Source organism: Bradyrhizobium cedriense, from assembly GCF_054602315.1.
Map to the genome: position 1 here is coordinate 1,183,555 of NZ_JBTSWB010000001.1, position 55,202 is coordinate 1,238,756.

55 protein-coding genes, 1 pseudogene and 1 riboswitch (1 of these 57 running past the window's edge) are annotated in these 55,202 nt (G+C 64.8%); of the genes and pseudogenes, 25 read left to right on the forward strand and 31 right to left on the reverse strand.

The features are described 5' to 3' along the window. Positions 1-363: the 5' portion of a glycine cleavage system protein GcvH gene (gcvH, locus tag ACYCVF_RS05560; protein WP_459597690.1), read on the reverse strand. The gene continues 6 nt to the left of window position 1, outside the view; only the first 363 of its 369 coding nucleotides appear in the window; the start codon lies at positions 361-363; the stop codon falls past the left edge of the window. 10 nt (positions 364-373) lie between these two features. Continuing rightward, positions 374-1,522, reverse strand: coding sequence for a glycine cleavage system aminomethyltransferase GcvT (gene gcvT / locus ACYCVF_RS05565; protein WP_459597692.1), 1,149 nt, complete (start codon positions 1,520-1,522; stop codon positions 374-376). Between the two features lie 146 nt (positions 1,523-1,668). Next, positions 1,669-1,758: riboswitch (glycine riboswitch) on the reverse strand. Between the two features lie 221 nt (positions 1,759-1,979). On the opposite strand from gcvT, the gene alaS reads away from it, so the two are divergent. Together alaS and ACYCVF_RS05575 are read left to right on the forward strand one after the other, a co-directional pair. After that, a complete protein-coding gene (gene alaS / locus ACYCVF_RS05570) occupies positions 1,980-4,661 on the forward strand; it encodes an alanine--tRNA ligase (RefSeq protein WP_459597694.1) in 2,682 nt (893 codons plus the stop codon). Between the two features lie 6 nt (positions 4,662-4,667). Next, on the forward strand, positions 4,668-5,900 hold the full coding sequence (locus ACYCVF_RS05575) for a cyclic nucleotide-gated ion channel (RefSeq protein WP_459597696.1): 1,233 nt from the start codon (positions 4,668-4,670) through the stop codon (positions 5,898-5,900). 17 nt (positions 5,901-5,917) lie between these two features. Here the strand turns inward: ACYCVF_RS05575 and ACYCVF_RS05580 are convergent, their stop codons facing one another. Together ACYCVF_RS05580 and ACYCVF_RS05585 are read right to left on the reverse strand one after the other, a co-directional pair. Beyond that, positions 5,918-6,421 (reverse strand): DUF3455 domain-containing protein, encoded by a 504-nt coding sequence (locus ACYCVF_RS05580; RefSeq protein WP_459597698.1) that lies wholly within the window; start codon positions 6,419-6,421, stop codon positions 5,918-5,920. A 101-nt stretch (positions 6,422-6,522) separates the two neighbouring features. Then, complete coding sequence (locus ACYCVF_RS05585) at positions 6,523-7,737, reverse strand: NADP-dependent isocitrate dehydrogenase (protein WP_459597700.1); 1,215 nt, start codon at positions 7,735-7,737, stop codon at positions 6,523-6,525. 335 nt (positions 7,738-8,072) lie between these two features. On the opposite strand from ACYCVF_RS05585, the gene ACYCVF_RS05590 reads away from it, so the two are divergent. After that, a complete protein-coding gene (locus ACYCVF_RS05590) occupies positions 8,073-9,281 on the forward strand; it encodes a TrmJ/YjtD family RNA methyltransferase (protein WP_459597702.1) in 1,209 nt (402 codons plus the stop codon). Between the two features lie 72 nt (positions 9,282-9,353). Here the strand turns inward: ACYCVF_RS05590 and ACYCVF_RS05595 are convergent, their stop codons facing one another. Next, complete coding sequence (locus ACYCVF_RS05595; protein WP_459606467.1) at positions 9,354-10,574, reverse strand: diguanylate cyclase domain-containing protein; 1,221 nt, start codon at positions 10,572-10,574, stop codon at positions 9,354-9,356. A gap of 414 nt (positions 10,575-10,988) precedes the next feature. Beyond that, positions 10,989-11,639 carry a TetR/AcrR family transcriptional regulator gene (locus ACYCVF_RS05600; RefSeq protein WP_459597704.1) on the reverse strand — a complete coding sequence of 217 codons (651 nt, stop codon included), beginning with the start codon at positions 11,637-11,639 and terminating at the stop codon, positions 10,989-10,991. Between the two features lie 246 nt (positions 11,640-11,885). On the opposite strand from ACYCVF_RS05600, the gene ACYCVF_RS05605 reads away from it, so the two are divergent. The 3 genes from ACYCVF_RS05605 to ACYCVF_RS05615 are packed head-to-tail and all read left to right on the forward strand — an operon-like array spanning position 11,886 to position 14,528. After that, on the forward strand, positions 11,886-12,428 hold the full coding sequence (locus tag ACYCVF_RS05605; RefSeq protein WP_459597706.1) for an OsmC family protein: 543 nt from the start codon (positions 11,886-11,888) through the stop codon (positions 12,426-12,428). A 35-nt stretch (positions 12,429-12,463) separates the two neighbouring features. Further along, complete coding sequence (locus ACYCVF_RS05610; RefSeq protein WP_459606466.1) at positions 12,464-13,597, forward strand: acyl-CoA dehydrogenase family protein; 1,134 nt, start codon at positions 12,464-12,466, stop codon at positions 13,595-13,597. A gap of 52 nt (positions 13,598-13,649) precedes the next feature. Beyond that, positions 13,650-14,528, forward strand: a complete 879-nt coding sequence (locus ACYCVF_RS05615; protein ID WP_459597710.1) for a sulfurtransferase — start codon at positions 13,650-13,652, stop codon at positions 14,526-14,528. A gap of 92 nt (positions 14,529-14,620) precedes the next feature. Here the strand turns inward: ACYCVF_RS05615 and ACYCVF_RS05620 are convergent, their stop codons facing one another. Next, on the reverse strand, positions 14,621-16,555 hold the full coding sequence (locus ACYCVF_RS05620; RefSeq protein ID WP_459597712.1) for a sigma-54 interaction domain-containing protein: 1,935 nt from the start codon (positions 16,553-16,555) through the stop codon (positions 14,621-14,623). 160 nt (positions 16,556-16,715) lie between these two features. Between ACYCVF_RS05620 and ACYCVF_RS05625 the strand changes: the two genes are divergently transcribed. From ACYCVF_RS05625 to cynS, 4 genes are all read left to right on the forward strand, one after another. Beyond that, complete coding sequence (locus tag ACYCVF_RS05625; protein ID WP_459597714.1) at positions 16,716-18,098, forward strand: CmpA/NrtA family ABC transporter substrate-binding protein; 1,383 nt, start codon at positions 16,716-16,718, stop codon at positions 18,096-18,098. 166 nt (positions 18,099-18,264) lie between these two features. Next, on the forward strand, positions 18,265-19,104 hold the full coding sequence (ntrB, locus tag ACYCVF_RS05630) for a nitrate ABC transporter permease (protein WP_459597716.1): 840 nt from the start codon (positions 18,265-18,267) through the stop codon (positions 19,102-19,104). Between the two features lie 5 nt (positions 19,105-19,109). Next, entirely contained in the window at positions 19,110-20,033 is a 924-nt protein-coding gene (locus ACYCVF_RS05635; RefSeq protein WP_459597718.1) for an ABC transporter ATP-binding protein, read from the forward strand. A gap of 17 nt (positions 20,034-20,050) precedes the next feature. Continuing rightward, positions 20,051-20,539: a cyanase gene (cynS, locus tag ACYCVF_RS05640; RefSeq protein WP_459597720.1), complete on the forward strand. Its 489-nt coding sequence runs from the start codon at positions 20,051-20,053 to the stop codon at positions 20,537-20,539. Between the two features lie 98 nt (positions 20,540-20,637). Here cynS and ACYCVF_RS05645 read toward each other — a convergent pair whose 3' ends face one another. Further along, entirely contained in the window at positions 20,638-20,961 is a 324-nt protein-coding gene (locus tag ACYCVF_RS05645) for a DUF1476 domain-containing protein (protein WP_459597722.1), read from the reverse strand. Positions 20,962-21,282: 321 nt separating this feature from the next. Here ACYCVF_RS05645 and purC point away from each other — a divergent pair, with 321 nt between their 5' ends. Beyond that, positions 21,283-22,050 carry a phosphoribosylaminoimidazolesuccinocarboxamide synthase gene (gene purC, locus ACYCVF_RS05650; protein WP_173015815.1) on the forward strand — a complete coding sequence of 256 codons (768 nt, stop codon included), beginning with the start codon at positions 21,283-21,285 and terminating at the stop codon, positions 22,048-22,050. A 13-nt stretch (positions 22,051-22,063) separates the two neighbouring features. Next, entirely contained in the window at positions 22,064-22,306 is a 243-nt protein-coding gene (gene purS, locus ACYCVF_RS05655) for a phosphoribosylformylglycinamidine synthase subunit PurS (RefSeq protein WP_008135030.1), read from the forward strand. 10 nt (positions 22,307-22,316) lie between these two features. On the opposite strand, the gene ACYCVF_RS05660 is transcribed toward purS, so the two are convergent. Continuing rightward, positions 22,317-23,333 carry a magnesium and cobalt transport protein CorA gene (locus ACYCVF_RS05660; RefSeq protein ID WP_459597725.1) on the reverse strand — a complete coding sequence of 339 codons (1,017 nt, stop codon included), beginning with the start codon at positions 23,331-23,333 and terminating at the stop codon, positions 22,317-22,319. 174 nt (positions 23,334-23,507) lie between these two features. Here ACYCVF_RS05660 and purQ point away from each other — a divergent pair, with 174 nt between their 5' ends. Together purQ and ACYCVF_RS05670 are read left to right on the forward strand one after the other, a co-directional pair. Continuing rightward, complete coding sequence (purQ, locus tag ACYCVF_RS05665) at positions 23,508-24,209, forward strand: phosphoribosylformylglycinamidine synthase subunit PurQ (RefSeq protein ID WP_459597727.1); 702 nt, start codon at positions 23,508-23,510, stop codon at positions 24,207-24,209. Next, positions 24,206-24,319 (forward strand): annotated as a pseudogene (locus tag ACYCVF_RS05670) (tripartite tricarboxylate transporter substrate binding protein BugD); the annotation flags it as partial. The gene purQ and the pseudogene ACYCVF_RS05670, both read left to right, overlap by 4 nt. 38 nt (positions 24,320-24,357) lie before the next feature. Here the strand turns inward: ACYCVF_RS05670 and ACYCVF_RS05675 are convergent. Together ACYCVF_RS05675 and ACYCVF_RS05680 are read right to left on the reverse strand one after the other, a co-directional pair. Then, complete coding sequence (locus ACYCVF_RS05675; protein WP_459597729.1) at positions 24,358-25,323, reverse strand: DMT family transporter; 966 nt, start codon at positions 25,321-25,323, stop codon at positions 24,358-24,360. A gap of 74 nt (positions 25,324-25,397) precedes the next feature. Further along, the gene (locus tag ACYCVF_RS05680; RefSeq protein WP_459597731.1) at positions 25,398-25,877 is read right to left on the reverse strand and encodes a PaaI family thioesterase; all 480 of its coding nucleotides are present in this window, start codon (positions 25,875-25,877) and stop codon (positions 25,398-25,400) included. A gap of 184 nt (positions 25,878-26,061) precedes the next feature. On the opposite strand from ACYCVF_RS05680, the gene purL reads away from it, so the two are divergent. Continuing rightward, entirely contained in the window at positions 26,062-28,272 is a 2,211-nt protein-coding gene (gene purL / locus ACYCVF_RS05685; protein WP_459606465.1) for a phosphoribosylformylglycinamidine synthase subunit PurL, read from the forward strand. A gap of 96 nt (positions 28,273-28,368) precedes the next feature. Here the strand turns inward: purL and ACYCVF_RS05690 are convergent, their stop codons facing one another. After that, positions 28,369-29,556 (reverse strand): acyltransferase family protein, encoded by a 1,188-nt coding sequence (locus ACYCVF_RS05690; RefSeq protein WP_459597735.1) that lies wholly within the window; start codon positions 29,554-29,556, stop codon positions 28,369-28,371. 182 nt (positions 29,557-29,738) lie between these two features. Between ACYCVF_RS05690 and ACYCVF_RS05695 the strand changes: the two genes are divergently transcribed. After that, positions 29,739-29,912, forward strand: coding sequence for a DUF1328 domain-containing protein (locus ACYCVF_RS05695; protein ID WP_172782960.1), 174 nt, complete (start codon positions 29,739-29,741; stop codon positions 29,910-29,912). A 130-nt stretch (positions 29,913-30,042) separates the two neighbouring features. On the opposite strand, the gene ACYCVF_RS05700 is transcribed toward ACYCVF_RS05695, so the two are convergent. Continuing rightward, positions 30,043-30,402, reverse strand: a complete 360-nt coding sequence (locus tag ACYCVF_RS05700; protein ID WP_459597738.1) for a DUF427 domain-containing protein — start codon at positions 30,400-30,402, stop codon at positions 30,043-30,045. A 180-nt stretch (positions 30,403-30,582) separates the two neighbouring features. On the opposite strand from ACYCVF_RS05700, the gene ACYCVF_RS05705 reads away from it, so the two are divergent. Further along, a complete protein-coding gene (locus ACYCVF_RS05705; RefSeq protein ID WP_011088461.1) occupies positions 30,583-30,819 on the forward strand; it encodes a BolA family protein in 237 nt (78 codons plus the stop codon). Between the two features lie 22 nt (positions 30,820-30,841). Then, complete coding sequence (locus ACYCVF_RS05710; protein ID WP_459597740.1) at positions 30,842-32,035, forward strand: low temperature requirement protein A; 1,194 nt, start codon at positions 30,842-30,844, stop codon at positions 32,033-32,035. A 9-nt stretch (positions 32,036-32,044) separates the two neighbouring features. On the opposite strand, the gene egtD is transcribed toward ACYCVF_RS05710, so the two are convergent. Both egtD and egtB read right to left on the reverse strand, forming a co-directional pair. Further along, positions 32,045-33,016, reverse strand: coding sequence for an L-histidine N(alpha)-methyltransferase (gene egtD, locus ACYCVF_RS05715; protein WP_459597742.1), 972 nt, complete (start codon positions 33,014-33,016; stop codon positions 32,045-32,047). 49 nt (positions 33,017-33,065) lie between these two features. After that, positions 33,066-34,364, reverse strand: a complete 1,299-nt coding sequence (gene egtB, locus ACYCVF_RS05720; RefSeq protein ID WP_459597744.1) for an ergothioneine biosynthesis protein EgtB — start codon at positions 34,362-34,364, stop codon at positions 33,066-33,068. Positions 34,365-34,601: 237 nt separating this feature from the next. On the opposite strand from egtB, the gene grxD reads away from it, so the two are divergent. From grxD to ACYCVF_RS05740, 4 genes are read left to right on the forward strand one after another with little or no spacing between them, the layout of a single operon-like run. Continuing rightward, positions 34,602-34,928 carry a Grx4 family monothiol glutaredoxin gene (gene grxD, locus ACYCVF_RS05725; RefSeq protein ID WP_014494143.1) on the forward strand — a complete coding sequence of 109 codons (327 nt, stop codon included), beginning with the start codon at positions 34,602-34,604 and terminating at the stop codon, positions 34,926-34,928. A 3-nt stretch (positions 34,929-34,931) separates the two neighbouring features. Beyond that, positions 34,932-35,483 (forward strand): O-acetyl-ADP-ribose deacetylase, encoded by a 552-nt coding sequence (locus tag ACYCVF_RS05730; RefSeq protein WP_459597747.1) that lies wholly within the window; start codon positions 34,932-34,934, stop codon positions 35,481-35,483. 46 nt (positions 35,484-35,529) lie between these two features. Next, complete coding sequence (locus ACYCVF_RS05735) at positions 35,530-36,816, forward strand: serine hydrolase domain-containing protein (RefSeq protein WP_459597749.1); 1,287 nt, start codon at positions 35,530-35,532, stop codon at positions 36,814-36,816. Beyond that, positions 36,797-38,074: a serine hydrolase domain-containing protein gene (locus ACYCVF_RS05740; protein WP_459597751.1), complete on the forward strand. Its 1,278-nt coding sequence runs from the start codon at positions 36,797-36,799 to the stop codon at positions 38,072-38,074. Before ACYCVF_RS05735 ends, ACYCVF_RS05740 begins: the two co-directional genes overlap by 20 nt. 102 nt (positions 38,075-38,176) lie before the next feature. On the opposite strand, the gene ACYCVF_RS05745 is transcribed toward ACYCVF_RS05740, so the two are convergent. The 8 genes from ACYCVF_RS05745 to murI form a co-directional block, all read right to left on the reverse strand. Further along, positions 38,177-39,244 (reverse strand): threonine aldolase family protein, encoded by a 1,068-nt coding sequence (locus ACYCVF_RS05745; protein WP_459597753.1) that lies wholly within the window; start codon positions 39,242-39,244, stop codon positions 38,177-38,179. Between the two features lie 12 nt (positions 39,245-39,256). Further along, complete coding sequence (locus ACYCVF_RS05750) at positions 39,257-39,568, reverse strand: type II toxin-antitoxin system RelE/ParE family toxin (RefSeq protein WP_459612926.1); 312 nt, start codon at positions 39,566-39,568, stop codon at positions 39,257-39,259. After that, entirely contained in the window at positions 39,546-39,761 is a 216-nt protein-coding gene (locus ACYCVF_RS05755; protein WP_459606464.1) for a hypothetical protein, read from the reverse strand. Before ACYCVF_RS05755 ends, ACYCVF_RS05750 begins: the two co-directional genes overlap by 23 nt. 68 nt (positions 39,762-39,829) lie before the next feature. Beyond that, positions 39,830-40,447 (reverse strand): 30S ribosomal protein S4, encoded by a 618-nt coding sequence (rpsD, locus tag ACYCVF_RS05760; RefSeq protein WP_061022973.1) that lies wholly within the window; start codon positions 40,445-40,447, stop codon positions 39,830-39,832. 284 nt (positions 40,448-40,731) lie between these two features. Beyond that, positions 40,732-41,499, reverse strand: coding sequence for an acyltransferase (locus ACYCVF_RS05765; RefSeq protein ID WP_459597757.1), 768 nt, complete (start codon positions 41,497-41,499; stop codon positions 40,732-40,734). A gap of 108 nt (positions 41,500-41,607) precedes the next feature. Beyond that, positions 41,608-41,823, reverse strand: coding sequence for a hypothetical protein (locus tag ACYCVF_RS05770; RefSeq protein ID WP_459597759.1), 216 nt, complete (start codon positions 41,821-41,823; stop codon positions 41,608-41,610). A gap of 75 nt (positions 41,824-41,898) precedes the next feature. Next, positions 41,899-42,672, reverse strand: coding sequence for an HpcH/HpaI aldolase family protein (locus ACYCVF_RS05775; protein ID WP_459597761.1), 774 nt, complete (start codon positions 42,670-42,672; stop codon positions 41,899-41,901). A 63-nt stretch (positions 42,673-42,735) separates the two neighbouring features. Continuing rightward, entirely contained in the window at positions 42,736-43,533 is a 798-nt protein-coding gene (gene murI, locus ACYCVF_RS05780; protein WP_459597763.1) for a glutamate racemase, read from the reverse strand. A gap of 201 nt (positions 43,534-43,734) precedes the next feature. Here murI and ACYCVF_RS05785 point away from each other — a divergent pair, with 201 nt between their 5' ends. Next, complete coding sequence (locus ACYCVF_RS05785; protein ID WP_459597765.1) at positions 43,735-44,376, forward strand: glutathione S-transferase family protein; 642 nt, start codon at positions 43,735-43,737, stop codon at positions 44,374-44,376. 14 nt (positions 44,377-44,390) lie between these two features. On the opposite strand, the gene ACYCVF_RS05790 is transcribed toward ACYCVF_RS05785, so the two are convergent. From ACYCVF_RS05790 to ACYCVF_RS05825, 8 genes are all read right to left on the reverse strand, one after another. Further along, positions 44,391-45,197 carry a Crp/Fnr family transcriptional regulator gene (locus tag ACYCVF_RS05790; RefSeq protein ID WP_459597767.1) on the reverse strand — a complete coding sequence of 269 codons (807 nt, stop codon included), beginning with the start codon at positions 45,195-45,197 and terminating at the stop codon, positions 44,391-44,393. Positions 45,198-45,456: 259 nt separating this feature from the next. Next, complete coding sequence (locus ACYCVF_RS05795) at positions 45,457-46,554, reverse strand: SecDF P1 head subdomain-containing protein (RefSeq protein ID WP_459597769.1); 1,098 nt, start codon at positions 46,552-46,554, stop codon at positions 45,457-45,459. Positions 46,555-46,679: 125 nt separating this feature from the next. Then, on the reverse strand, positions 46,680-47,435 hold the full coding sequence (gene cnbZ / locus ACYCVF_RS05800) for a 2-amino-5-chloromuconate deaminase CnbZ (RefSeq protein ID WP_459597771.1): 756 nt from the start codon (positions 47,433-47,435) through the stop codon (positions 46,680-46,682). A gap of 55 nt (positions 47,436-47,490) precedes the next feature. After that, on the reverse strand, positions 47,491-48,222 hold the full coding sequence (locus tag ACYCVF_RS05805; protein ID WP_459597773.1) for an ABC transporter ATP-binding protein: 732 nt from the start codon (positions 48,220-48,222) through the stop codon (positions 47,491-47,493). Further along, positions 48,215-48,964, reverse strand: a complete 750-nt coding sequence (locus ACYCVF_RS05810; RefSeq protein WP_459597775.1) for an ABC transporter ATP-binding protein — start codon at positions 48,962-48,964, stop codon at positions 48,215-48,217. The genes ACYCVF_RS05805 and ACYCVF_RS05810 overlap by 8 nt, the downstream gene beginning before the upstream one ends. Continuing rightward, positions 48,957-49,892 (reverse strand): branched-chain amino acid ABC transporter permease, encoded by a 936-nt coding sequence (locus tag ACYCVF_RS05815; protein ID WP_459597777.1) that lies wholly within the window; start codon positions 49,890-49,892, stop codon positions 48,957-48,959. Before ACYCVF_RS05815 ends, ACYCVF_RS05810 begins: the two co-directional genes overlap by 8 nt. After that, positions 49,889-50,755: a branched-chain amino acid ABC transporter permease gene (locus ACYCVF_RS05820; protein WP_459597779.1), complete on the reverse strand. Its 867-nt coding sequence runs from the start codon at positions 50,753-50,755 to the stop codon at positions 49,889-49,891. Before ACYCVF_RS05820 ends, ACYCVF_RS05815 begins: the two co-directional genes overlap by 4 nt. A gap of 14 nt (positions 50,756-50,769) precedes the next feature. Then, on the reverse strand, positions 50,770-51,990 hold the full coding sequence (locus ACYCVF_RS05825; RefSeq protein WP_459597781.1) for an amino acid ABC transporter substrate-binding protein: 1,221 nt from the start codon (positions 51,988-51,990) through the stop codon (positions 50,770-50,772). Between the two features lie 162 nt (positions 51,991-52,152). Between ACYCVF_RS05825 and ACYCVF_RS05830 the strand changes: the two genes are divergently transcribed. Beyond that, positions 52,153-53,055 (forward strand): LysR family transcriptional regulator, encoded by a 903-nt coding sequence (locus ACYCVF_RS05830; protein WP_061023001.1) that lies wholly within the window; start codon positions 52,153-52,155, stop codon positions 53,053-53,055. Between the two features lie 167 nt (positions 53,056-53,222). Next, positions 53,223-55,130 (forward strand): acyl-CoA synthetase, encoded by a 1,908-nt coding sequence (locus tag ACYCVF_RS05835; protein WP_459597784.1) that lies wholly within the window; start codon positions 53,223-53,225, stop codon positions 55,128-55,130. The last annotated feature ends 72 nt before the right edge of the window (positions 55,131-55,202 follow it).

The window sequence follows — 55,202 nt, forward strand, 5'->3', positions numbered from 1 at the left end:
CGTATGCGCTTTGTAGGCGGCTTCATCCATGAGGCCGCCGAGTTCGCTCTTGTCGGCAATCTTGATCTTGAAGAACCACGCCGCACCCTGCGCATCCGAATTGACCCGCGCCGGCTCGGCGGCGAGCGCCTCGTTGGCCTCCAGTACCTCACCTGTGACTGGCGCGTAGACGTCGGAGGCGGCCTTCACGGATTCGACGACGGCGGCGGCTTCCGACTTCTTCAGCGAACGGCCGACCTTGGGCAATTCGACGAACACGACGTCGCCGAGCTGCTGCTGGGCGTAATCGGTGATGCCGACGGTGGCGACGTCGCCGTCGATCGCGAGCCATTCATGGTCGGAGGTGTACAGCGTCGTGGTCATTGTCTTGTCCTCAGCGTTTGTAGGTGTTTTTCACGAAGGGCATGGCGGCGACTGCGAGCGGCAGTCGCTGGCCGCGCACCTCGGCGAAGAGCTTCGTGCCGAGCGCGCTCAGGTTCGTGGGCACGTAGCCCATCGCGACCGGCGCGTTCAGGCTCGGGCCGAAACCGCCCGAGGTGACCTTTCCGATCGGCTCGCCGGCGGATGCGTCCGCAAACAGCGGCGCGCCCTCGCGCACCGGCGCGCGGCCTTCGGCACGCAGGCCGACGCGGCGGCGGGACGCGCCGTTATCGAAATGCGCGAGGATCTTCTCGGCGCCGGGAAAACCGCCGGCCCGCATCCCGCCGCTGCGGCGGCTCTTCTGCACCGACCATTCCAGCGCGGCCTCGACCGGCGTGGTCGCGGTGTCGATGTCGTGGCCGTAGAGGCAAAGCCCGGCTTCCAGCCGCAGGCTGTCGCGGGCGCCCAGGCCGATCGGCAGCACGTCCGGGTTTTCGAGCAGCGTCCTGGTGAGCCGCTCGACGTCCGCAGCGGGAACGGAGATCTCGAACCCGTCCTCGCCGGTATAGCCGGAGCGCGAGACGAAGCATTTGATGCCGGCCACCTCATGCGGACCGGCATCCATGAACTTCATCGATGGCGCCTCTGCACACAATTTCGCCAGCGCCGCTTCCGCCTTCGGGCCCTGCAGCGCGATCAGCGCGCGGTCGGCAAGGGAATCGATGACGCAGTCGACCGCGAGGTGCGCGCGCAGATGCGCCTCGTCCGCGTCCTTGCAGGCGGCGTTGACGACCAGGAAAAGGTGATCGCCGAAATTGGCGACCATGAGATCGTCGAGAATCCCGCCATCCGCATTGGTGAACTGGGCGTAGCGCTGCCGGTGAGGTGCGATCGCCACGATGTCCTGCGGGACCAGCCGTTCCAGCGCGCGGGCGGCGTCCTCGACCTTGCCCGACTTCGGCCGCAGCGCGAGTTGGCCCATATGGGAGACGTCGAACAGGCCGGCCGCGGCTCGCGTATGGAGGTGCTCCTTCAGCACGCCCGCGGGGTACTGCACGGGCATGTCATAGCCCGCGAACGGCACCATCTTGCCGCCAAGGGACACATGCAGGGCGTGGAGCGGGGTACGTCGGAGAGATTTTTGGTCGTCGGGTACTGACATGACAGGGGCCCTCGGCGGTTCCCCGGGGACGATTCCCCGAGCCAACCAGTCGAAGCCCCATCTGTCGCTGTGCCTGAGAGTATTATCCCGTCGGCGGGTGCCATCCGGGTTCTTAGGCCCGTCGGCGCCTCTTTCCAGATGCTGTCAAAGCCACGCGGTCCTTTTGCCTGAGAGTTTCCGGGGCGGTTGCTCCTTCGGCGCCGGCTAGCAAAGCCGGTCTCTCCCGACGTGGCCGTACGATACAGATGGGTACAGACCACAGGCCAGCCAAGCCTGTCAACGCGTCCGCTCGTCCTATCAACGGGATTGCGCCGATATGGCAACCCTCTGATCTCTCTGCACAGTTTCTGGACAGCGAAGCTGGCCTTGTCTAAAAGCGCTTTGGCCCGCAGATATCAGCCTTAACGTCCGGTTTGGACGGCGAGAAGCGGGCCCAAGCACACCCGATTGGATGAACATGAGCGGCGTCAACGAGATCAGGTCGACCTTTCTGAACTTCTTTGCCGAGAACGGCCACGAGATCGTGCCGTCCTCGCCATTGGTGCCGCGCAACGACCCCACCTTGATGTTCACCAATGCCGGCATGGTGCAGTTTAAGAACGTCTTCACCGGCGTGGAGAAGCGGCCGTATCAGCGCGCCACCACCTCGCAGAAATGCGTGCGCGCCGGCGGCAAGCACAACGACCTCGACAATGTCGGCTACACCGCGCGCCATCTCACCTTCTTCGAGATGCTCGGCAATTTCTCGTTCGGCGATTATTTCAAGGAGCGCGCGATCGAGCTCGCCTGGAAGCTGATCACGAGCGAGTTCGGGCTGAAGAAGGACAAGCTGCTCGTCACGGTCTACCACACCGACGACGAGGCGGCGGGCCTGTGGAAGAAGATCGCCGGCTTCTCCGAAGACCGCATCATCCGCATCCCGACCTCGGACAATTTCTGGGCGATGGGCGACACCGGCCCGTGCGGCCCGTGCTCGGAGATCTTCATCGACCGCGGCGAGCACATCTGGGGCGGGCCTCCGGGCTCGCCGGAGGAGGACGGCGACCGCTTCCTCGAGTTCTGGAATCTGGTGTTCATGCAGTTCGAGCAGGTGACGAAGGAGGAGCGCCAGCCGTTGCCGCGCCCCTCGATCGACACCGGCATGGGCCTGGAGCGCATGGCCTGCATCCTCCAGGGCGTCGAGAGCGTGTTCGAGACCGACCTGTTCAAGAACCTGATCGACGCGACCGCGTCCGCGCTCGGCACCGGGCCGAACGAGCAGACCGTGGCCTCGTTCCGCGTCATCGCCGACCATCTGCGCTCCTCGGCCTTCCTCGTCTCCGACGGCGTGCTGCCCTCGAACGAGGGCCGCGGCTACGTGCTGCGCCGGATCATGCGCCGCGCCATGCGTCATGCGCAGTTGCTGGGTGCGAAAGAGCCGCTGATGCATCGGCTGGTCTGGGCGCTGGTGCGCGAGATGGGCCAAGCCTATCCCGACCTGATGCGCGCAGAGAACCTGATCGAGGAAACGCTGCGGCTGGAAGAGACGCGCTTCCGCAAGACGCTGTCGCGCGGCCTCGCGATCCTCGACGAGAAGAGCGCGGGCTTGAAGAAGGGCGACATGTTCGACGGCGACGTTGCCTTCACGCTCTACGACACCTACGGCTTCCCGCTGGACCTGACGCAGGACGCGCTGAAGTCGCGCGGCATCGGCGTCGACCAGGCGGCGTTCACGGATGCGATGGAGCGCCAAAAAGTGAAGGCGCGCGAGTCCTGGAAGGGTTCTGGCGAAGCGGCTTCCGAGGCGATCTGGTTCCCCCTGCGCGAGAAGCTGGGTGCGACCGAATTCCTCGGCTACGAGACCGAGAGCGCCGAAGGCGTGGTGTCCGCGCTGGTGAAGGACGGCCACGACGTTGCCAGCCTCAAGTCCGGCGAGACGGGCGCGATCGTGCTCAACCAGACGCCGTTCTATGCGGAGTCCGGCGGCCAGGTCGGCGACACCGGCGTGCTGACGGGTGAGGGCGGCATCAAGTTCCGCGTCACCGATACGCAGAAGAAGCTCGGCGATCTCTTCGTCCATGTCGGCACCGTGGAGAGCGGCGAAATCAAGCTCGGCACCGCGCTGCAGCTCGAGGTGGATCATTCGCGGCGCTCCTCGATCCGCGCCCATCACTCGGCGACCCACCTGATCCACGAGGCGCTGCGGCAGGTGCTCGGCGACCATATCGCCCAGCGCGGCTCCATGGTCGCGCCCGACCGTCTGCGCTTCGACTTCGTGCATCCGAAGCCGATCACGGCGGAGGAGCTGGCCCGCGTCGAGGACATCGCCAACGACGTGGTGCTGGAGAACGACGAGGTCACCACCCGCGTCATGGGCGTCGACGAGGCCCGCGAGGCGGGGGCGCGGGCGCTGTTCGGCGAGAAATACGGCGACGAGGTCCGCGTCGTCTCGATGGGCAGGACCGCGCGCGAGCGCGGCGCCAACGCGCTCGGCTGGTCGGTCGAGCTCTGCGGCGGCACCCATGTGAAACGTACCGGCGACATCGGCCTGATCACGCTGACGAGCGAGAGCGCGGTCGCCTCGGGCGTGCGCCGCATCGAGGCGCTGACCGGCAATTATGCGCGCAAGCACGCCAACGACACCATGGCGCTGGCGAAGACCGCGGCGAACGAGCTGCGCACGTCGCTCGACGACGTGCCGGCGCGGATCACCGCGCTGATGGAAGAGCGCAAGAAGCTCGAGCGCGAACTCTCCGACGCCCGCAAGAAGCTGGCGATGGGCGGCGGCGCATCCGCCGGCAGCAATGGCGCAGCTGCGGGCGTGCGCGAGGTCGGCGACGTCAAGCTGATGGCGCGCGCGGTCGAGGGTATCGAGATGAAGGATCTCAAGAGCCTTGCCGACGACGGCAAGAAGCAGATCGGCTCGGGTGTCGTGGCCATCGTCGGCGTCACCGAGGACGGCAAGGCCGGTGTGGTGGTCGGCGTGACGCAGGACCTCACCGCGCGCTTCAACGCGGTGAACCTCGTCCGCATCGCCTCCGAAACGCTCGGGGGCAAGGGCGGCGGCGGCCGACCCGACATGGCGCAGGCCGGCGGCCCCGACGGCGCCAAGGCGTCCGAGGCGCTGGCGGCGATCGAAAAAGCGATGGCAGGCGCTTAAGACCCGATGGCCCCCGTTCCGCGCGGACGTGGGCTTCGCGATCCCGACCTTCGGGATCGCCTCTACGATTTGCTCGAGCACGATCCGCTGGCCTATTCGATCGGGTCGCGCTTCATCCAGATCATCATCGGCGTCATCGTGCTCAACGTCGCCGCGATGATCCTCGCCTCGCTGCCCGAGCTCGATGCCCAGTTCGGCACGCTGTTCGCAGGCATCACCATCCTGTCCGTGATCGTGTTCGCGCTGGAATATGCGGCGCGGCTGTGGACTGTGGCGGGGCACACCCAGCGCAAGGGCTCCGCGCTGGCCGACCGGCTCGGCTACGCCTTCTCGGCGCTCGGCATCATCGATCTCATGGCGTTCCTGCCTGCGGCAATCGTGCTCGCTACCGGCGGGCATGCGACGCTGGCCGCGCTCGGCGTGCTGCCGTTCTTCAAGCTGATCCGCTATTCGCCGGCGATGCGCTCACTGCTCGCCGCCGTCCATGCCGAGCGGCGGGCGCTGATCGGCTGCATCGTCATCCTGATCGGCGCGGTGCTGACCTTCGCCTCGCTGCTCTACGCCATCGAGCGCGATGTGCAGCCTGACAAGCTCGGCACCATCCCGCAGGCGATGTGGTGGGCGATCGTCACGCTCGGCACCGTCGGCTATGGCGACGTCGTGCCGATGACGCCGCTCGGCAAGTTCGTCTCGACATTCGCCATCATCGCCGGCTTTGCCATGATCGCGCTGCCGGTCGCGATCATCTCCACCGCATTCGCGGAAGAGGTGAAGCGGCGCGATTTCGTCGTCACCTGGGGCATGCTGGCGCGGGTGCCGCTGTTCTCGCATCTGTCCGCCGCGGAGATCGCCGACATCATGCGGCTGCTCAGGGCCCGCACCATCGAGCAGGGCGAGGTTTTGGTGCGGCGGGGCGACGTGGCGTCGTCGATGTACTTCATCACCGCCGGCGAGGTCGAGATCGCGCTGCCGAACCAGCATGTGCGGCTCGCCGACGGCACCTTCTTCGGCGAGATCGCGCTGCTGCACAAGACCAAGCGCAGCGGCACGGTGACGGCGACGCGCAAGACGCGGCTGCTGGTGCTCGACGCCCAGGATTTTCACGCGCTGATCGAGCGCATGCCGACGCTCGCCGACCACGTCCATACCACCGCCAAGGCCAGGCTCGCCGACACCGGCGACCTCGCGCTGGCGGAATTGGCGCAGGCGGAGGAGGAGCGCGGGGGCGAGGCGAGCTGATCAGGCGTGCTTCGGCCTCAGCCCTTCTTCAGGAAGACGTAATCGGCCGCGTAGGGCGCACTCTTGAATTCGCCTGCCTTCTCGCAAGCGCCGTCGAGCTTGCCGCCATGGGTGTTGATGCGCTGGACGGTCGTGACCGGCGCGAGAATGCCGCTGCCGCGGCGCGAGGCGACCTCCAGCTTCAGCCAGGGGATATCGGCAGCCGTCGCGCCCGGCGCATTGCCAATGGCCTTGCCGGTCACGGCGCCGCCGTCGGCGAGCTCCCAGGTCGGGCCGGCAAAATGCCGGCCGACCGTCTTGCCTTCGGCGAGCAGCGTCGCGATCGGCTCGCGGAAGGCCCAGGCGAGCTTGCCGTCGGGGCCGGCCTTGCACTCATAGACCTGCGCGCCCTCGGCGTGGACGCTGAGCACGGTGGTCTCGCCGGGCGCTGCGATGGCGTTTGGGAATGGATCTGCGGCGACGGCTTTGCCGGTCATCGAAGCGAGCAACAGCAGGAAGGGGACGGCAGGCTTGATCGACATGGTCGCATCTCCGCGCGAGGGGGCCCAAAAAAGAAACGGGCCGCGCTTTAAGGCGCGGCCCGTGATGATGTCTGGCCCAGTCGGGCGAAATTGCGGACGGCTCAGGCCGCCAGCGCCTTCCCGAGGTTCTCGGCGACCTTGTCGAGGAAGCCAGTGGTGGAGAGCCAGCGCTGGTCGGCACCGACCAGGAGCGCGAGATCCTTGGTCATGTAGCCTTCCTCGACGGTGTCGACGCAGACCTTCTCCAGCGTGTTGGCGAACTTGGCGAGCTCGGCATTGTTGTCGAGCTTGGCGCGGTGGGCGAGGCCACGGGTCCAGGCGAAGATCGAGGCGATGGAGTTGGTCGAGGTCTCCTTGCCCTTCTGGTGCTCGCGGTAGTGGCGGGTCACGGTGCCGTGGGCGGCTTCGGCCTCGACGGTCTTGCCGTCGGGGGTGAGCAGCACCGAGGTCATCAGGCCGAGCGAGCCGTAGCCCTGCGCGACAGTGTCGGACTGCACGTCGCCGTCGTAGTTCTTGCAGGCCCAGACGTAGCCGCCGGACCATTTCAGCGCCGAGGCCACCATGTCGTCGATCAGGCGGTGCTCGTAGGTCAGGCCCTTGGCCTCGAATTCCTTCTTGAACTCGCGGTCGAAGATGTCCTGGAAGATGTCCTTGAAGCGGCCGTCATAGACCTTGAGAATCGTGTTCTTGGTCGAGAGATAGACCGGGTAGTTGCGCAGCAGACCGTAGTTCAGCGACGCGCGGGCGAAGTCGATGATGGAGTCGTCGAGATTGTACATCTCCATGGCGACGCCGGCGCCGGGCGCCTTGAACACTTCCTTCTCGATCACGGTGCCGTCCTCGCCGACGAACTTCATCGACAGGGTGCCCTTGCCCGGGAACTTGATGTCGGTGGCGCGGTACTGGTCGCCATAGGCGTGACGTCCGATGATGATCGGCTTGGTCCAGCCAGGAACCAGGCGCGGCACGTTCTTGCAGATGATCGGCTCGCGGAAGATCACGCCGCCGAGGATGTTGCGGATGGTGCCGTTCGGCGACTTCCACATCTGCTTGAGGTTGAACTCCTTCACCCGGGCCTCGTCCGGGGTGATGGTGGCGCACTTGACGCCGACGCCGACCTTCTTGATCGCCTCGGCGGCGTCGATGGTGACCTGATCGTTGGTGTGGTCGCGGTATTCCATGCCCAGGTCGAAATAGAGCAACTCGACATCCAGGAACGGGTTGATCAGCTTGTCCTTGATGTACTGCCAGATGATCCGGGTCATCTCGTCGCCATCGAGTTCGACGACGGGATTGGATACCTTGATTTTTGCCATGATCGGGGAAGCCTCTTGGGAACGGCGCTTTTGGCGCGCCACGGGAATATCCGCCGCCTCTTAGCATCGCCGCGCGGCGGGCGAAAGCCAAGGGATTATGCACTTTTAGCTCATCCAGCTTCCGCATATGGGGAGCGGCCAGCCGGGCCTCAGCCGCGCCGGGGCTCGCGTTCCCGGCGAGATTCAAAAATCGAATCCAACCCGTTATTTCCCTTGAGAATTTCGTCAGGACAGGCAAACGACAGGCGGGCGGGGCCGGCCGGAGGGCGCGGCTTGAATCAATTCCTGAAAGCGCCTGGCCAAGGCCTTGAGCGACAGTGTGAAAGCGAAGCGAGATGTCGGGGACTGACAAGAGCAAGGCGGGGCTTTCCCTCGACGGTCCCATCGTCATCCTGGTCGAGCCGCAACTCGGCGAGAACATCGGCATGGCCGCGCGCGCCATGGGCAATTTTGCCCTCAGCCGCCTGCGCATCGTCAATCCCAGGGACGGCTGGCCCAACATCGCCGCCCAGCGCGCCGCGGCCGGCGCCGACCACATTCTGGAAAAGGTCGAACTGTTCGATACGGTTGAGCAGGCGGTCGCCGACCTCGACCTGTTGTTTGCCACCACGGCGCGCCCCCACGACCAGGCCAAGCCCGTGGTCGGGCCCGAAGCCGCAGCCAGCGAGATCGCCGGGCACCTCACGACCGGCGGCAAGGCCGGCATCCTGTTCGGCCGCGAGCGCTGGGGCCTGACCAACGAGGAGGTCGGGCTCTCCAACCGCATCATCACCTTCCCGGTCAATCCCGGCTTTGCCTCGCTCAACCTCGCCCAGGCCGTGCTGCTGGTCGGCTATGAATTGTTCAAGCTGATGACGTCGGGCGAGCTGCCGCACGCCATGCCGGAGCGCTCCGAGCGCGCCTCGCAGCACCAGATGCAGGCCTTCTTCGACAATCTCGTGCGCGAGCTCGACAAGGTCGAATTCCTGCGCCCGGCCGAGAAGCGCGACACCATGCTGGTGAACCTGCGCAACATCTTCACCCGGATGGAGCCGACCAAGCAGGACATGCACACCCTGCACGGGGTGGTGATGGCGATCGCGGAGGGACGCAAGGGCCCGGCCAAAGGCGGCGTGCTCGACGGCGAGCAGGCCACGCGCCTGCGCGCGCTGCTCGCCGAGCACGGGCAGGGCGGCGGCGTCCCCGACAGCGGCTCGACCGTGCGCGGCCTCGCCCGTCTGCTCCGCCGCAACCCGACCGACGCCGAGCGCCTGCTCTGGCAGGCGCTCACGCGTGATCGCCGCTTCGCAGGAGGGTTCAAGCGCCAGACCCCGGTCGGGCGGCACATCCCCGATTTCGTCTCGTTCCCGCACCGGATCGCGATCGAGCTGGTGAACCCGGGCGAGGTCGAGGCCATCGCCGCAGATCGTGCGTCGCGGCGGAGCTGGCTCGAGGCGCGGGATTATCGGGTGCTGGAGATCAGGGCGGCCGATGTGGAACGCGATCTGGAGGCGGAGCTGGTGCGGCTGCAGGGGATGATCGCGGAGGGCTCAGATACTCCGTAGGGTAGATTGAGGTACGGAGAACCTTTTGAGGTGAGCGATGGGCAGGCTTGGTTCAACCAAAAACGCTCGCGCTCAGGCGGCGGCGCTGGTCCTATTCGTGGTCCGCTCGTTGCTATGCTGAAGCCGGCGCAACGCAGTCAGGCCCACATTGATCGCAGCCAGGCAGCAACGTGACTTGCCGCTGGATTTCGCCTCGTAGAGGGCCGCATCTGCGACTACAAGCAAATCGTCCACCTGGGAGCCATGATCCGGTGACAGCGCAATTCCCACGCTCGCGCCGACGCTGACGCGGGTCTCGTCATCGACCTGGTAGGGCGCCGCAATCTCGCCGACGATGCGCTGTCCCATCGCCAGCGCCTGCTCGGCCGTGACGCCATCAACCAGCGCGACGAATTCGTCACCGCCCATTCGCGCGATTGCCGCGCCTTCAGGCACCGCCTTGCGCAGTCGCTCGGCGACGCCCTTGAGCACCCGATCGCCGGCTGCATGCCCGAGCGTGTCGTTGATCGGCTTGAACTCGTCGAGATCGGAGAAGAACAGCGCAAGCGGGCGGCCGTCACGGCGGGATTGCTCGATCTTCGCCTCCAGCGCATCGACCAATCCGGCGCGGTTCAGCAACCCCGTGAGTGCGTCATGGTGCGCGCGATGGCTGTGCTCGCGCTCGGCCCGCATGGTCGTGATCAACATCCTGTTCAGCCGGAAGGCCGCGCCAGCCATTGCCGCGAGATACATCGGGATCTGATAGATCATGATGTAGAGCATCGGCTCGCCAAGAAAGGCGATGTACAGGACGACGGGGCCGAGGCCGATCAGGATCATGATTCCGGCAAATCGCGGCGCGCCGAAATTGCGAAAGCAGATGCCGCCGACCATCGCTGCCGTGGACATTGAAGCAAGCATCGCGACGAGCCAGTCGCCGCTCCTGATGCTCGCGACCGTGCCCAATCCGAGGCTCAGGCTCCAGGCCATCGAGAGCAGGAGATGAAGATCGGTCGGGGTGGGCCGGTGCAGCCGGGTCGCGCGATGCGCCGCGACCAGAATCGCGAGGCGAGCAAGGCAGATCATGAGTTCGAGCACGAACCAGGCGACAAGCAGCCCTGTCTGCAGACGATAGGCGATGATGGCCGCGATCGCGACGGAATTGATGGCGCCGCCCGCAAAGATCGGGACCGCACCAAAGAGTTGGGCGATGAGGGCTGCACGAATGTCGACCGGCACGTCGGGGCCGACGTCGGTCAACCAACGCATCACGCGCCAGCGCGGCAAGCTGTATCGTGCGCCTTCGGACTGCATCCGAGAGCATCCCCTTCTCTTGGGTGGGATCAATGACGAAGGGGTCCTAAAGCCCTCTTTACAGACCTCGTGCGATCGCAGGCCGTGCTTGACGGAAGGTAAACTGATGAGGACCGCTGGCGACCTCGCTGCCGGACGGAATGCTCGGCCATGCCCAGATCGCCGCCAGCTCCCCGGCCGCGTTGGCTTTGCGGCTTCACCGCCCTTGTCATGCCGATCGGGGAAGCTGCGACACGCGCCGCCGTATCCTCCCCGGGAGTCGCGCGCCACCATCACCCCCACGATCGCTACGCCTGCGAAACCCTCGACGAAGCTCCGGGCTGGACCTCGAGTCGTCGCCCGGATGAGCGAAGCGATATCCGGGACGGTGTTCCCGCACGTCGCTGCGCTCATGCGGGCTACGGATGAGGCCGATCAGACCGTCTCGAGCTGCTCCGCCGCGCGCTTCTTCTTCGCCTTGGATTGGCCGAGCAGGGGGCCTGCCGTGAGTGCCGCCGTATCGGCCACGCCCGGGTCGCGCGAGATCATCGCCGCGACGATGGCGCCGTCGATGAGGAGGCCGAGCTGGTGGGCCAGCACCGCAGGCTCGGTGGAGCCGAGCTCGCCGGCGAGCTTCTCGATATGGCCGAGCACGATCTTCTTGTGCTTGAGCGCGATGTTGCGGAACTGCTTGGCGTCCTTGTCGTGCTCGCCGACCGCGTTGATGAAGGGACAGCCGTAGAAGCGCTCTTCCGCGAACCAGGTCTTCAGCGCGGGAAAGATGCGGGTGAGCTTCGCCTGTGCATCGCCGCCGCCTTGCTCCATGGCGCCGATGAACCATTCGCGCCACTGCTTGCCCTCGCTTTCCAGCACGGCGTTGACGAGATTGGTCTTGGAGCCGAACAGCTTGTAGAGCGTGGTCTTCGCGGTGCCGGCCTCTTCGATGATCGCATCGATGCCGGTGGCGTTGATGCCGTTCTTGCAGAACAGATGCGTCGCGGCATTGAGCAGGCGCCCACGCGCGGATTCGTCGTCGCCTGCGCCAGCGTGGGGCGAGTTCGAATTCTTCTTCGATGACTTTGCCATAAGCTGCAACTTAATCGCAGCTGCATCACATCAGCAAGCCGCATCTGGTTGGCGCCGAAAAGATTCGCATCCATTCGCGCATCTGCTCCGCCTTTGGGCAGGAGGGGGCTGATCAATCCACAGGCAGCGCGCGTAAGCGGCTCCAATGCTTCGCATTTCGCTTCTGCCCGCTTCTGGCACGCTCCATGCAAGGAAACAGACCGTTCGGTATCCTACCGATTTCCACTTCTGCCAGGGAGAAGACTGATGACTGCCGTCGTTCAAAAGACAGTGCTGACGGGGTGCCTCGCGCCCATCGACAAGAATGGACTCGAGCAGCTGATCGCCAACGGCAAGGCGAATCCGAAGGTCATCAAGACCTTGAAGTGCAAGACGGTCGCGGAAGGTAAATTCCGCCACGCCAACTACATCCGCAGCCTGCCGCCCTACATCGTCGACGAGCCGCCGGGGCTGCTGGGCGACGACACCGCGCCCAATCCGTCGGAAGCCTCGCTCGCCGCGCTCGGCTCCTGCCTCGCGGTCGGCCTGCACGCAAATGCCGTGCATCGCGGCTGGACCGTCAACAAGCTCGAGCTGGAGCTCGAAGGCGATCTCAACATCACCGCGGTCTGGGGCACGGGCGACACCTCCGACAAGCCGGTTGGTTTCACCGACGTCCGCGTCAAGGTCGACATGGAATGCGAGGGGGTCTCGCCGGACGAGATCGACGCGTTGGTCGCCCATGTGAAGAAATGGTCGCCGGTGGCCAATACCTTCACCCGCCCGGTCAATCTTGAGGTCGGCATCTAGCAGACGGCAATCAGGACAAGGTGCGGGAGACGATCATGGGTTCACTGGCTTTATCGCGGGCCGAAATTATCGATCAGCCCGCACCGTCCATTGCGGGCGAGGTGGCGCGGATCGCGCGCGAGCAGCTCGCGCCGCTCGCCGCTGGCATCGACGACGGTTCGGTCTATCCGGCCGACGTGCTGCGCAAGTTCGGCGCGGTCGGGGCGTGGGGCAGTCACGTGCCTCACGAAGGCACCGCCGATCTGCGCTGCGCGATTGAGGCGATGTCGGCGATCGGGGAGGTCTGCGGAGCGACGGCCTTCATGGCCTGGTGCCAGGACACCCTGGTCTGGTACGCGGCAAACTCGACGAACATGAAGCTCGCCAAGCGCTTCGGCGATGCCTTCTCGACGGGGCGCGTGCTCGGCGGCACCGGACTCTCCAACCCCATGAAGAGCTTCTTCGGCATCGAGAAATTGAAGCTGAAGGGGCGCAAGGTCGAGGGCGGCTATATCGTGCGCGGCGCGCTGCCCTGGGTCTCCAATCTCGGTCCCGACCATTATTTCGGTACCATCTTCGAGCGTGAGGACGATCAGGGCATTGCAGGTGGCGAGTCCGGCACGGTCATGTTCCTGGCCGACTGCTCGGACCCTGCGATTACGTTGACGCCGTGCAAGCCGTTTCTCGCCATGGATGGCACCGGCACCTATGGCGTGCAATTCCGCGACTTGTTCGTGCCGGACGAGCTGATCCTCGCCGATCCCGCCGGGCCCTTCGTCAAGAAGATCCGCGCCGGCTTCATCCTGCTCCAGGCCGGCATGGCGCTCGGCCTGATCAAGGATTGCATCAACATCATGGACGAGGTGGACAGTCCCCTCGGGCACATCAACCGCTATCTGCCGCAGCAGCCGGTGCATTTCCGCGATCTCGCCGCCGAGCTCGAGGCCGAGACCATGGCGCTGGCGCGTGACCCCTACAACGAGGAGGAAACCTACTGGCGCAAGGTGATCGCGCTGCGGCTTCGCGCCGGCGAGGCCAGCGTCGCGGCGGCGCATGCGGCGATGCTGCATTGTGGCGCGCGCGGCTACCTGAAGAGCCATCGCGCGCAGCGGCGCATGCGCGAGGCCTATTTCGTGGCGATCGTCACGCCTGCCACCAAGCAGCTGCGCAAGATGCTCGCCGAGACCTGAGCTTCACGAGTCCACCCCGGAAGACCACCTAACCTCAACGGAGAGGCTGCCCATGACGGACGTTCTGATCTCTGCCAGCGAACTTGCCGATCTCTTGAAGACCGAGCCGTGTGTCGTGATCGACACCCGCAATCCCGACGCCTACGGCGCCGGCCACCTGCCCAATGCCGTGAACGTGCACGACATCTTCACGTTCCTTGCGACCTCGACGCCCGAGGGCATCAGCGAGCTCAAGAGCAAATTCGCCGATGCCTTCGGCGCGGCCGGCCTCTCCGGCAAGGAAACGGCCGTGGTCTACGAGCAGTCGATGAATTCCGGCTTCGGCCAGTCCTGCCGCGGCTATTATCTGCTCACCATGCTCGGCTATCCCAAGGTGAAGGTGCTGCACGGCGGCTTTGATGCATGGGCAGCCGCGGGCTTGCCGGTGACCAAGGACGTGCCGACCCCGGTGAAGGCCTCGTTCCCGATCGTGCCTGAAGCGGGCGAGATCCTGATCGATGCGAAGACCATGCTCGCCGCCGTCGGCAAGCCCGGTATCGCGATCCTCGACGTGCGCGACGTTGACGAGTGGATCGGCGACAGCTCTTCTCCCTACGGGAAGGATTTCTGCCCGCGCAAGGGCCGCATTCCCGGCGCCGTATGGCTGGAATGGTACCGCATGATGAAGCCGACCGCCGAAGGCCCGCGCTTCAAGTCCAAGGACGAGATTCTGGCGGAATGCGCCACCGTCGGCATCTCGCAGACGACGCCGGTCTATCTCTACTGCTTCAAGGGCGCGCGCGCCTCGAACACCTTCCTCGCGCTCAAGAATGCCGGCGTGAAGGACGTGCGGATGTATTTCGGCTCCTGGAACGAATGGTCCCGCGATCCGTCGCTGCCGATCGAGCAGGGCTTGCCGGTCGCAACAGGCGTGACGACCAAGGCGGCGTGACGACGCGCCAGGTGCGCAGAGCTCGGAGCACCTCTCCCTGCAGGAGAGGTGCTCCGTCGGCTCGCATCCACCAAACCAAGACTCATCCTTCTCTAACCGCTCACGCCTGTCCGCGGACGTGGCGCAATTCCCAGCGCCTTGATCCGCGAGGCCAGTGTGGTCGGCTTGACGTCGAGCATTTCGGCCGCGCCGCCGGGACCAAAGACTTTTCCCGCGCAGGCCTCGAGTGCGGCGAGAATGTTGGCGCGCTCGTGGTCGCGCATCTCAGATGAGGTCATGACCGCCGGGCGCGCATCGGCCTTCGGGCGTGCGGCGCCGGTCAGAACTTGCGCGCCGGAACCGTCGGGCAGATCGATGCGCAGACGGCCGTTCTGGGACAGGATCGCAGCGCGCTCGATCACGTTCTGCAATTCGCGGACATTGCCGGGCCAGTCGTAGCGGGTCAGTCGCCGCGCATCGCCCTCGGACAGACGCAGGTTCGACTTCAGCGCCTTGCCCTCGCGCGTCAGGAAGTGCTGGGCAAGTAATGGAATATCCTCGCGCCGTTCGCGCAAGGGGACGGTCTCGATCGGGAACACGTTGAGGCGGAAATAGAGGTCCTCGCGGAAGCGGCCGCGCTGCACCTCCTGCTTGAGATCGCGGTTGGTCGCGGCGATGACGCGGACGTCGACCGCGCGCGTGCGCGCCTCGCCGACCCGCTCGAAATGGCCTTCCTGCAACACGCGCAGCAGCTTGCCCTGCAGTTCGAGCGGGATCTCGCCGACCTCGTCGAGGAACAGCGTGCCGCCGTCAGCGAGCTCGAAGCGGCCGATGCGGTCGCGCGTCGCGCCGGTGAAGGCACCGCGAACATGGCCGAAGAACTCGCTCTCGAACAATTCGCGCGGGATCGCGGCGCAGTTGACGCGGATCAGCGGCCGGTCGCTCCGGGTCGAATCCTCGTGGATGGCGCGCGCGATCAGCTCCTTGCCCGTGCCGGATTCACCGGTGATCATCACCGCCGCCGTGGTCGGCGCCACCAGCTTCACCTGGCGCAGCGTCTTCTGGATCGCCTCGCTTCCACCGATGATGCCGCGGGGATTGGTCTCGATGCGGATTTCCTCCTGGAGATAGGCGTTCTCCAGCTCGAGCCGCTCGCGCAGGCGGTCGACTTCGGCAAGCGCCGCGTGCAGCTTCTCGTCGGCCTCGCGCCGCTGGCTGACGTCGCGAAACACGACGACGGCGCCGACGACGACGCCACGATCGCGGATCGGGGTGGAGGTGTATTCCACCCAGGCCGGCGAGCCGTCCTTGCGCCAAAACACCTCGCCGTCGACCTGGTGCACGGCGCCGTCGCGGAACGCCGCGTAGATCGGGCAGTCATGGTTGTGGTAATGCCGGCCGTCGTGATGGGTGTGGTGGACGATCGGGTGGATCTCCTTGCCGACCAGTTCCTCGGCGGTCCAGCCGAGCATGCGTTCGGCCGCGGGGTTCACGAAGGTGGTCTTTCCTTCCGCGTTCACGCCATAGATGCCTTCGCCGGCGGCGCGCAGGATCAGCTGATTCTCGCGCTCGATGTCCTGAAAGACGCGCTCGACCCGCTGCCAGGTCGAGATGCCGCTGCGCATGTGATCTTCGGCGGCGGCATCGACATTGCGGCGGCGGCGCGCGTCGAGATCGGTCAGTGTGAGCAGCAGCAGCGTGCGGCCGTCATGCGGCAGCACGCAGCCTGCATATTCGAGCTGGAGATCTTGCCCCGTCGCGTGACGGGGAGTGAGCGCCGTGGTCCAGTAGGCACCCTTGTGCAGCACGGCCTGGGTGAAGACGGTGAGGGCCGGAAGCTCGCCGGCGTGAAGTGTGCTGGGCCTGGTCTGCCGCAGCAGCGCGCGGTCATAGCCGAGCAGAGAGCAGGCGGCCGGATTGGCATCGACGATCTGGTCGCTGAAGGGATCGACCAGCAGTGTCGCCTCGACCGAGGATTCGAACGCTGCAACGCGCGGATCGACCGGGGGAGCCACATTGTCGTGGACGGGCATCGGCGTCGGTGCCATTGCGAAATCTCGTAATTGGACTACGAAATCTCGTTTATCACGAATTCTCGTGGTGACCAAGCTCGATCGAAAGTGCTGCGTCTTCAAGGCAATGGCCGACCTGGAGGCCGTGGCATGCTCCTTGCGTACTTCTTCGTCGCAATGACGCTCAGGAGGGCCGATGTCCACGTTCGACAATCCGTTTGATCCCGACCGCAACCTTCGGGCCGGCTGTGCCTGTGGCCAGCACCGATCGGCGGCAGAGCATGACCAGGCCGCCACGGCGCTGCGCTGCGAGTCCGTCGAGAGCGAGGAGAAGCGCTACGAGGGTGTCGTCGCCTCTGCCGTGATGCGCGCGATGTTTCCGCAGGACGTGGCACGCCGCGCCTTCCTGAAATCGGTCGGTGCGTCGACCGCGCTTGCGGCGCTGTCGCAATTCTTTCCGGTCAAGACGGCGACGGAGGTCTTCGCCGCGACCGGCACGCCGGAGAAGAAGGACCTCAAGGTCGGCTTCATTCCGATCACATGCGCGACGCCGATCATCATGGCGGCGCCGCTCGGCTTCTATGCAAAGCATGGCCTCAACGTCGAAGTGGTCAAGACCGCCGGCTGGGCCGTAGTCCGCGACAAGACCATCAACAAGGAATACGACGCCGCGCACATGCTGGCGCCGATGCCGATCGCGATCTCGCTCGGCCTCGGCTCGAACGCCATTCCCTTTGCCGTCCCCGCGATCGAAAACATCAACGGGCAGGGCATCACGCTTGCCATGAAGCACAAGGACAAGCGCGACCCGAAGGACTGGAAGGGAATGAAGTTCGCGATCCCCTTCGACTATTCCATGCACAATTACCTGCTGCGGTATTATCTCGCCGAGCACGGGATCGATCCTGATACCGACGTGCAGTTGCGCTCGGTACCGCCGCCGGAGATGGTCGCCAATCTCCGCGCCGACAACATCGACGGCTTCCTCGCGCCGGACAACATCTGCCAGCGCGCGATCTATGACGGCGTCGGCTTCATGCACATCCTGTCGAAGGAGATCTGGGACGGTCATCCCTGCTGCAGCTTCGCCGCCAGCCGCGAATTCATCACCACCGCGCCGAACAGCTTTGCGGCGCTGACGCGCGCCATCGTCGATGCGACCGCCTACGCGTCGAAGGCGGAGAACCGCAAGCAGATCGCGGAAGCGATCGCGCCGGCCAATTACATCAACGCGCCGGTGACGGTGCTGGAGCAGGTCCTGACCGGCACCTATGCCGACGGCCTTGGCGGAGTGAAGACCGACGCCAAGCGGGTCGATTTCGATCCGTTTCCCTGGCAGTCCTTTGCGGTCTGGATGCTGACGCAGATGAAGCGCTGGGGCCAGATCAAGGGCGACGTCGACTACAAGGCTATCGCCGAGCAGGTGTATCTCGCCACCGACACCAAGAAGCTGATGACCGAGATGGGGCTGTCGCCGCCTGCAAGCGCCTACAAATCCTTCGCGGTCATGGGCAAGACGTTCGATCCGGCCAAGCCGGAGGACTATGTGGCGAGCTTCAAGATCAGGAAGGCGTCGTGAGTACGCCCCTCTCGCCATCGTCGTCCCGGCGAACGCCGGGACCCATCCCGCGGAATCGATCGGTCGCGACCGGCAGGGGTGCCGAACTTCGGGTCTTCGCCAAATTCCTCCCTGGGGTTATAGGTCCCGGCTTTCGCCGGGACGGCGCGCGGAGAGGGCTTGCACGATGACATCCTCCCTCCGTCTCCGCGCCGGCCTCGTCTCCATCGTGCTGCTCGCCGCGTTCCTCGGCGTCTGGCATCTGGCCACGCGGTCGACCGGCGCCACGGCGACGATGAGTCCGGAATACGCCAAGCTGATGGGCCTGACGGCGACGCAGGGCAAATCGGCGATGCCCGGGCCGCTCGACGTCGGCGCCAAGCTCTGGGAGCATCTGCGGCGGCCGTTCTACGACAACGGACCGAACGACAAGGGGCTCGGCATCCAGCTCGGCTATTCCATCGCGCGAGTCGGGCTCGGCTATATGCTGGCGGTGCTCGTCGCCATCCCGCTCGGCTTCCTGATCGGCATGTCGCCGCTGCTCAGCAAGGCGCTCGATCCCTTCATCCAGGTGCTCAAGCCGATCTCGCCGCTGGCCTGGATGCCGCTCGCGCTCTACACCATCAAGGATTCCTCGGTCTCCGCGATCTTCGTCATCTTCATCTGCTCGATCTGGCCGATGCTGCTCAACACCGTCTTCGGCGTTGCGAGCGTGCGCAAGGAATGGATCAACGTCGCGCGGACGCTGGAGGTCGGCACCATCAGGCGCGCCTTCACCGTGATCCTGCCGGCGGCGGCGCCGACGATCCTGACCGGCATGCGCATCTCCATCGGCATCGCCTGGCTGGTGATCGTCGCCGCCGAGATGCTCGTCGGCGGTACCGGCATCGGCTACTTCGTCTGGAACGAGTGGAATAATCTGTCGATCACCAACGTCATCATCGCGATCCTGCTGATCGGGGTCGTCGGCATGCTGCTCGACCAGGTCCTCGCGCGCTTCACGCGCATGGTCACGTTTCCGGAGTAGGGCAAGTGACCGAGAAATTCGTCTCCATCGAAGGCATCGCCAAGCGCTATCCGGGTGCGGGCGGCGCGACGACAGCCGTGTTCGAGAATTTGTGGCTGTCGATGGCGCGCGGCGAATTCGCTTGCGTGATCGGCCATTCCGGCTGCGGCAAGACCACCGTGCTCAACATTCTCGCCGGCCTCGATGCGCCGAGCGAGGGCGCCGTCATCGTCGACGGGCAGGCGATCTCGGGCACCAGCCTCGACCGCGCCGTGATTTTCCAGAGCCACGCGCTTCTGCCCTGGCGCACCGTGCTCGGCAATGTCGCTTACGCCGTCAGCTCGAAATGGCGAAGCTGGGATCGCGCCAAGGTGAGGGCGCATGCACAGACCTTCATCGATCTCGTCGGTCTCACCGGCTCCGAGCACAAGCGCCCCTCGGAACTGTCGGGCGGCATGAAGCAGCGCGTCGGCATCGCGCGCGCGCTGTCGATCACGCCGAAGATGATGCTGATGGACGAGCCGTTCTCGGCGCTGGACGCGCTGACGCGCGGCACGCTGCAGGACGAGGTGCGACGCATTTGCCTCGAGACCGGGCAGACCGCGTTCATGATCACCCATGACGTCGACGAGGCGATCTATCTCGCCGACAAGATTTTCCTGATGACCAACGGTCCCGGCGCGGTGCTGGCCGAGGTCGTCGAGAACCCGCTGCCGCGGGACCGCGGCCGCACCGATCTGCACCGGCATCCGCTCTACTACGCCTTGCGCAACCACATCATCGATTTCCTGGTGACGCGCAGCAAGACCTTCACCACGGAAAAGCCCGATCATGATCCGCGCAACGTGCCGGTGGTGCAGATCGGCAAGCCAGGACTGACGATCGCGGCCGGCAGCGACGAACCGCGGCAGACCTGGATGCCCGGGACCAGCCCCGGATTGAGTGCCTAACCCAAGGAGACCCCGACATGAAACGCGAAGACCTCACCGAGAAGCTGCTCGACATCAAGCGCGAGAAGGGCTGGAGCTGGAAGCACATCTGCGAGAAGATCGGCGGCTATTCCGAAGTGCTGATCGTCGGCGCGATCCTCGGCCAGATGAAATTGACGAAGCCGCAGGCCGCCAATGCCGGCGAGTTGTTCGGCCTGTCGAAGGCGGAAGTTGCGATGCTCAACGAGGTGCCGATGCGCGGCACCGGCACACCGATGCCGCCGACCGATCCGCTGATCTATCGGTTCTACGAGATGGTGATGGTGAATGGTCCGGCCTGGAAGGCGCTGATCGAGGAAGAGTTCGGCGACGGCATCATGTCGGCGATCGACTTCGACATGGCGCTCGAACGCGTCGCCAACCCGAAGGGCGACCGCGTCAAGATCACGATGAGCGGCAAGTTCCTGCCGTACAAATATTACGGTGCCAGCGGCAACGTGCCGGAATACGGCTTCAAGGAGGAGTAACTACCCTCCGTCATTCCGGGGCGGCTCGCAGAGCCGAACCCGGAATCTCGAGATTCCGGGGTTCGATGCTTCGCATCGCCCCGGAATGACACTTCGTGTCACTTCCCCGCCTTCACCTCGGCGGCGGCGACCGCGAGCAGCTCGCTCATCTTGGCGCGAATCGCCTGCTCGGTGACGGCGACGTTCTTGGCGGCGAAATCGGCCGTGATCTTGCGCACGACGTCGGCATCGCCGGCCTCCTCGAAATCGGCAGCAACCACTTCCTTGGAATAGGCCGTGGCAGCCTCGCCCGTGATTCCGAGCTTCTCCGCCGCCCACAGACCGAGCAGCCGGTTGCGACGGGCCTCTGCCTTGAATTTCTGCTCTTCGTCGAGGGCGTACTTCTTCTCGAAGCCTTCCTGGCGCTTGTCGAACTCGCTCATGCTTGTTCCAAATCCCTTCTGAATGGACCGGGCCCCTTACGTTGCGGCGGCCCCGGCCCGTGCCTACATAGATAGCACAAAAGGGCAAAACAACGGGCCGTTAAGCCGCAGGCAAGACGGTATAAGTTGGCGTCGGACGGCCGGATCGATTGTGCTGGGACAGCCAATCGGATAGGTTGCCTGGAGGTTTGGTTCCTGTTCTGTTTCCAGGGGTTACAGGCGGGTTCCCAGCCGTTCACGGCAGCTCCGCTGTGGGTTCGTAATCCTAGTCAACCGGAGCACACCAAATTCATGGATTTCAACAAAACACGGTACATCCCCATGAGCCGTCGGCGTCGCATTTATGAAGGCAAGGCAAAGGTTCTTTACGAAGGCCCCGAGCCCGGTACCCTGATTCAGCACTTCAAGGACGATGCCACCGCGTTCAATGCGAAAAAGCATCAGGTGATCGAGGGCAAGGGAGTCCTCAACAACCGGATCTCGGAGTACCTGTTTCAGCACCTCAACGACATCGGGGTGCCGACCCATTTCATCCGCCGCCTCAACATGCGGGAGCAGTTGATTCGCGAGGTCGAGATTGTGCCGCTGGAAGTGGTGGTGCGGAACGTCGCCGCCGGCTCGCTGTCGCAGCGCCTCGGCATCGAGGAGGGCACGCAGCTGCCCCGCTCGATCATCGAATTCTACTACAAGAACGACCAGCTCAACGACCCCATGGTGTCGGAAGAGCACATCACCGCCTTCGGCTGGGCCACGCCGCAGGAGATCGACGACATCATGGCGCTCGCCATCCGCGTCAACGATTTCCTCACCGGTCTCTTCCTCGGCATCGGCATCCGCCTCGTCGACTTCAAGATGGAATGCGGGCGCCTGTTCGAGAACGAGATGATGCGCATCATCGTCGCCGACGAGATCTCGCCGGATAGCTGCCGCCTGTGGGATATCAAGTCGAACGAGAAGCTCGACAAGGACCGCTTCCGCAGGGATCTCGGCGGCCTGCTCGAGGCCTATACCGAAGTCGCAAAGCGCCTCGGCATCCTCATGGAAAACGAGCGTCCGCAGGGCTCCGGCCCGGTGCTGGTGAAGAGCTGAGAGAGGTTTGGACGTGAAGGCACGTGTCACCGTTACCCTGAAGACGGGCATCCTCGATCCGCAAGGCAAGGCCATCGAAGGCGCGCTGAAGTCGCTCGGCGTCGACGGCGTCGCCAGCGTCCGCCAGGGCAAGGTGTTCGACATCGAGCTTGCCGGCGCCGACAAGGCCAAGGCCGAAGCCGCGCTGAAGGACGCCGCCGACAAGCTGCTGGCGAACACCGTGATCGAGAATTATCGGGTCGAGCTGCTCGGGTGAGCAGGGTGGCTCACAGCCAGCCGACGCTGCGAAAGCGCCAATACAGTGAGCCGCATGCCGTCAGCATGACGCCGAGCAGCATGAAATAGCCGTACTCCCATTCCAGCTCCGGCATGTGCTTGAAGTTCATGCCGTAGATGCCGGCGAGCGCAGTCGGAATGGCGATGATCGCGAGCCAGGAAGCAAGCTTCTTGGATACCGCCGTCTCCTGCGCCTGGCCGACCAGCAGGCTCGCCTCGAAGGCGAAGGCCAGCACCTCGCGCATGGAATCGATGCGCTCCTGGATGTTGCGGACGTGGTCGGTGACGTCGCGGAACAGCGGCTGCATGGCCTGCCGCACCATCGACAGCTCGTCATGCTCGAGCCGGCGGCAGACCTCCACCAGCGGGCCGATCGCGGTCCTGAGCCGCAGCAGGTCGCGGCGCAGCATGTAGAGCCGCTCGATCTGCGCCTTGCTGAGCGGCTTGGAGAGTACGTCATCCTCGATGCCCTCGACCTCGTCGTGAATGCTCTCGAGCACGGGCGAGTAGTTGTCGACGATGAAATCGAGAATGGCGTAGAGGATGTAGTCTTCGCCACGGGCGAGGGCCCGCGGGCAGCTCTCGCAGCGTTCGCGCACCGGTGTGTAGGACGTCGACGCGCCGTGGCGCACCGAGACCAGATAGCCCTCGCCGATGAAGATGTGCGTCTCGCCAAAGGCGATCCGGCCCTCGATCAGTTGCGCCGTGCGCGCAACGATGAACAGAGCCTCGCCATATTGCTCGATCTTGGGCCGCTGATGGGCGTGGTTGGCGTCCTCGATCGCGAGCTCGTGCAGGTCGAACTGCTTCTGGACCGCGCCGAGCAGCGTCATGTCCGGCTCGTGCAGCCCGATCCAGACCACGTGTCCGGGCTTGGCCCGCCAGCTCGAGGCCTCGCTGATGGCGATGTTGGCGACGCGCCGGCCGTCGACATAGGCGCCGGCGGCGACGACCCCATCGGTGGACAGCGGTTCGGAGGGGGATGTGGGCAGCGACGGGACGTTCATGGCTTCAATCCCGGGCAATCGATCGGCCGAGCGGGCCACCGGCCCATGTGCATGGCCTGTGTACAAGGCCCTCTGCCGAGGCTAGCACTGGTAAAATCCCCGTCAAATGGTTATGTCTCCTCACGAAATGGCCTGTCGGCCAGCCCGATTCCCGCCACTGTCGGAACCTCTGCCATGAAAGCCGCCATCCTCGTCTTTCCCGGAATCAACCGCGAGCGCGACATGGCGCGTGCGCTGAGGCTGATCTCGGGTAGCGAGCCCGGGACGGTGTGGCACGCCGAAACGTCGTTGCCTGCGGGCACCGATCTCGTCGTGGTGCCGGGCGGCTTCTCCTATGGCGATTATCTGCGCTGCGGCGCGATCGCGGCGCGCGCGCCGGTGATGGATGCGGTGCGCGACTATGCGGCTAAGGGCGGCCTCGTGCTCGGCGTGTGCAACGGTTTCCAGATCCTCTGCGAGTCCGGCCTGCTGCCCGGCGTCCTGATGCGCAACGCGCGGCTGAAATTCATCTGCCGCGACGTGCATCTGCGCGTCGAGCGCTCCGATACGCCGTTCACCCGCGGCTACAATGCCGGGCAGGTGATCCGCGTGCCCGTCGCCCACGGCGAGGGCAATTACGAGGCGGACGAAGAGACCATCAAGCGGCTCGAAGGCGAGGGACGGGTGCTCTACCGCTATTGCTCCGCCGCCGGCGAGGTCGACGATTTCAACAACATCAACGGCGCGGCCCACTCCATCGCCGGCATCGTCAACGACGGTGGCAACGTGCTCGGCATGATGCCGCATCCGGAAAACCACGTCGAAGACATCATGGGCTGCACCGACGGCCGCGGCCTGTTCGCCGGCCTCGTCCAGCACCTGGAAAAGGCTGCGTGATCTCGTTCGTGCTGAGGCGGCTGTCGGCCGCCGTCGTTGTGTTCGCGAGGGCCGCATTCGCGCAGGACTTCCCCAAGCGTCCAATCACCATGATCGTGCCGTACGCGGCCATCGCGATCGGCAATGCCGGCTTGCTCGAGTTCGGACTCTAGCGCAGCTTGAGCTTCTCCGCCGGTACCGTCATCGCGGCAACGCCGGCCATCACCAGCAACAGCCCCAGCGCGAGGTTCGACGGCACGGTCTCGCCGAGCAGCAGCACGGAGAGGCCGACGCCGATCGGGATGCGCAAATAGCCTTGCGCGTTCGTCGTCAGCGTGCCGAGCCGGCCGAGGCAGACGTAGAACAGCATCAAGCCGAGCGCGCTGGAGACGATGCCCATGATGATGGTGGCGGTGATCGCGGTCGGCGTCGGGTGCAGCGTCCAGGGCTGGTCGATCAGCAGCGAGGGCGGCAGCAGGATCATGCCGCCGAACAGCAGCGAGCCGGCCGCCACCACCATCGGGTCGTAGTCCGACAGCCTGAGGCCGAAGATCGTCGCGCAGGCAAAGGAGATGGTGGCGAGCAGGATCGCGATCTCCGCCACGATCTCGCTGCCGAAGCCGCGCACCGCATCGAGGCCGACGATAACGATGGTCCCGGCGAGTCCGAGGATCGCGCCGGCGAGCTTGAGCAGCGTTGCCGGCTCGTGCCGCGTGATCAGCGAGGTGATCAGGAAGGCGAAGATCGGCGTCGTCGAGGCCAGCACGACCGTGTTCGATGCGGGCACATATTGCTGCGACCAGGTGATGATCAGGAACGGAAAGGTCGAGTTGATCAATTGCTGGGTCGCGAACAGCTTCCAGGCTTTTGCGTCGGTCGGGATCCTGACGCCGCGCATCCACAGGATTGCGAACAGGAAGGCGGCCGCGATGAGGGAGCGCGCAGAGATGAAGGTGATGGGCGGGATCGTGTCCAGCGCCAGCTTCGCCAGCGGATAGGTGGAGCTCCAGCAGCAAGCCAGCGCGAGCAACAAGGCGTAGTCGCGCCAGCTGCGCGCGCCGGTGGCGGGCATGGACGGCAACGGCGTTGATGCGGATGCCGCCGCGCGACCCGCCTTCGATGTGCTCTGCGGCACCTTGTTCCTGCTCCCCGGCGCACGAGCGCTCGCCCAACTGTGGGCGAGAGGGCGCGAAAAGGGAAGCTGTCGAGCTATGCGTTTGGCTGTGGTGCCGGTTTCCGCTTCACCCGCTTGATCGTGCCGGAGAACGTGAACAGCGGCCGTCCGCCGGAAGTCAGCCTGCCGCGCAGGAAGATCAGCGACCCGCCAGCGCGAGACACTTCGCCGACGCATTCGACCAGCTCGCCCTCGCGCGCCGCGTCGAGAAAATCGCAGGCAAAATTGGTCGTCACCGCCGGCCCGTCCAGCTCGTGGGTGGCGATAGCGAACAGGCAATAGTCGGCAAAGGCCATGAAGCAGCCGCCATGGACGTTCCCCGAGCCGTTGAGGTGCTTTTTTTCGACCCGGAAAGCGCAGCGGACGCTGCCGTCCGCCTCGATCCGGTGCCAGAAGGGGCCGACATGGGATTCAAAACTGTCGCGGATCCAGGTTCGCCAGCCCTGAAACTCCCCCTCGGTGGCGACGTGGAGGTCCGGGCGGCGGGGCGGGGGCGCTTTGGTCAATTCGTGCAAGGAAATAGGCCTTCAATTGCGGGTGTTGAGCCCTTAAATCCGATCCGTTGGCGCCGTGCAATTCCTGTTCCCGCGGGGCCCCCGGCGCAAAACGTGGGACAGCGGGAAAATGCGCCATAAAGGGCTTTTCCAAGCCGCCCGATGTTCCTAAGAACGGCCTACCGCTGCCGAAAGCCCCGAATCCATGAAGAATGAACCCAAAATCACCCCCGAGCTGGTTGCCGCCCACGGGCTCAAGCCCGACGAGTATGAGCGCATCCTGAAGCTGATCGGGCGGGAGCCGACCTTCACCGAGCTCGGCATCTTCTCGGCGATGTGGAACGAGCACTGCTCGTACAAATCCTCGCGCATCCATCTGCGCGGCCTTCCGACCAAAGCTCCCTGGGTGATCCAGGGCCCCGGCGAGAATGCGGGCGTGATCGACATCGGCGACGGCCAAGCCGTGGTCTTCAAGATGGAGAGCCACAACCACCCGAGCTATATCGAGCCGTATCAGGGGGCGACCACCGGCGTCGGCGGCATCTTGCGTGACGTCTTCACGATGGGCGCGCGTCCCATTGCCTGCCTCAATGCCCTCAGCTTCGGCGCACCCGAGCACCCGAAGACGCGGCATCTCGTTTCCGGCGTCGTCGCGGGCGTCGGCGGCTACGGCAATTCCTTCGGCGTGCCGACGGTCGGCGGACAGGTACGCTTCCACACCCGCTATGACGGCAACATCCTCGTCAATGCGATGGCGGTCGGCCTCGCCGACACCGACAAGATCTTCTATGCGGCCGCCTCCGGCGTGAACATGCCGATCGTCTATCTCGGCTCCAAGACGGGGCGCGACGGCATCCACGGCGCCTCGATGGCCTCGGCCGAATTCGACGACAAGTCCGAGGAGAAGCGCCCGACCGTCCAGGTCGGCGATCCCTTCGCCGAGAAGCTGCTGCTGGAGGCCTCCCTCGAGATCATGGAGAAGGGCTGCGTCATCGCGATCCAGGACATGGGGGCTGCGGGCCTGACCTGCTCGGCGGTGGAGATGGGCGCCAAGGGCGACCTCGGCGTGGACCTCGATCTCGACGTGGTGCCGACCCGCGAGACCGGCATGAGCGCCTACGAGATGATGCTCTCGGAGAGCCAGGAGCGCATGCTGATGGTGCTCAAGCCCGAGAAGGAGAAGGAAGCCGAGGCGATCTTCAAGAAATGGGGGCTCGACTTCGCCGTCGTCGGCTACACCACGCCGAGCAAGCGTTTCGTCGTCAAGCATGGCGGCGACGTCATGGCCGACCTGCCGATCAAGGAGCTCGGCGACGAGGCGCCGGTCTATGACCGCCCGCATGTCCCCTCCGCCGCGCTGCCGGTCGTGCACGCCCGAGACGTACCGGCCCCGATGGGCCTCGGGCCTGCGCTGGAGAAGCTGATCGGCACGCCGGACATGTGCTCTAAGCGCTGGGTCTGGGAGCAGTACGACCACGTCATTCTCGGCAACACCATGCAGCGCCCCGGCGGCGATGCCGCCGTGGTGCGCGTGCAGGACGGGCCGAAGGGCCTGGCGCTGACCGTCGACGTCACGCCGCGCTATTGCGAGGCCGATCCGTTCGAAGGCGGCAAGCAGGCGGTGGCGGAAGCCTGGCGCAACATCACCGCTGTCGGCGGCAAGCCGCTCGCGATTACCGACAACCTCAATTTCGGCAATCCTGAGCGGCCCGAGATCATGGGCCAGTTCGTCGGCTGCCTGAAGGGTATCTCGGAAGCCTGCCGCGCGCTCGACTTCCCCGTCGTTTCGGGCAACGTGTCCCTCTACAACGAGACCAACGGCCGCGCGATCCTGCCGACACCCTCGATCGGCGGCGTCGGCCTGCTCGACGATTTCACGAAATCCGCTTCGCTCGCCTTCAAGGCCGAAGGTGAGGCGATCCTCTTGATCGGCGAGACTCACGGCTGGCTCGGCCAGTCCGTGTACCTGCGCGACATCTGCGGCCGCGAGGAGGGCGCACCGCCGCCGGTCGATCTCGCTGCCGAGAAGCGCAACGGCGATTGCGTGCGCGGCATGATCCATGCGGGCACTGCGACCGCCGTGCACGATCTCTCCGACGGTGGCCTCCTGATCGGGCTCGCCGAGATGGCGATGGCCGGCGGCATCGGTGCCAAGCTGCTGGCGGCGCCGGCTGCGCTGGTGTCGCAGGCCTACTGGTTCGGCGAGGACCAGGCGCGCTATCTCGTCACCGTGCCGGAAGCGGAGGCCGGCCGCGTGCTCGCCAAGATGCGCGGTTGCGAGGTGCCCTGCGTGCGGATCGGCACCACGGGGGGCGATGCGCTTGCGATCGCGGGCGAGGCGCCGGTTGCGATCGACGCGCTGCGTAAGTCGTTCGAGCGTTGGCTGCCGGAATATATGGGCGGGAAAGCGGCGTAGGGCGTGAAGCCGTAGCCCGGATGAGCGAAGCGATATCCGGGTCTTTGTCGTCATGTTTTCCCGGATGTCGCTACGCTCATCCGGACTACGAACTACTCACAACACGTGTGAGGCCCCTGGAATTCTGCGCAAGGCGGCCGTCAGGCTCCAGCTTAAAATCGCCGTGAGCACGAAACCGATCGCGGCCTTTACGATCGCAGGCAGCTCATAGTCGAACAGCGCGTACTGGATCCACAACGCAATCGGATAGTGCACCAGGAAGATGCCGTAGGCGTCCGCCTGCATGCGGTCGAGCAGATTCGGCGCCGGCGATTTCTCGTGCAGGAAGAAGGCGAGGATCGCGAGCAGGATCGAGGCCGAGAACAGCACGAGGAACGTGCCGTAGAACACATGGTACCAGTCCGGTAGCGGATCGGGATTACCGAGGATCTCGCGCTTGATGTAGATCATGCCCCACATCAGGCAATAGGGGATCAGCGTGACGATCACCCACAGCCAGCGGGTCTTCGGCAACTGGCCCTCGGCGCTGAGCACACCGCGGTCGAAGTTCGCGGCACCGACGCTGACCCCGATGAAGAAATACGCGAAGTAGAGCAGGATGCGGCTCGCCTGCACCGAGAACGGCCCGAACTCGAACCATTTGTGGGGGCTGAAATAGACCAGTGCCGGGACGTAGGCGATCACGGTCACGACAACGAGCAGCAGCCAGAACGCGGTCGGCTGATCAAATCCGCGAAGCGAAATGCGATTGACGGGATCGACCAGGTGCGCCGAGATCCGGTAGAGCAGGCTCGCGGTCAGGTCGAACGCCAGCAGCACCCAGACGAACCAGATCGGGCCGCTCGGCCACGGGCCCGCCGTCACCGTCGTCCACCAGAATGACGCGAAGGTCAGCTCGGGATCCTGTCGAAGCGCGATCGCGTAATAGGCGAGCGGGATGACGGTGAAGGCTGCGATCACGAACGGCAGCCCAAGCCTCAGGAGACGGTCGCGCAGGAAGACCGAGGGTGCCTTGCGCGCGATCCCGGGCCAGGTGAACAGTCCCGACAGGAAGAAGAACATCGCCATGAAGAAGCTATCGGTGGCGAGCACGATCATGTCGAAAACGGCCGATGAAGCCGGATCGGTGTGGCCGAAATGGGTGTAGGGAATGACGGCGTGATGCAGCAGCACCACAAGCGTCAGGAACGTGCGAGCCCGATCGAGCGCCAGATTGCGCGTCTTGGTCTTTGCCGCGGCGTGCGCGTCTGCGCCAATCGTCGCCGAATGTGACATCGTGCTCATGATTGCCCCGATTGCGCCCCTTCCCCGGACAGACTGTGCCGCCGGGAACCCGATTCAGCAAGGTCGTTCAGCCATGGTCGAGGCCCTTTCAGCTCTAGGAACCAGTTCCGCGCAGCGAAGTTAGCGTCCGCGAAAAGGGTTGAGGGCCGCGCGAGAGGCGGGCACCAATTTCGGAGCTGGCGATGACGATCCTGAAATGGGCGCTGATCTTCCTACTCGTCTCGATCGTGGCCGGCGTGCTCGGCTTCACCGGTATTTCGGCCGCCTCCGCCGACGTCGCCCGCTTCCTGTTCTATGTCTTCGTGGTGATCTTCCTGGTACTGCTGATACTGGGGCTGACGATCTTCAGGGCGTAGCGAGGCTGCGTCAGCACCCTCAGTCGTCAAGCCCGGGCTTGACCCGGGCATCCACGGCTCCGGTATTGCACCATCAAGAACAGGGATGGCCGGGACGAGCCGGCCATGACGGCACGAACCGGCGCAGAAGCTACCCCACTTCCTCGATCTTCACCTTGTCCGGATAGAACGCGAGGCGGCCGGAAATCTCCGCCATCGCGGGGAAGGGGGTCTCATAGGTCCAGATCGCGTTGTCCAGCGTCTTGCCGTCGGCCTTGACGCTGTAATAGCTCGCGTCCCCCTTATAAGGGCAGTGGGTGACACGGTCGGTGCGCTCCAGCAGGGCCATGTTGGTGTCCTCCCGTGGCACATATTGCACCGCCGGATATCTGGCTTCCTTCAAGGTCAGCGCCTTGTCGGTCTCGGCGATCACGATGTCGCCCGCGGTCACACGCACGCGCCGGGGATTTGGGGTGATGGTGATGGGGTGGTCAGGCCCTGGAAGCTTCATGATTTCACGCCTTTTCGATCAATCTGCCGCGCGCGGCACTTTGTCGTGCCTTTATCCTGGTGGGATCATGGATATAGTGCCGGAAGGCGTGACCTAGAAGGCCGTTCACGCTAAGTTTGGGCCTGTCGGCGAGGGGACCCCGGCAGCGATTCGAACGCTTAGAGAAGGAGCACGACCCGAATGCCCATGGACGCCCACGATATCGAGGCGATGATCAAGGCGGCAATCCCCGATGCCGAAGTGACCATCCGTGACCTCGCCGGCGACGGCGACCACTATGCCGCGACCGTGATCTCGGAATCCTTCCGCGGCAAGTCCCGCGTCCAGCAGCACCAGATCGTCTACCAGTCCCTGCGCGGCCAGATGGGCGGAGTGCTGCACGCGCTGGCACTGCAAACCGGCGTACCCGGCACCTGATTCAAGCACGACGGGGGCGAAGATGGTTGCGGACAATCCGCGCGGCGCGATGTTTCGCGTCATCGGGCCGAACCAGCACAGCCGTGTCACCTATGTCGAGCTGTTCTTCGACCTGGTCTTCGTCTTCGCCGTCACGCAGATCTCGCATACGTTGTTGCACCATTTCACGCCACTCGGCGCGGTGCACGTCTTGGTGCTGTTTCTGGCGGTGTGGTGGGTGTGGGTCTTCACCGCCTGGGTCACCAACTGGCTCAATCCCGACCTGACACCGGTCCGCATCCTGCTTTTTGCGATGATGCTGGGCGGCCTCGTGCTGTCGACCACGATCCCGACGGCGTTCGAGGGGCGTGGCCTTTGGTTTGCCATTGCCTACGCGACCATGCAGGTCGGACGTACCGCGTTCTGGCTGTTCGCGACTCCGCATCATCAAACCGCGGTGCGGCACAATGCGATCCGCATCCTGACCTGGCTCTCCGTCTCCGCGGTCCTGTGGATCGCAGGCGGTCTGTCCGAAGGAGATACGCGGCTATGGCTGTGGATCGCCGCGGTGAGCTGGGAGTACATCTCGCCGGCGGTGCGGTTCTGGGTCCCGAAGCTGGGATTCTCTTCGGTCGAGGCCTGGGCCGTCGAAGGCGCGCACATGGCCGAGCGCTGCTCTCTGTTCGTCATCATCGCGCTCGGCGAGGCCATCGTTGTCAACGGTGCGACCTTCGCTGAACTGGAGTGGACCGCGAGCAATATCCTGGCCTTCTCCTCGGCGCTGGTCGGCGCCATCGCGATGTGGTGGGTCTATTTCCACAAGGGCGCCGAGGCCGGCTCCGTGCGCATCTCGAAGTCCGCCGAATCCGGCCGGCTGGCGCGGCTTGCCTACACCTATCTGCACACTCCGATCGTCGCCGGCATCATCCTGACGGCTGTCTCGGACGAGCTGGTGCTGAAGCATCCAGGCGGACACTCCGACATGCGCACGGTCGTGAGCACGATCGGCGGGCCCCTCGTGTTCTTGGTCGGCACCATCCTGTTCAAGCACGCGATCCGCGGCTTCCTCCAGCTCTCGCACGGCATCGGCATCGTGCTGCTGCTGGCGCTGTGGTGGTTCGCCGCCGACCTCTCGCCGCTCTGGCTGTCGGTCGCGACGACCGCGATCATGATCGTGGTTGCGGTCTGGGAGTCGGTGTCGCTGGGATCCCAGCCGGAAGAGCAGGCGGGGCATTGAACCCCAGCGCTACTCCGCAACCTCCAGCGCATGCACCGAGAACATCTTCGCCGCATCCGTCCAGCTCTCGCGGACGCGCCAGCCCGCGCCCTGCGCCAGCGCGGCGAAGCGTTCGAGGCTGTATTTGTAGCTGTTCTCGGTGTGGATGCTCTCGCCGGGGCGGAACGAGAAGCTGGTGCCGAGCAGGCGTACGGTCTGGCTTTTCTTGCTGATCAGGTGCATCTCGATGCGGTGCCGCTCGCGATTGTAGATCGCGCGGTGGGTGAAGGCGGAAAGGTCAAAATTGCCGCCAAGCTCGCGGTTGATCCGCACCAGCACATTGAGGTTGAAGCGCGCGGTGACGCCGGCGGCGTCGTTGTAGGCATCGAACAGCACGCGCTCGTCTTTTTCCAGGTCGGCGCCGATGATCATCTGCGCGCCCTTGCCCAGGATCGCACGCGCGCTCTTCAGGAACGCCTGCGCTTCCTGCGGTTCGAAATTGCCGATCGTCGAGCCGGGAAAAAAGCCGACCTTGGGCATGGACGCGACCTGCCTGGGCAGCTCGAACGGCGTCGTGAAGTCGGCCGCGACCGGATAGATGCCGAGCGAAGGGAAATCCCGCTTCAGCCCGTTCGCCTGCGCCTTCAGGAAGTCGCCGGAGATGTCGACGGGGACATAGGCCGCGAACCTGCAATGACCCAGCAGCAGGCGGACCTTCGTGGTCGCGCCGGCGCCGAACTCGACCAGAGCTGCGTGTTCCGGAATGATCTTCGCGATCTCGCGGCCGCGCTCCTTCAGGATCGCAAGCTCGGTGCGCGTCGGATAATATTCCGGCAGCCGCGTGATCGCCTCGAACAGCTCCGACCCGGTGGCGTCGTAGAAATATTTCGGCGACAGCTTCTTCGGCTGCTGCGAGAGGTCCACGATGGCCTCGCGGGCGAAGGCGGTTGTTTGCTCGTCGGGAAGATGGGCTTCGGCCAAAGCGCTGGCGTGCACATTCATGATACTCTCCTGAACGCGCTGTCCGGCGCGCATTTGTCGTCGGAAGTGGTCACTCGTAGTCGGCGAGCCGCAGTCCCGTGAATTGCCAGCGGTGATGCGGATAGAAGAAATTGCGATAGGTAATACGGCTGTGGCCCTCGGGAGTTGCAAGCGAGGAGCCGCGCAGCACCAATTGATTGACCATGAACTTACCGTTGTACTCGCCGAGCGCCCCTTCGATGGCGCGATAACCGGGGTAGGGCGAATACGAAGAGCGGGTCCATTGCCAGACGATGCCGAAGGCGTCGTTGAGCTGACCCGCGCGCGCGGCGACCTCCCATTCCATCTCGGTCGGCAGGTGTTTTCCGGCCCAGCGCGCGAAGGCGTCGGCTTCGTAGTAGCTGACGTGGCAGACAGGCGCGTTGGGATCGACCGGCTTGAGGCCGGCGAGCGTCATCACTTGCCATGCGCCATCGACCTCGCGCCAATGCCCCGGGGCCTGCCAGTCTTCCTTGCTGGCGGCGGCAAAGCCGTCCATCAGCCAAAGCGTTGCGGTCCGATAGCCGCCATCCTGCATGAAGGCGAGCCATTCGGCGTTGGTCACCAGATTGCGGGCGAGCTTGACCGGACCGACGAGGGCGCGATGCGCCGGTTTCTCGTTATCGAAATGGAAACTGTCGTCGACGTGGCCAACGGTATGGATGCCTTCGTTGAGTTGCAGCCAGTCTTCGCCACTGCGCGCGGCGGTCGGGAAGTGCCAGTTGGGGTCATACGCGGGGTAGACCGGGTTCTGCGCAAAGGCGTGCAGGATGTCCGTGAACATCAATTCCTGATGCTGTTGCTCGTGATTGAGTCCGACCTCGATTAGAGGCGCCAAGGCCTGGAGCTTGCCTGCCTCGGCCTCGCGGAAGAATTTGACAACGGCAGCATCGACGTATTTGCGATAGGCGCCGACCTCGTCGGCACCAGGCCGGGTGATGTCGCCGCGATGGTTGCGGGCATGGCGCGGGCCGGCGCTGACGTAATACGAGTTGAACAGAAACGCGAAATCGGGATGGAAGGGCCGGTAGCCCGGACAGTGCTCGCCGAGCAGGAATTGCTCCCAGAACCAGGTGGTATGCGCCCGATGCCATTTCGTGGGGCTCGCATCGGGCATCGACTGGATCTGCTGGTCCTCCGGCGACAGCGGCGCAGCCCGCCGCTCGGTCTCGTTGCGGACGGTGAGAAATGCCTCTTCCAGCCGCCAGGCGAGGTCGCCCCGGTCCAAGGACGGCGACGAAAGCTGTGGGGCGGCCGTAGCGGAGGCTGATTTCGTCACGTTTTTCTCCAGACAGGACAAGAGAACGTTGTTCGCCTTAGCCGGTTCCACGGCCGGGGTTCGTCCTAGATAGGGGCTCCGTTACGGTATGAAAGTCCTCTCCGGCGATGATATTGATGTCATCAGCCTATGGACCTGGCGGGCTCCAGGCGCTCCCGTGCGGCGTGTCGCCGCCATTTTACTTTGGATGCACAACGGTTTGGGCTACATATATAGGTCGGTATCGGGTTAAATCGGCTGAGCCGGCCCGAGGGATCGTTGAGGGCTCAGCCCCAGAAGGACACGGATATGAGCATCGAGGAATTCATCGCCAACGAAGTGAAGTCGAACGACGTGGTTCTGTTCATGAAGGGCACGCCGCAATTTCCGCAGTGCGGTTTCTCCGGCCAGGTCGTCCAGATCCTCGACCACATCGGCGTGGGCTATAAAGGCCTGAACGTCCTCGAATCCGCCGAGCTGCGCAACGGCATCAAGGAATACTCGAACTGGCCGACCATCCCGCAGCTCTATGTGAAGGGCGAGTTCGTCGGCGGATGCGACATTGTCCGCGAGATGTTCCAGGCCGGCGAATTGCAGCAGCTCTTCTCCGAGAAGGGCGTCGCCGTCGCGGCTTGATAGGTGACCGAGCTGAGGCGCCATATCGGCGGCGCCGAGCTCGAGGTCGTCGTGGCCGACATCACCACGCTCGGCGTTGACGCCATCGTCAACGCCGCCAACACGTCGCTCCTTGGCGGGGGCGGCGTAGATGGTGCGATCCACGCCGCTGCCGGTCCCGACCTTCTCGCCGAGTGTCAAACGCTCGGAGGATGCCCGACCGGGGAGGCCAGGATCACGAAGGGCTATCGTCTGCCTGCACGCCACGTGATCCACGCGGTCGGCCCCGTCTGGCGCGGCGGCAGCCGAGGCGAGGCGGAGGCGCTGCGCTCCTGCTATCGACATGCGATTGGGCTCTGCCAAGCCAATCAGCTGACCTCGCTGGCCTTCTCTGCGATCTCAACCGGCGTGTATCGCTTCCCGGCCGACCAGGCCGCGAAGATTGCAATTCATGCGACCGTTGAAGCCCTGTCGGCAGCGCCCCTGGTTGCCCATGTCATATTTTGTTGTTTTTCGGAGAGGAGCGCCGCTCTCCACACAGACGTTTTGGCGCGGCACGGCGGGCCTTGTGCCTGATGGCGCGGCAGCTACACTCCGTCGTGCCATGTTCCGGGGAGGGGATATGATTTCACAGTCTGGGTTGCGTGCGCTCGCCTGCGGCGCGCTGGTGTCGCTTGCGGCGATGTCGTCCGCGCGGGCGGAGGGCACCTACGAGATTCCGGCCGGCGCGCATTTCAATCGGGACAAGCTCGCCAAGGTGAGCGAGTTCTTCAAGAACGAGGTCGCGACCGGCAAGATCGCCGGTGCAAACGTGCTGATTCAGCAGCATGGCAAGCCGGTCTATCACGAAGCCTTCGGCGTGCAGGACGTGGTGAGCAAGGCCCCCATCACCGACAAGACGATCTTCCGCCTGTTCTCGATGACCAAGGCGATCACCTCGGTGGTCGCGATGCAATTAATCGAGGACGGCAAGTTCAAGCTGGACGATCCCGTTTCGAAATACATTCCGTCCTTCGCCAACGTGAAGGTCGGCGTCGAGAAGAAGGCCGAGGACGGCAGCAAGTCGCTCGAGCTGGTGCCGCCCAACCGGCCGATGACGGTGCTCGACCTGATGCGCCACACCTCGGGCATCACATATGGATTTTACGGCGACAGCCTGGTGCGCAAGGCCTACCGCGAGGCCAATCTCTATGCCGGCGATTTCGATCTTGCCGAGTTCGCCGAACGCATCGCCAAGCTGCCGTTGCACAACCAGCCGGGCGCGCTCTGGCAATACGGCCACTCCACCGACGTGCTCGCGCGTGTGATGGAGGTCGCCGCGGGCAAGCCGCTGATCGAGATCATGCGCGAGAAGCTGCTCGATCCGCTTGGCATGGTCGATACCGGCTTCTTCGTGACCGACCCCGAGAAGCAGAAGCTGCTGGCGCAGCCGGTCCCGAACGACTCCGATTTCCGGGTCGGCCGGATCAATGATCCGACGCTGGTCAAGAAGATCCAATACGCCAGCGGCGGCATGGTGACGACCATGGCGGATTATCGGCGCTTCGCGCAGATGCTGCTCAATGGCGGCAGCCTGGACGGCAAGACCATTCTCAAGCCCGAAACGTTCAAGCTAATGGAGACCGACCAGGTCGGCCCCAACTCCGGCGTCGACCGAGACTATTTCTACTTCCCCGGCGACGGCTTCGGCTTCGGCCTCGGCCTTGCGGTCCGGACCGACCCCGGCAATGCCAAGCCGCCGCCGCCCGGCAATCTCGGTGAATTGAAGTGGGACGGCGCCTCCGGCTGCTACTTTGTCATCGACCCCAAGCAGGACATGTTCTTCGTCCTCCTGGAGCAGACCCCGAGCGAGCGCCAGCGTGTGCAACGGACATTGAAGCAGTTGGTCTATGAAGCCATGGAGAAGTGACTGGAGCGGGCGCCGCGCGTTCATCGCGGCGCTCGTTCTTCTGGTTGGCGTGGTCGGCGCGCGTGCGGGCTCCGAGCGTCCTGAGCGCAAGTTCTCGCCTGAGGGCCTCGCCAAGGTCTCCGACTACATTCGCAACGAGATTGCGACCGGCAAGATTCCCGGCGCCATCCTGCTGCTCCAGCAGCACGGCAAGCCGGTCTACTACGAGAATTTCGGCGTCCGCGACGTCGCGACCCAGCTTTCGATGAGCCCGGACACGATCTTCCGCCTCTATTCGATGTCGAAGCCGATCACCTCCGTCATGGCGATGATGCTGGTCGAGGACGGCAAGCTTTCGCTCGACGATCCCGTCGCGAAATACATTCCGGCCTTCGCCGGGATGAAAGTCGGCGTCGAGAAGATGGCCGAGGACGGCAAGGTTGCGCTGGCACTGGAGCCGCTCGCACGGCCCGTCACGATCAAGGACCTGCTGCGCCACACCTCGGGGCTGCCCTATGGCTATCACGGCGGAGGCGCAGTGCGCGAACTCTACGCCGCGGCCAATCTCTTCCAGAGCAACCTCAGCAATGCCGACTTCGTCGCGAAGATCGCGACGCTACCGCTCGCCGAGCAGCCGGGCACGGTGTGGGACTACGGCTTTGCCACCGACGTGCTCGGCCGGGTCGTCGAGGTAGTTTCCGGAAAGACGCTGCTCCAGTTCGAGAAGGAGCGGCTGCTCGACCCGCTCGGCATGACCGAGACGGCGTTCTTCGTCGCCGATCCCGCCAAGTTTCCGCGCATTGCCGAGCCGATGCCGGAGGACCGTAACATCAACCCGACAACGCCGGTCCGCGATATCAGGCGGCCGCTGACGTGGGAATCGGGCGGCGGCGGCATGGTCGGCACGATCGGCGACTACGCTCGTTTCGCGCAGATGCTGCTCAATGGCGGCACATTTGAAGGCCGGCGCTATCTCGAGCCCGAGACGATCGCGCTGATGGCGTCGGATCACATCGGTCCGGAGAAGATCGCACGCGGCCAGAACTATTATCCGGGCACCAATTCCGGCTTTGGCCTCGGCTTTGCGGTGCGCACCTCGGTGCCGCCGGGGACGTCCTGGCCGCTGGGCGAATATCGCTGGGACGGCGTCGGCGGCACGTTCTTCTTCATCGATCCCGAAGACGACCTGTTCGGAATCTTCATGGTGCAGACGCCCTCTCAGCGCGGCCGGATTCAACTCGCGCTGAAGACGCTGATCTATCAGGCCATGGGGCGGTAAATTCTCGCGGTCTGCGTAGCCCGGATGAGCGCAGCGATATCCGGGACTTCTGCGAGCGGATTCCCGGGTGTCGCTGCGCTCACCCGGGCTACGGGACTACGTCTACGCTCCGCGCACGATCTCGCGCACGTATCCGATCGTCTCCTCGATCTGGCTCGCATTGACGTCGAGATGGGTGCAGGCGCGGATGCGGCCGTCCATCATCGCGAGCGTCACGCCGTGCTGGCGGAGCGCTGTGACCATCTTGTCGCCGGGAATGCCGGCGCCGTCGGGCTTGAAGAACACGAGATTGGTCTCGGGCTCCTGCACCTCGATGCCTGAGATCTGCGACAGCCCGCGGGCGAGAGCACGGGCATTGGCGTGATCGTCGGCGAGACGCTCGACGTGATGGTCGAGCGCGTAGATGCAGGCCGCCGCACAGATGCCGGCCTGCCGCATCGAGCCGCCGAGACGCTGCTTCCATTGCCACACCGCATCGATGAAGGCGCGCGAGCCTGCAAGCACGCCGCCGATCGGTGCGCCAAGGCCCTTGGAGAAGTCGATCCAGGCCGAATCCCATCCCGCGGTCATGTCGCGGGGCGAGATGCCGCTTGCCACCGTGGCGTTGAGCAGGCGCGCCCCGTCCATGTGGGTGACGAGGCCGTGCTGCTTGGCGATCGCGACGATTTCGTCGAGCGCCGCCTTCTTCCAGATCGTGCCGCCGCCGATATTGGCGGTCTGCTCGACGCTGACGACGGTCTGCGGCGGCTGGTAGCGCGTACGCGGATGCAATGCCTTGCGAAAAGTCTCCGGCGTGAACTGGCCGCCCTCGCCCTTGAGCTGGGTGACCTGGAAGCCGCCGATCGCGGCGTGCGCACCGCCCTCGCGGGCGATGATGTGCGCGGTCTCATGAGCCAGGATCTCGTCGCCGGGACGGCAATGCACCAGCGTTGCGGTAACGTTGCACATGGTGCCGGAGGGCATGTAGACCGCAGCTTCCTTGCCGAGCAGATCGGCCACGCGCTCGCACAGCGCGTTCACGGTGGGATCGTCGCCGACCTGCTCGTCTCCGACCTCCGCCCGCGCCATGGCCTCGCGCATTCCAGCCGTCGGCTTGGTCTGCGTGTCCGAGAGCAGGTTGATGCGCACCGGCGGCGTCTTGGGATCGATCGGGGGAGGGGTGTAGAGCATGGCTGGTCTCGTCTAGTCGAACAGTTGCGGCCTGATGTCTTGCGCACCGTGAAGAATGGCGCGGATCTCGACGTGGTCGGATTGCACCGTGTAGAAAATCAGATGTGATTGGAAGCGGAAACGCCGATAGCCAGCCGCGAGTTCATCCACTTGTTGGCCAATGAGAGGGAAATCGGCGAGAAGCCCGAAGGAGCGGATCAGACCTGCATAGTAAGCCTCGGCCTGATATTTGCCGAACCGGCTTTCGGTGAAGTCGTAGATGTCGATCAAATCGGTTCGGGTACGCTCCGATAACCGGTACTCAGCCATGGCGGCGTTGAGCAACGCGTTCGCGTGCGGCAGCCAGAATGTCGTCCGGCGTGTCCGAGGTGAATTCGTTGCAATCGGGCTGCGCAAACAGCGCTTGATATCGGCGGACCTGTTCGTCGCGGGGCAGCTTGGCCCACGCCTCAAGCTCGGCCTCGCTAGGCGTGGCCGATGGGGTGATGTTGGCGAGCTGGTCGGTCGTCTGGGACATCGACAGCATTTTACCACAACAAAAAGGCCCCGGAAACCGGGGCCTTTGAACGTTGATCTGCCGAATTATCAGCGCGAGTAGAATTCGACGACCAGATGCGGCTCCATCTGCACCGGGAACGGCACGTCGGAGAGGTGGGGGATGCGCGTGTACTTCGCGGTCATCTTGCCGTGGTCGACTTCGAGATAGTCGGGCACGTCGCGCTCCGGGAGCTGGCTGGCTTCGAGGACGTGGGCGAGCTGCTTGGAAGCTTCCTTGACCTCGACGACGTCGCCGACCTTGAGCTGGTAGCTCGAGATGTTGACCTTGCGGCCGTTCACCTTGACGTGGCCGTGATTGATGAATTGGCGCGCGGCGAAGATCGTCGAGACGAACTTGGCGCGGTACACGACCGCGTCGAGACGGCGCTCGAGCAGGCCGATCAGGTTCTCGCCGGTGTCACCCTTGAGGCGGCTGGCTTCCACGTAGATGCCGTGGAACTGGCGTTCGCTGATGTTGGCGTAGTAGCCCTTCAGCTTCTGCTTGGCACGGAGCTGCACGCCGAAGTCGGAAAGCTTGCCCTTGCGGCGCTGGCCATGCTGGCCGGGGCCGTATTCGCGGCGGTTCACGGGGCTCTTCGGGCGGCCCCAGATGTTCTGGCCCATACGGCGATCGATCTTGTACTTCGCCTCACTGCGCTTAGTCATCGCGTCCTCTTCAGGTGCATGGTTTGAGGAAACGCGCCCTCCTGTGTGACGGGATGATCCCGGCACCGACAGGTCCGATCCCCAAAGCTCAAGGGAGAGGACCACGGGTCGCGAAACGCTTCGCGGGCCGAAACCGGCCCGCGAGCAGGCGGCTTGTAGGGGAGTTTGGGGTTGGCTGTCAATTCTTTAGCCGTCATGCCGTGGCGATGCGCGAGCGGCGATTCGGCTCTCTCGAGAACCTCCCGGGCTCGGTGCTATCGCACCGCTCCGGGACCGCGACGCCGTCAGGCGCCCACCGCCCGGATCGGCTTCGTCCCGGCCGCCCGCAATTCGGCAGCAATCTCAGTGTTCAACACCTGTTCCAGCCGGGTCAGGACCCGGGCGATTGGGGCAGCGTCGGTAACTCGGTGGTCCCAGCGGATCACGACATGGATGGTCTGATCGGGCTCGACGAGCCCATAGCTGAGGATGAAGGGGCCCGGCGTGATTGGGTGGAGCTCGCCGCCGCCATAGGCGGCCACCGAGCTCACACCGAAGCTGCCGAACCAGTTGCCGCGCTGACGGCCGAAGTTCAGACCGATGGCCCAGGACAGGCGCCGGAGCGGCAGCGGCAGGCGCGTCGCCCGCATGATCTTGCGGAACATGGGGACGTCCTCAACCCGGGCCGTCTTGCCGTGCCGGATCTCCGCGTCGACCATAGTCAGCGAAAGGGCCTCAGGCGCGGCGATTCGCTGCGGCAGCACGCATTCCTCGCCTTCCTCGACCCGGGCGATGGCGACCGTCGCAACGCTCTTCGGCAGCTCATACAGGGCCGGCCAAGGCCATTTGACGTAGACGGTGCGCAGGATCGGTTCGTCCCTCGCGACCAGGGCGAAAGCCTTGACGAATATCGCGGCCCAGCCGGCGGGCGCAGTTACGCCTGCGCGGGCCTCCACCACAGGGCGAATATGGAGCGAACGCGATAACGAAACGAAGGGGATACCCATCGAGGCATGCATGAGGTCGCAGATCAGACGGCGTCGCAGCGAGATGGTCTTGGGCGTCCCGCGCATTGGGCTCCGGTTCCTGAGGATCAAAGGATCAAAATATGTGCAGCGAGCGGACGCCGCTCGTTGGCTCTAGCACGAACCAACCCGCTTGGGAGCGGTCGGTTCGCCGCATCAAGGCGCCGGCGAGGCCAGCGGCCTGGTTCCGTCGGTGACGTATATTCCAAGAACTTTCAATGATTTATCGCCGTGAGTGTTGGCCGTGATGGGGCTGCAGCCGTCCGGGAACTCCACTTTCTGGAGCAGGGTACGTTTGATGCCCGGCTGCTGAGCGTGGGCCGCAAAGGCAGGTCTGGCAAAAGACAGCGCAAGCAAAGTTTCTTGAGGCATGGTCCTCCTCCCTGAACCGCGGACCCTAGCAGCGTCGGGGTTCCCGGCAAGGCCGGCCACGCTTGTCGCAGCGATTCAGCACTTGATGCCCTCGAACGCCGTCATGATGCCCCGCTGGAATAGTGACCAGTCGAAACCGAGCGCGATTGCGCGGTAGCCGCGGTCGATCAGGGCATTGGCCTGGTCGGCGGTGCGCGCCACGCCGCCGATCGGCACGCCGCTTCTGAGGATGCCGGCCTCGGCGCGCGCGATCAGCTCGAGCAACTCCGGGTCGTCCATCTGGCCGCGCTTGTTGATGGATGTCGCGAGATCGCCGGGACCGATGACGGCGACGTCGATGCCGGGTGTGGCCATGATCTCGTCGATGCGGTTGACCGCGTCGACATGCTCGATGGTGATCATGCAGATCATCTCGTCGTCGGCGCCGGCCATATAGTCCGGCATCGACTGGCCCCAGCGGAACGGCGCGTGGAAGGGACCCCAGAGACGGTCGCCGCGCGGCGGATAGCGCACGCTGCGCACCGCTTTCTCAGCCTCCGCGCGATTGGTGATCATGGGGAAGTTGATGCCGAAGGCGCCGATGTCCATCGGTGCCTTCGCAAGCCATGGCTCGTTCGCCGCGATCCGCACCAGTGGCGTGCAAGGCGTGCCGGTCGTCGCCGCGATCATCGCATGGGCTTCGGTCAAGCCGATCGGCCCGTGCTCGAGATCGACGATGATCCAGTCGAGCGATCGCGCCATGATCTGCACCGTCTGCACGCTCGGGATGGTCGCGATCGCGCCGAAGGCGGGTCGGCCCTCGCGCCACAATTGGCGGAGACGGTTGAGCGGTGTTGACGGGACCGACATGGAAATGGCCTGCGGGAAAGATGACGAAGGCGGAGCCTAGCAGCGGCGCGTTGCCGCGCAAGGTCAGGCCAATGCGCGGCCGCCGAAGAACGGCGTCAGCGTGGCCGACAGTCCGTGCGCGCGGTTCGAGGTGAAGATCATCTCAGCGCCCGACTGCGCGATGGCGCCGATCCGCGGTCCAAGCAGATCGGAGACGCGGCGGGCGATCGCCGGGGCCGGATCGATCCAATCGACCGGCCAGGGTGCGAGCCGCCTCAGCCGATCGAGCAGCAGCGGATAATGCGTGCAGGCGAGCACCACCGTGTCGGTGCGCGATGTCGCATCGGCGGGATCGCCGACGAAGCAGGGCGCGAGTTCGGTGACGATGGACTCGTCGCTGACCGGTGCGCCGCTGAGCTCAGCTTCCGCCAGCGACGCAAGCTCGGGCGAGCCGACCAGCGTCACCTCGCAGCCTTGCGCGAAATCGCGGATCAGCGCCTTCGTGTATTCCCGCTTCACCGTGCCCTTGGTGCCGAGCACCGAGACGCGGCGGGTCCTCGACTGCGCGCAGGCCGGCTTGATCGCCGGCACCGTGCCGACGAAAGGCAGGGAATAGGCGGCGCGCAAGTGCGACAGGACCAGGGTGGAGGCCGTGTTGCAGGCGATGACGACAAGGTCGGGATCATGCGTGCCGATCAACTCGCCCATCAACGGCACCACGCGGGCGATGATCTCAGCCTCGTCATGATGGCCATAGGGGAAGAAGGCGTCGTCGGCGACATAGACATAATGCGCATCCGGGCGCGCCGCCACGACCTCACGGAGCACCGTGAGCCCGCCAAGGCCGGAATCGAACACCAGGATGGTCTCAGAATTGGTCACGCTGTCACCCTAAAACGATATGGTTACCATTGAGTTTTTGGGGCGATTTTGCGGCGGGCTGCCCTGGGACGGCTATGCGAGGACTCGACTCCGCTGGCCTATCCCGGGCGCGGTTGTGGGGGAATACCATTCAATCGACATCGCAATCGCGGAGTATGATGAGGTATCACAGTGCGGTAATTTGCGCTCGCAGGAGGCTTCATGCTCACCGTCCATCATCTCGGCAAGTCTCAGTCGGAGCGTATCGTCTGGCTTTGCGAGGAGCTGGGACTTCCCTACGAGTTGAAGCGCTATGCGCGCGATCCCGCGACCATGCTGGCGCCGCCGGAGTACAAGGCGCTGCATCCGGCCGGGACGGCGCCGGTCGTCAGCGACGGCGATCTGGTGCTGGCCGAATCCGGCGCCATCGTCGACTATATCGTTGCGAAATATGGCAACGGCCGGCTCGTGCTCGGTCCCAATGATCCCGCCTTCGCGCAGTTTCTGTATTGGCTTCATTTTGCCAACGGCACGTTGCAGCCCGCCATGGGGCGGATGATGATCCTGAGCCGGCTTGACCTCGCCAAGGACAACCCGACCCTTCTCGCGATGAAGCGGCGCCTCGATCGGGCCTACGACCTTCTCGAGGCAAGGCTTTGCGAGGCCGACTATCTGGCCGGCAGCACCTTCACGACAGCCGACATCATGACCGTGTTCTCGCTCACGACGATGCGCTACTTCCAGCCCTATGATCTCGCGCGCTGCCCGAACGTGGTCAAATATCTCGGGCGCATCGGCACGCGCCCGGCCTATGGGCGGGCCATGGAGAAGGGCGATCCCGGCATGGCGCTGCTCCTGAGCTGAGCGGCGGCTGGCCCTCACGCGATCTTGTTGGTGGTGGCCGCGCGCTCGGTGGCCAGCTGCTTCTGCAAGCGGTCGATGTTTTGCAGCAGACGCTGGCTGGTCAGCACCAGGAAATAGTAGCCGAACTGCGGATCCTGGAAATAGATCTCGAGCAACCGGTCATAGGTGATCGTCAGCACCTGGCCGTCTTCGATGCATTCGACGGTTCCCGTGCGCCGGTTGTCCGGCGTGAGGAAGCCGAGTTCGCCCATCAGCGCTCCGGGCCCGATCTCGACGTTGATCTCCTTGACCAGGAACTTGCCGGTGACCGTGAGGAACATCTCCTTCGCGGGATCGCGCAGCTTGAAAAGCGTGTCGCCGCGGCGATATTTGCGCTCGGTCATGAACGGCTTGAGCCATTCGATCGACATGTCGCCTTCGGCCGCATGGCGAGCTTTCTTGACCAGCTTGAGCATCTGCCGCAGGCGCAGCGCGTTAATCGGCAGCAGCAGGAGATACAGAAGGAACGTCGCGACGTTGGCGGAGAGCGCGCCGAAGACGGCGAAGAACCCGCAGCCGATCATGTTGGCGACACGCAGCGGCACCATCGTCCGCATCAACAGCGTGGCGACGAAGAAGCCGGCGCCGACCGCGGCGAACAGATTGGCCAGCGTGATGTTCTGGACGAAGATCTCCAGCAGCCGGTTGAACAGAGCCTCATAGGTGATGTTGTCGGGATCGAGGCCCATCTGGACCAAAATCTTCGCGATCCTGAGATTGTCCGCCGCCGCGTTGAGAATGCGGTCGAGGATCGACGAAATGTCTGCGCTGCCGGACGGCATGGTACTAACCCCGCGTAAGGCCTTCAGTCCTGATCGGTATGCTCGCCACGTATAGCCGAAATCGAATGACGACCGCTTGAATGAAGCCTTTGGCCGTCATGCCGCAAGGGGCAAATTTTAGCCCGATCGGGCGTTTCGGCCAATCGTCCGGTTGTTGGGGGCGCATGGCCCGGGCGCGCCGGTGATTCGGTCGGAGCGGGCGTGGTGGACGCAGTGCTGGACGCATCCGGGAGCCGAAAAGACGAGGGCGGCCTCTGCCTTACGGCTTGGCGGCGGGGGGCACGACCTGCTGCTCGACCAGGCCAAGACGTCCCGGCAGCGAACCCGCGCGCAGCAGCATGGCGACGCTGTTGGCCTCTTCCAGGGTGAAATTGCCGGCGATCTGGCCGGAACCCCCGGTGATGGGCTCGCGGATCACGGGAGCGGAGATCACCTTGTCGTCGAGCACGATGGCGAAAGGCTTTCCAACGTTCTCGGCGGTGATGTGGGCGAAGCGCCGCGTGCCGCGGCCGTTGAAGCGGAACGAGGCGATCGGCTCCTTCGTGTCGCGCGTAAATCCCGGTCCCGCATAGCTGATGTCGTCGCCGTCGAGCGCGCTGTCCCTGGCGACCAGATAGGGCAGCTTGTCCTTGAAGCCGAGCAGGACTTCCGTGCCCGTCGGCGGCGTGCTGGTCTGTGCCTGCTCGGCCGGCATCGAGAGGTCGATCAGGCGGAAACCGACCCGCACCTTCTTGGCGAAGATCGCCGTGATGCGCTCGGGCTCCATCACGCCCGGCAGGAAGATGCGGATGCGGTCCGCTCCCTCAGGCTGGACGCTGGCGAGCGTAATGCCGGCGTCCTTGAGGCGCTGCTCGACCATGGCAATGGAATCTTCCACGAGCTCACGGAGCCGCGCGGCGGATGCGGGAGCGGTCGGCGCGAGCCTGAGCAGACCATCTCCGCCATCGGTCGCGGTGAGCGCATAGGCGGGCAGCCCCTCCGCCGCCGACGTGAGCTTGCGCGTGAGCTGTTCGCGGCTCTTCGCGTCGGCGATCTTCACGTCGACGCCGCCGTCGCGGATCGCAAGGCCGGAGAAGGCGATCCGGCCCTCGCGCAGGGTCTTGTAGACGTCGTCGCGCAGGTCCGTGACGACCGTCTCCCGCAGGCCATCGATGTCCACCTTGTAGATGATGCGGGATCCGCCCAGCTTCTCCATCTTCTCGGCGACGAATGCGGCGAGCTTGGCGCGCATCTTGTCGAATTGGGTGTCCGAGGCGAGGGCGGAGTGGGGCAGGGTGATCGCTGCAGCCATGATCGCTGCTGTCATGGTCAGCGCGGCGATCAATCGTGTCATCCGGTCCCGCAGGAGCAGGGTCATGGTGGTGTCCTCGCGCGTCGCAGCAGGAAGAGACCGGCAACTCTCCCGTCAGTCCTTGGTCCTGCGATCGTACGAGGAGGTTCAATCGGCGCGCAGTCGTATGCTGCTGGCCCGGCTCTCCTGCTCTAACCCTGGATCACCCGCTCGGTGTGGACGCAGCGGCAGTCCATCTCGTAGTCTAGGCCGACGACCGGGGGCCGGTTGAGGTGCCAGGTCACGCCGTGACGCACTGCGCCGCGCCGTCCCAGCTCGCTGGCGAGGAACGGGTGGATATCGTGCACGGTATAAATCTGGACACCGGTGGTATCGCGCCAGGTGCCGCCAAAGGCGCTCATCCGGCGCTCCATCTCGCCGAGCACGTACTTTGCCTTTTCCAGCATGCCCTCGGGGCTGGTGTCGCCCAGGCGGATCGTGTGGTCGCGGTAGTTCGCCTTGCCTTCAACGGATTCGCCGCTGCCGGCGACAACGAAGGAGGGGCTTGCGTCCTTTGCCGGTACGGTGAAGGAGAACGCGTGAAAACTCGGCTCGGCCGGCGGGTCGATCTCGGGACAGACATTGCTGCGCGCCACCGGATTGACGCCGTCCTTCATGATGCCCCATTCGATCAGGGTCTTGATGTAGATTTCGTTGAAGGCCTTGAAACCATCCTCGGTGAACGGCGCGGGCGAGCGCAGCTCGCAGGCGCCAAACGCGGTCAGCGGGCGGCCGGCCTGTTTCAAAATCTCGGCGATCCGCTCAAAGCCTGCCTTGAGCGGGACAGGATCGGCGAAGCGAACGCGCTCGATCGAGAAGCCGGGCAGGGCGGCGACGCCGCAGGAATACTGGCTGACGCCCGGCATGAACCGGTAACCGCTGTTGGGGGCTTCGACGGTGCTGATCATGGTGCCTCTTTGATCTGAAGGGATCGACGGGGTGGCAGCGCGCTCACTCGCTCACTCATTCCTGGAGCACGCCGAGATAGGCGTCGCGCACGATGGGGTCGGCGAGCAGCTCGGTGCCCGATCCCTCGCGAACAATGCGCCCCATGTCCATGACGAAAGCGTGGTGACAGAGATCGAGCGCGGTGGTGACGTCTTGCTCGACCAAAAGGATCGACATGCCCTTGGCGTTGAGGGCACGGAGCGCGGCGACGAGCTGCTCGACCAAAAGCGGCGAAAGTCCGAGCGACAATTCGTCGATCATCAGCAGGAGAGGCGCGCTCATCAGGCCGCGGCCGATGGCGCACATCTGCTGCTCGCCGCCCGAGAGCGTCGCGGCGGCCTGGCGGCGCCGTTCGAACAGCCGGGGGAAGGTGGCGTAGACCTGGTCGAGATCCCGCGCGACCGAAGCCCGGCCGTCCTTGCGCAGATAGGCGCCCATCAGCAGGTTTTCCTCGACGCTCATGGCGCCGAACAGCCGCCGTCCTTCCGGCACATGCACGATGCCGTGGCCGAGGATCTCCGCGGCACCGCTGCCGGTGAGGTCGCGACCTTCCGAGAAGCAGTTGCCCGCGGACATCGGGACCAGGCCGGAGAGCACGCGCATCAGGGTGGATTTGCCGGCGCCGTTGGAGCCGATCAGCGCGGTAATCTCGCCGCGGCGCACGGTGATGTCGACGCCCCACAGCACCTGGATCTCGCCGTAGCCGGCGCATAGTCCCTTTGTTTCCAGGATCAGCGAGCTAGCCATGGCCGGCGTTCCGCTGCGCGTATTTCTGTCCGAGATAGGCTTCGACCACCGCGGGATTGCTGATCACCGCGCGCGGTGCGCCGTCGGCGATGAGCGTCCCGTTGTGCAGGACCACGATCCTCGTGCAGACGTTGAGCACGACCTTCATGAGATGCTCGATCATCACGATGGTGATGCCGCCGGCCGCAAGCTCGTGGATCAGCTTGGTGGCGCGTTCGATTTCGGCGCTGTTGAGCCCGGCATTGACCTCGTCGAGGAACAGCAGCTTCGGCTTCATCGCGAGCGCCTTGGCCAGTTCCAGCCGCTTGCGCATCGCAAGGGTGAGCGTGGCGGCGGGCTGGGAGGCCTGCGCCTCGAGCCCGACGAAGGCGAGGTGCGCGCGCGCCGCCTCCCGCGCACCCTTCAGGCTGGCGCCCGGCTGCGAGAACAACGCGGCGGCCGCGACATTGTCGAGCGCGGTGAACTCGGAGAAGGGCTGCACGATTTGAAAGGTGCGCGACAAGCCCAAGCGGGCGGCCTGATAGGTCTTGATGCGCGTGATGTCGCTGCCGTCGAAGGTCACGGTTCCGGAATTGGCGGGCGTGACGCCGCAGATCGTATTCACCAGCGTGGTCTTGCCCGCGCCATTCGGGCCGATCAGGCCGAGGACTTCGCCACTCGCAACCGACAGCGAGACGTCGCGCAGCGCCTGGAGGCCCGAGAAGTGGCGCGATACGTGATCGAGGCGAAGCAGCTCAGACATGCTTTGTCCTCCGCCAGAGACGATCGGCACGCAGCGAGCTCAGCCCGTGCGGCAGGAACAACAGCAGCAGCACGATGAGCAGGCCGAGCACGCCGGTGTGAATCTGGATGTAGTTGCGCCAGACCACCTCCTCGAGGCCGAGATAGAGGAATGCGCCGCAGGCCACGCCGAGAGGCGATCCGAGCCCGCCCATCAGCGCCATGACGATCGGCTTGACCGAGTAGAGCACGTCGAACACGTCGGACGGGTCGATGTAGTGGACCCAGGCGGCATAGATGCCGCCGGCCGCGCTGACGAAGCATGCCGACAGACCGAAGGCGGCGGCCTTGTAGAGCGTGGTGTTGAGCCCGACCATGCTGGAGGCCGTCTCGTTCTGCCTGATGCAGGCGAGTGCGAAGCCGAGCTTCGAGCCGCCGACGATGATCGCCATCAGCGCCGTCGCCAGCAGCACCCCCCACATCGCGAAGAAGAAGAAGGTCGCCTCCGCCATGATGCCGGCGCCGGCGGCGAGCGGAATGTTGAGACCCATGCCGCCACCGGTGAGATCGGTGGCGTTGTTGACCAATTCGCGCAGCACTTCGGCCAGCGACAGGCTGGCGATGGCGAAATAATGCCCGCGTAGACGCAGCAGCACGGCGCCGAGCGCTGCGGCAGCGACAAGCGCGCTCAGCGTGGCAAACGCGACCGCCGCCCAAAGCGGCCATCCGTGGCCGAGCAGGACGCCGGCGGCATAGGCGCCGTATCCGAAGAACGCCGCCGTCGCGAAGGACGGATAGCCGGCGAGCCCGCCGACGATGTTCCAGGACAGCGCCAGTACGGCATAGAGGCAGGCAATCGTTCCGAGCCGCAGCGCATAGGCGCCGCCGAACAGCGGCAGCGCGGCAACGCAGGCGACCAGGACCAGAAGTGCGATGTTGCCCCGGGTCATTCAAAACCCTTCCGGCCAACCAGGCCCTGCGGCCGCAGGATCAGGAAGACGATGAGCAGGATGAAGGACAGCGTTGTCGCGTGCGACGGGCCGAGGAAGGTCGATCCCACGCCCTCGACGAGCGCCAGCAACAGGCCTCCGGCGAGCGCGCCGGAGACGCTGCCGAGGCCGCCGAGCACGCAGACCACGAAGGCCTTGCCGAGATAGGCCGACGACGTCAGCGGCGAGATCGGGAAGATCAGCGCCATCAGCACGCCGGCGCAGCCCGCGAGCGCGGCGCCGAGGCCGAAGGCGACGGCGTAGATCGAGGGCACGTTGACGCCCATCAGCACGGCGGCGTCGCGGTCGAGCCGGACCGCGACGATGGCACGGCCGATCCTGGAACGGCGCAGCAGCAGGTAAAGCAGGCCGGTCAGCGCCAGCGCCGCTGCGGTGGCGATCAGGCGGTCGATCGGCACCACGATATCGAAGATGGAGACCGACCCCAGCGACGGTGTCAGCGTCAGCTTGCGATAGTCGGCCTTGAAGAAATAGATCATCGCGTTGTTGAGGATCAGGTCGAGGCCGAAGGTCAGCGTCAGTGTCACCAGCACGGGCGCCGTGATGACGCGGTTGAGGATCAGCCGCTGCAGGAGATAGCCCAGCACGAAGAACAACGGCGCTGCGACGATGACGGCGTACCAGGGCGGTATGTGCAGGGCGTTGTAGAGCCCGAACGCCAGATAGGCGCCGAGCACGATGAAGGAGCCGTGGATCAGGTTGATGACGTTGAGAACGCCCCACACCAGCGAAAAGCCGATCGCGATACAGGCATACAGGCAGCCCAGAACGAGTGCGTTGATCAGGATCTGGGCGGCTTGCATGAGAGGCGGAGCGATCAGTTGACGCCGATTTTCAGGTCGCCCTGCTTGATGGCTTGTGGAAACAGCACCACGGGCTTGCCGCCCTGGAGTTGGAAGACCGGCGGATCGAGCGAGTTGATCTGGCCGTTCGCGCCGAACTTCACGGGACCGAAGAAGGTGACGACGTCGAGCTTGGCGAGTTCGTCGCGCACTTTGTCACGGTCGAGCGAGCCGGCCTTTTCGATCGCCATCTGGAACAGCGCGCCGCACAGCGCGGCAGAGGCTTGGCCGTAATCGGGCTCGCTGTTGTACTTGGCCTTGAACAGCTTCACGAAATTCGCGGTCGTGCCGAAGATGTCCTTGCCGTCATATTGCTCGGCCGGGTGCCACCAGGCGGCGCTGGAGACGTTCTCGGCCGCAGGTCCCAGTGCGTCGATGAACTCCTGATAGGCGGGGCCCGCGATCATCGTGACGACGGGCGCCTTCATCTGCTGGTCGACCATCTGCTTGCGCACGAGCAGCAGGTCGTTGGTGTAGCCGGTGACGAAGATCCATTGCGGCGCCAGCGACTTGATCTGCGACAGGGCGGCGGAGTGATCGAGCGTGCCGATCGCATATTTCTCGGAATAGACGACCTCGTAGCCTTCCGCCTTCGCCGACTTTTCCATCTCCTGCGCGATCGCCAGCGGAAACAGATCGTTGCGGGCGAGGATCGCGACCTTCTTCACATCGGGGACCTTGGTCTTGATGATCTTGGCCAGCGGGGTGGTGAGCGTGTCGTTCGGCGTGAAAGTCCCGAACAGGTATTTGTAACCCTGGTCGTAGACCTGCGACGACGAGGCGGTCGCGGCCAGCGTCGGCACCTTGTACTTCTCGGACACCGTGCTCGCCGCCTTCGCCGCGCCCGAGCCGAAGGCGCCGAACATGAAGTTGACGTTGTCCTGGCTGATCATTTGCTCGGTGGCCTGCACCGCGCGCGGCGTGTTCGACTGATAGTCGGTGTAGACGATCTGGACCTTGTACTTCTTGCCGCCGACCGAGATGCCGCCGGCCTTGTTGGCCTGCTCGGCCCAGAGATCGTAGCCCTGCTGCTGCTTGACCGCCTCGGGCGCCAGCGCGCCGGTGATCGGCAGCGGTGCGCCGAAGCGGATGACGTCCTCGGCGGCGGCCACAGACAATTGCGCTCCCAGCGCCAGCACGGCGGCGCTCAAGGGTGCGGATTGGCGAACGCAGCGAGCAACCCACGACTGATTCATCTCAGGAATTCTCCATTGCGATCTCTCTGCGATCAAGCATTGCAAATCCACCATTCGAATTAAAGCATTGAAATTAGACATGTTGGGTCGAATAATTAGAACGATAGCCACGCGCCTGCTCCCCGGTTGAGCAGCGCTGATGTCTCGAGGAAAGGCCCGCCCGTGATCGAGTCCGCCGCCGTCCGTTATTTTCGCGAAGTGACCGAAAGCGGCTCGATCAAGCAGGCCGCGGCTGCACTGCGGATCGCGCCGAGCGCCATCAGCCGGCAGGTCCAGGCGCTCGAGGAGGAGTTGTCGGTTAAGCTGTTCGAACGAGGGGCGCGCGGCATGATGCTGACCGACGCGGGCCGGTTGCTCTATCGCTATGCAGTCGAGAACCGCCACCAGCTCGACGGTATCCGGGTCAAGGTGCAGGAATTCGAGACCATGCGCCGCGGCCAGGTCAAGTTCGCAGCCGTCGAGGGCATGGTGACGAACTTCCTGTCCAATTTCGTGATTGATCTGTCCGCCGACTATCCCGGCATTTCGACCTCGATGACGGTGGTCGGTTCGCGGGCCGTTGCGGAGATGGTCAGCCGCAACGAGGCCGATCTCGGGCTGGTGTTCGGACGCGCGCCGCGCCGCGAGCTGATCGAGCTTTCGCGCATGCGCCAGTCGCTGTGCCTGATCGTCTCACCGAAACACTCGCTGGCCTACCGCGAGAGCTGTTCGGTCAAGGAGCTCGCCGGCCTGCGGGTGGTCGTGCCCGATCCATCCTTCGGCATCCGCCAGGAGATCGATCGCGCCTGCGCCAATGCCAAGGTGCGGCTCGAAATCTGCAACGAGACGAATTCGCTCGCCTTTGCGCAGACTCTGGCTGCGCGTACGGACCTGGCGACGTTCCTGCCCCGCGATACCGCAATGCCATCGATCGAGGCGGGCCGGCTGGTCGCCGTGCCCTTGCGCGACAAGCGGCTGGAAGCGACGCAGGTGACGCTGGTCCAGCTTGCCGGCCGCAACATGTCGCCATCGTGCAGGCTGGTGGCGGACCTGCTGATCGGCCGGATGAAGGCCTCGCGGGAGTGACGGTGCTCGCATGCTGTCTCTCGATTCCTGCGCGACGAGCCATGGACGAACGCCAAATCATCCATCATTGTGCCTCCGCTTGACCGGCCAATCGGTCGAGGCCTCGCCGAACCAAACTGTCAAAAGACAGGGGGCGGGGAAATGCATCTGAGGGAGGACGGAATTCCATGGCGGGCATCCACGCGCTCGATCGGCTGATCGGCAACGACTATCCGGAGCTGGCGACCGACGAAGAGGTCCGTGCCTTCGAGCAGGTCCCTTACGCGGATCGCGTCGCGGCCGAGAGCACCTATGACGCGATCAAGCTCGGCGCGGAGCGCAATCCCGACGGCGCTGCGATCCAGTTCCTGCAGAACGCCGATCCGGCCGACACGCCGGTCGTGGTCACGTACCGCGACTTCATCGCGCGCGTCACGCAGGCCGCCAACATGTTCCACGCACTCGGCGCGGAGAAGGGCGACGTCATCAGCTTCATGCTTCCGCTCGTCCCCGATGCGTTTGTGACGCTGTTCGGCGCCGAGGCCGCGGGCATCGCCAATCCCGTCAATCCGCTGCTAGAGCCGCACCAGATTGCCGAGATCCTGGAGGCCGCGAACACGAAGATCCTGGTGGCGCTCGGGCCGATGCCCGGCACCGACATCTGGCAGAAGGTCGAGCAGATCCGCCCGCAACTCAAGCACCTCAAGGCCATCGTGCAGGTGTTTGGCGGCGGCGATCCCGCCAAGGACATCTTCGCCTTCGGCGACCTGATCACGCAGCAGCCATCCGACCGGCTGGTGAGCGGGCGCAAGATTTTGGGCAGCGACATTGCCGCCTATTTCCACACCGGCGGCACCACCGGCACGCCGAAGCTGGTGCGGCATACCCATGCCAACCAGGTCTACCAGGCCTGGGCGCTCAACCTGCTGCTGAAAGCGCAACCGGGCGCGAACCTGCTGTTCGGCATGCCGCTGTTTCACGTCGGGGGCTCGCTGACGCAGGTGCTGCTGACCCTGTCGAGCGGGGGCTCGCTGGTCGTGCTGTCGGCGAGCGGCTGGCGCAATCCGAATGCGGTGAAGAACATCTGGCGGCTCGTTGAGCGCTTCAAGCCCGAGGCGCTGTCGAGCGTGCCGACGGTGCTTGCCGCCACGCTCGCGGTGCCGCCGGGCGATGCCGACATCTCCAGCCTGAAATATGCCGCAGGTGGCGGCTCGGCGATCCCCGTCGCCGTGGGATCGGCGATCCAGGACAAGCTGAAGCTGCCGGTAGTCGAGGTCTACGGCATGACCGAGACCTCGAGTGTGCACACCTTGGCCTATCCGTCGCGGCCGATCCGGCTCGGCTCGGTCGGCCTGCCGATGCCCTATGCGCGCGTGCGCGTCGTACAGCTCGATGCCGAGGGACGCCTGATCCGCGACTGCGCGCCGGACGAGATCGGCGTCGTCATCATGGCCGGGCCCGGCGTCTTCAGCGGCTATCTCAACGACGAGCACAACAAGGGCGCCTTCGTCGACGAGGTCTGGGTCAACTCGGGCGATCTCGGCCGGCTCGATGCCGAGGGCTATCTCTGGATCACCGGCCGCGCCAAGGATCTCGTGATCCGCGGCGGCCACAATATCGATCCCGCGCCGGTCGAGGAGATCATGTTCAGACATCCCGCGGTCGGCTTCGCCGCGGTTGTCGGCCAGCCCGACGCCTACGCCGGCGAGCTGCCGGTGGGCTACGTGCAGTTGAAGCCCGGCGCGACAGTCGAACCGGGCGAGCTCGAGGCGTGGGTGCGCGAGCGCACGCCGGAGCGCGCCGCCGTGCCGGTCCAGGTCATCCCGATCGATCCGATGCCGGTGACGGGCGTCGGCAAGGTGTTCAAGCCGCAGCTGCGCTGGGACGCGGCGCAGCGCGTGTTCACCAAGGTGCTGGCACCGCTGGTCGAGCGCGGGATCGATTGCAAGGTGAGGGTCGGCGCCCATGGCAGCCACGGCTCGATCGCAACCGTGACGCTGACGGGATTGCCGCCGGACCAGCGCGAGATGATCGCTGGCGAAGTGCACACACTGCTCGCGCCGTTCGTGATGCGGCACGAAGTGGTGCAGGTGTAGATGCTTGCGTTGAATCGTAGCCCGGATGAGCGAAGCGATATCCGGGCCATGAGACTAGCCGGTGTGGCTTTC

Coding starts and splice junctions, on each gene's coding strand:
- gcvT (WP_459597692.1), bottom strand. CDS start 1,522: ATGTCAGTACCCGACGACCAAAAATCTCTCCGACGTACCCCGCTCCAC.
- alaS (WP_459597694.1), top strand. CDS start 1,980: ATGAGCGGCGTCAACGAGATCAGGTCGACCTTTCTGAACTTCTTTGCC.
- ACYCVF_RS05575 (WP_459597696.1), top strand. CDS start 4,668: ATGGCCCCCGTTCCGCGCGGACGTGGGCTTCGCGATCCCGACCTTCGG.
- ACYCVF_RS05580 (WP_459597698.1), bottom strand. CDS start 6,421: ATGTCGATCAAGCCTGCCGTCCCCTTCCTGCTGTTGCTCGCTTCGATG.
- ACYCVF_RS05585 (WP_459597700.1), bottom strand. CDS start 7,737: ATGGCAAAAATCAAGGTATCCAATCCCGTCGTCGAACTCGATGGCGAC.
- ACYCVF_RS05590 (WP_459597702.1), top strand. CDS start 8,073: ATGTCGGGGACTGACAAGAGCAAGGCGGGGCTTTCCCTCGACGGTCCC.
- ACYCVF_RS05595 (WP_459606467.1), bottom strand. CDS start 10,574: ATGCAGTCCGAAGGCGCACGATACAGCTTGCCGCGCTGGCGCGTGATG.
- ACYCVF_RS05600 (WP_459597704.1), bottom strand. CDS start 11,639: ATGGCAAAGTCATCGAAGAAGAATTCGAACTCGCCCCACGCTGGCGCA.
- ACYCVF_RS05605 (WP_459597706.1), top strand. CDS start 11,886: ATGACTGCCGTCGTTCAAAAGACAGTGCTGACGGGGTGCCTCGCGCCC.
- ACYCVF_RS05610 (WP_459606466.1), top strand. CDS start 12,464: ATGGGTTCACTGGCTTTATCGCGGGCCGAAATTATCGATCAGCCCGCA.
- ACYCVF_RS05615 (WP_459597710.1), top strand. CDS start 13,650: ATGACGGACGTTCTGATCTCTGCCAGCGAACTTGCCGATCTCTTGAAG.
- ACYCVF_RS05620 (WP_459597712.1), bottom strand. CDS start 16,555: ATGGCACCGACGCCGATGCCCGTCCACGACAATGTGGCTCCCCCGGTC.
- ACYCVF_RS05625 (WP_459597714.1), top strand. CDS start 16,716: ATGTCCACGTTCGACAATCCGTTTGATCCCGACCGCAACCTTCGGGCC.
- ntrB (WP_459597716.1), top strand. CDS start 18,265: ATGACATCCTCCCTCCGTCTCCGCGCCGGCCTCGTCTCCATCGTGCTG.
- cynS (WP_459597720.1), top strand. CDS start 20,051: ATGAAACGCGAAGACCTCACCGAGAAGCTGCTCGACATCAAGCGCGAG.
- ACYCVF_RS05645 (WP_459597722.1), bottom strand. CDS start 20,961: ATGAGCGAGTTCGACAAGCGCCAGGAAGGCTTCGAGAAGAAGTACGCC.
- purC (WP_173015815.1), top strand. CDS start 21,283: ATGAGCCGTCGGCGTCGCATTTATGAAGGCAAGGCAAAGGTTCTTTAC.
- ACYCVF_RS05660 (WP_459597725.1), bottom strand. CDS start 23,333: ATGAACGTCCCGTCGCTGCCCACATCCCCCTCCGAACCGCTGTCCACC.
- purQ (WP_459597727.1), top strand. CDS start 23,508: ATGAAAGCCGCCATCCTCGTCTTTCCCGGAATCAACCGCGAGCGCGAC.
- purL (WP_459606465.1), top strand. CDS start 26,062: ATGAAGAATGAACCCAAAATCACCCCCGAGCTGGTTGCCGCCCACGGG.
- ACYCVF_RS05690 (WP_459597735.1), bottom strand. CDS start 29,556: ATGAGCACGATGTCACATTCGGCGACGATTGGCGCAGACGCGCACGCC.
- ACYCVF_RS05695 (WP_172782960.1), top strand. CDS start 29,739: ATGACGATCCTGAAATGGGCGCTGATCTTCCTACTCGTCTCGATCGTG.
- ACYCVF_RS05700 (WP_459597738.1), bottom strand. CDS start 30,402: ATGAAGCTTCCAGGGCCTGACCACCCCATCACCATCACCCCAAATCCC.
- ACYCVF_RS05705 (WP_011088461.1), top strand. CDS start 30,583: ATGCCCATGGACGCCCACGATATCGAGGCGATGATCAAGGCGGCAATC.
- ACYCVF_RS05710 (WP_459597740.1), top strand. CDS start 30,842: ATGGTTGCGGACAATCCGCGCGGCGCGATGTTTCGCGTCATCGGGCCG.
- egtD (WP_459597742.1), bottom strand. CDS start 33,016: ATGAATGTGCACGCCAGCGCTTTGGCCGAAGCCCATCTTCCCGACGAG.
- grxD (WP_014494143.1), top strand. CDS start 34,602: ATGAGCATCGAGGAATTCATCGCCAACGAAGTGAAGTCGAACGACGTG.
- ACYCVF_RS05735 (WP_459597749.1), top strand. CDS start 35,530: ATGATTTCACAGTCTGGGTTGCGTGCGCTCGCCTGCGGCGCGCTGGTG.
- ACYCVF_RS05740 (WP_459597751.1), top strand. CDS start 36,797: ATGAAGCCATGGAGAAGTGACTGGAGCGGGCGCCGCGCGTTCATCGCG.
- ACYCVF_RS05745 (WP_459597753.1), bottom strand. CDS start 39,244: ATGCTCTACACCCCTCCCCCGATCGATCCCAAGACGCCGCCGGTGCGC.
- ACYCVF_RS05755 (WP_459606464.1), bottom strand. CDS start 39,761: ATGTCCCAGACGACCGACCAGCTCGCCAACATCACCCCATCGGCCACG.
- rpsD (WP_061022973.1), bottom strand. CDS start 40,447: ATGACTAAGCGCAGTGAGGCGAAGTACAAGATCGATCGCCGTATGGGC.
- ACYCVF_RS05765 (WP_459597757.1), bottom strand. CDS start 41,499: ATGCGCGGGACGCCCAAGACCATCTCGCTGCGACGCCGTCTGATCTGC.
- ACYCVF_RS05770 (WP_459597759.1), bottom strand. CDS start 41,823: ATGCCTCAAGAAACTTTGCTTGCGCTGTCTTTTGCCAGACCTGCCTTT.
- ACYCVF_RS05775 (WP_459597761.1), bottom strand. CDS start 42,672: ATGTCGGTCCCGTCAACACCGCTCAACCGTCTCCGCCAATTGTGGCGC.
- ACYCVF_RS05785 (WP_459597765.1), top strand. CDS start 43,735: ATGCTCACCGTCCATCATCTCGGCAAGTCTCAGTCGGAGCGTATCGTC.
- ACYCVF_RS05790 (WP_459597767.1), bottom strand. CDS start 45,197: ATGCCGTCCGGCAGCGCAGACATTTCGTCGATCCTCGACCGCATTCTC.
- ACYCVF_RS05795 (WP_459597769.1), bottom strand. CDS start 46,554: ATGACCCTGCTCCTGCGGGACCGGATGACACGATTGATCGCCGCGCTG.
- cnbZ (WP_459597771.1), bottom strand. CDS start 47,435: ATGATCAGCACCGTCGAAGCCCCCAACAGCGGTTACCGGTTCATGCCG.
- ACYCVF_RS05805 (WP_459597773.1), bottom strand. CDS start 48,222: ATGGCTAGCTCGCTGATCCTGGAAACAAAGGGACTATGCGCCGGCTAC.
- ACYCVF_RS05810 (WP_459597775.1), bottom strand. CDS start 48,964: ATGTCTGAGCTGCTTCGCCTCGATCACGTATCGCGCCACTTCTCGGGC.
- ACYCVF_RS05815 (WP_459597777.1), bottom strand. CDS start 49,892: ATGACCCGGGGCAACATCGCACTTCTGGTCCTGGTCGCCTGCGTTGCC.
- ACYCVF_RS05820 (WP_459597779.1), bottom strand. CDS start 50,755: ATGCAAGCCGCCCAGATCCTGATCAACGCACTCGTTCTGGGCTGCCTG.
- ACYCVF_RS05825 (WP_459597781.1), bottom strand. CDS start 51,990: ATGAATCAGTCGTGGGTTGCTCGCTGCGTTCGCCAATCCGCACCCTTG.
- ACYCVF_RS05835 (WP_459597784.1), top strand. CDS start 53,223: ATGGCGGGCATCCACGCGCTCGATCGGCTGATCGGCAACGACTATCCG.